Raw genomic sequence first — 57,671 nt, forward strand, 5'->3', positions numbered from 1 at the left:
GAGGACATCGACGCCGGAGGCGGTCAGGGCGTCGAGGATGCTGGTATCGCGGCCGACCTCGACAGTGCGGCCGGTGCGCCGCAGTTCGACGGCGAAAGGCGCATCGTCGGGAGCGGGACCGGCGGTGAACCGCTCCGAACGCACGCGCGCATCGGGCCAGCCCAGGGTCCGCGCGGCGGCGTGGACGGCCTCGATCATCAGCAGGGGACCGCAGACGTAGACCGTGGTGTCGTCGCTCTGGGCGGCGAGCAGTGCGGCCATATCGAGGTGGTCGGTCGCAGGATCGCCGCTGACGTGCAGCCTGCCCGCGGCACCTGCCAGTTCCATCGCTTCGGCGGCATAGGCAAGCTGGTCCTGCGTGCGGCCGGCATAGACGAATGCGAAGGGCCGCCCTCGCCGCACCACGCTTCGCAGCATCGCGTAGATGGGCGTGATGCCGATGCCGCCGGCGATCAGAAGACTGCGCCGGTCGCGCAAGTCGAGCGGGAAGTTGTTCTTGGGCCGTGAGACCTTGAGCCGCGTTCCCGGGGCGAAAGTATCGTGGATATGCGCCGACCCACGCTGGCGATCCTCGCGCTGGACGGCGATCCGGTAATGATCGGCCCGATCGTCCGCGAGCCCCTGCCCGCCGACAAGCGAATAGTGCCGCACGATCGGCCCGCTGAGATCGGAATGCGTGTGCAGTTCCACATGCGCACCCGGCGCCCCGCGAGGCAGCGGAGAACCGTCTGCCGAAGCCAGGACGTACTCCCGGATGCGCGGCGTGAGCTGGCGCACGCCTGCCACCACCATGTCGATCAATTGCCCGTGCACCGGCCTCTCCTTGTTAGCCCGTTCCTGTGGAACCGATTGCGATCTCAGCCGCGATTCGATGCCTGGATAATCACTTTGGATCCAAAGTACGTCAATACCTTTCGATAATTGTCGATTTATAGCGAGTTTGGATCCCATTTTTGGATCCACGGAACTTGGCGGGTCCGCAGCAGGTGTGTAGGTTCACCGCCATGACCTCTCTTCCGGATGACGCCACCACCCTTCGTGCCAAGTCTTCGGCGCTGACCCGGCTGCGCGAAATGATCCTGCGCGGCACCTTGAAGCCGGGCGAGCGGCTGCGCGAGGTCGAGCTGGCGGAGCGGCTTGCGATGTCCCGCACGCCGATACGCCAGGCGCTTCCGGCGCTGGCGCTGGAAGGCCTGCTGGTCCAGGCGGGGGTGCGCGGCTATGCGGTTCGTTCGTTCACGCGCGCCGAAAGCCTCCAGGCCCTGCATCTCCGCGCCATGCTGGAAGGCTATGCGGCGCGCAGCATCGTGCTGGCCGGGCGAGGCAAGGCGATTGCCGATGCGCTGGCCCCGCTGATCGCCGAAGTGGACGAACTGCTGCAGGCCGGGACACTGTCGGAAGTACTGGAAGAGCGATACGGCGAACTCAACGAGCGCTTTCACACCGCTGTCGTGGAAGGCGCCGACGATCTCCTGCTGCGGGACCTCATCGCCCGCTGCAACGTCGTGCCCTTCACATCGCCGGCGGTCATCGCCTTCGAAGAACTGGAGGACGCCGAAATCATGGACCTCATGCGCTATGCCCAGCGCCAGCATCACGCGATCGTCAATGCGCTGCGTGCGGGCGACGCCCTGCGCGCCGAAATGCTGTTTCGCGAACACGCGACCACGCAGGAAAGCAGCATGGCCATGGGCGAAACGCTTCGGCGTTCCCTCTAGCCACCGCGCCGCTATAACAGGAGCGGCATAGCTCCCAGCATGAATGCGATACGGGCGTTCGCAGGCAGCATGCCTAGCATCCCCCCAAAGCACCGCTTCAGCGGATGCTGACTGGAGAGGATGACCATGGCAAGTGTCACGGCGGCAGGGCCGCCCACCATCGGGACGGACGATCGGGAGACGATGTCCGTCTTCCAGATCGCCGCTATCGGCGTCTGCGTATTGATCAATGCGCTCGACGGCTTCGACGTGCTGGCAGTGGCCTTCACCGCGCCGGCCATATCGCGCGAATGGGGCCTCGCACCGACCCAGGTGGGAGGGCTGTTCAGCGCCGGACTGGCGGGAATGGGCATCGGCGCGTTCACCATCTCTCCGCTCGGCGACAAGCTGGGGCGGCGGCCGGCGATCCTGTTCTGCCTGGTCCTGCTGGCCGCCGGCATGTTCGCCTCGGCCTTTGCCGGCAATCTCAGCCAACTGGCGGCGACCCGCGTGCTGACCGGCCTCGGCATCGGCGGCATCCTGGCGAGCATCAACACGGTCGTGGCGGAATATGCGTCTCCGCGCCGTCGCAGCCTTGCGATCTCCTGCATGGCGCTGGGATATCCCGTCGGCGCGACTGTCGGCGCGCTGGCCGCCGTGCCGCTGATCGGGGCTTTCGGGTGGAGATCGATCTACCTGCTCGGCGCGGCGGCGGCTGCCCTGCTCGTCCCCCTGGTGCTCTGGCTGCTGCCCGAGTCCATCCAGTTCCTTTCGGCGCGCCGCCCGGCAGGCGCGCTGGACAAGATCAACCGGGTCCAGCGCAAACTCGGCCGCGCGCCGCTCGACAGGCTGCCGCCGCTCGCGGCCCGGACGGCCGAGAACCGCCCCGGCTTTGCCGATCTTTTCCGCGGCCCGATGCTCGCCGCCACTGTCCTGGTCATGCTGCTCAACATGTGCGTGATGGCAACGGTCTACTTCGCGATCAGTTGGACGCCGAAGATACTCTCGGAACTGGGCTTCAGCGACAGTATCGGTATCTACGCCTCCATGATGATGAACGTCGCGGGCGCCATCGGCTGCCTTCTGTTCGGATTGCTGGCGAACCGCTTCGGCCTTCGCAACTTGTCCGCAGCGGTATTCGTGGGCATGGGGCTGGCTCTCACCGCCTATGGACTGGCGCCGCCGCGCGCCGTCGCCCTGATCGCGGCGGCCTTCATCACCGGCTTCTTCCTCAACACCGCGATCACCTGCCTCTATACGATCCTGCCGCAAGTGTTCCCGCCCGAGATGCGGGCCACGGGGACGGGGATCGGCCTGGGTGGCGGGCGGATCGGCGCGGTGGCCGGGCCCTATCTGGCCGGCATGCTGATGGCCGCCGGCTGGAGCCGCGCGGCCTATTGCATCGCCCTGGCAGTGCCGATGATCGCCGCCATCGTCATCCTCCCCGCTCTCCCCCTCGGGCGCGGGGCCGGTCTGCGCGAAGAGCGATAGCGCCCCCGTGGACGCACTGTCCGGCCCCGCCGACCTGCCGGAAGATCAGGCGATCAGCCAGGTTCCGTCGGGTTCCTTGTGCACCACATTGTTCCAGAGATAGCTCTCGCCGCTGTCTTCCGCCGTGAACAGGATGTCGAACCTGAACTCGTTGGCGGCGACGCGCTTCCAGTTCTGGATGCGGGTGACCGTGACGCATCCCGACATGTCGTGGTGGCGCATGCGCTTGGCCGGGGACATCGCGCCGGCCCAGCCATTGAACATGGCGGTCCCGCGCGATCCGACGAATTTCTCGACCAGTCCTTGCGTGGCCCTGTCGTCCTGCACGCACATGAGGGTGGCGATGTAGGGGCGCAGGGTGGGCAGCGCTGCGGCCACGTCCGCCTTCAAGGCCGGAGGCGCCGAGGCCAGCGCCTTTTCGAGCGCCTGCACTTGTGCCTGCTCGGGCTGCGCGAGCAGCGGGGAACGCGCCGCGTCTGCCTGCGCCGGAAGGCCCGCAAGTCCGGCGATCATCAGCGTTGCCGCAAATCGAGTCTGTATCATTTCAAATTCCACCGTGGGGCCGATCCGAGCGGAAGCCGGTCGGTCGGTCGGTTTTCCATCGAGGCCCCGCTTTCCATCCAGGCGGGGCGCCCCGGCGGGCAGGTCGACGCGGATCGTCGCCCTGCCCGGCCTGCGTCAAATCCAGGTGCGACCGTCCGCACCGCCGCAGCCATAGGGCGGCAATTGGTTTTCGAAACGGGCCTTCAGCTTGTGGCAACCCCAGGTCCGCAGCGGGCCCGGCATATAGCCGTTGAGAGCGATGCCCACTTCGTCATAGGGGCTCTCGGCCTGGGCGACATACATGTACCAGCGTCCGCCGAACATGACCGTAAACGCGACCACCACGACGACGATCACTTGAATTACCTTCTGAATTTCCATTCTCCTCAAGAGCTTAATGGGGGAAACACGGTCCGTTGGACCTAAATCAGGAAGCCTGCAAGGGGCTGGCCGCCAGAGGCCCGCGCGTATCGGCACGGGCTTCCGGCCATGCGGCCGCGATCCGCGGCCATGCCGCGGCCAGATCCTCCGGCGTCGCGGCGGTGAGCGCGTTCAGGTCGCGGGGATAGGTCACGCCTGCCGCCTCGCGGGCCTGCGTCGCGGTAAATTGACCGTTCGCGGCGCGTAGGACCCATCCGCTGGCGGTGCAATCGGGCGCCACGAGATAGAGCGCACCGGGCGCGACGGCGTCGGGCCGCAGGTCGTCCGGCTCGCCTTCGATGCCCCACATGCGGGTCTTGGCCACGGGCGAGATCACATTGGCGGTAATGCCGTAAGGCCGGCCTTCGTGGGCAAGCATATTGGCGATACCGATCGCCGCCATCTTGGCCGCGCCATAAGAGGCCAGGCCCGCCTGCGCATATTGCGGGTAGATCGCCCGATCGGACGTGGTGAGCAGGATGCGCCCGAACGCCGCTTCGCGCATGGCCGGCCAGGCCGCCTGCACCAGCCACAATGGCGCATCGACGCCGACCTGCATCATCCGCGCGTGGAAATCGGACTCCAGTTCCTCGATCGGCTGGTAGCCCACCCACCCCGCGTTGTGGATGAGGATATCCAGCCGGCCGTGGACACCTATCGCTTCGGCCACCAGATCATGGCAGGCCGCGCGGCTCGCCGTGTCGCCCGGCGCGGCGAAGACCGTTGCGCCGGCTTCCCGCAGCGCCCGCGCCGCAGCCTCCGCCACTGAAGGATCCCGGCCCGAACCATCCGCCAGCGTGCCGCTGTCCTGCAGGATGACGGTCGCTCCGCGCGCGGCCAGGCCTTTTGCATAAGCAAGGCCCAGCCCGCGTCCGGCGCCGGTCACCAAAGCTACTCGTCCGGAAAAATCGATCATGCCTGTCCTCGTTCGCGGCCGAAATGGCGGGCAGGCACGGCCCGGTCCAATATCGATGACAGGCCGCCGTGATAGGCGCAGGCTATCGAAGCAGCGCGGCCTCCAGTCGGGAGGTCGCTGCCGGGACGCTGCCTTCGGGACGGCAGAGCAGAAGATCGAAGCGCGCGGTGTCCCCGGCAATCGGGAAATAGGCGATTTCGGCGGCGCGCACCTGCCGCATGCTGGCCGGCACGATCGCCACGCCCGCCTCCACCGCGACCAGCGAAAGCACGGCATGCATGCTGTGCGCCTCCTGCTCCACTTGGGGCGCGAAGCCCTGCTCGCCGCACAAGTTCACGACCTGGTCATGGAAGCCCGGCCCTTCGCTTCGCGGCCAGCATACGAAGGGCTCGTGGACGAGACGGGAGACACTGACGGCGTCGCCGCCTGCCAGCGGATGACCGACCGGCAGGGCGATCGCCAGCCTGTCCTCGTCGAAAGAGGCCGTGCGCAGTCCGGCAAGGTCGAACAGCGGCGGAACCACGATCCCCAGATCGAGCGTGCCCTCTCTCAGCGCGCGAACCTGGGCGACCGTGGTCATCTCATGCAGGTCCACCCGCAGATCGGGGCAGGCCCTGCGAAAGGCGCGCAGGGCGGCGGGCAAACGTCCGTACATGGCGCTGCCGACGTAGCCGAGCCGTACTTTGCCGCGCTTGCCTTCCGCCGTGTCGCGCGTGAGCGCCAGCGCTTCTTCCGCCGCCCGCATCAGCCGCCTGGCCTGCTCCAGCATGACCAGCCCCGCAGGCGTCAGTCGCACGGTCTTGCGGCCGCGCTCGATGAGCGTGGCGCCGACTTCCTCCTCCAACCGCCGGATCGCTGCCGTCAGCGGCGGCTGCGACATGCCGAGCCGGGTGGCCGCCCGCGTGAAATGCAGCTCCTCCGCAACGGCCACGAATTGCCGCAAGAGGCGCAGATCCATGCGGGGCGGTTCGTATCCTGCCATGTTCGCCCATCATCCTTTCACCGAACGATCGGGCGCGATAGTCGGCTTGGGGCGAATTGGCGACCTTGCAATCGAGTGGGACGGCCGGAATGCGGCAATCCCGCTTGCCGGGCGGGCGGCGCTGGTCCACTTTCGACATGCGGCCGGACACCGCCTCCTGGGAGTTTTCATGGCGCTGCATCATCGGCTTCTCGGCAAGGCGGCGCGGATCGTCTGGAAAGTGGCCAGGCCCCGGACCATCGGCGTCCGCGCCGTCCTGCTGGACCGGGACGACCGTGTCGCCTTGGTGCGGCACACTTATAGAGACCAGTGGTACCTGCCGGGCGGCGGGGTGAAGAAGGGAGAGAGCGTGGAGGCGGCCTTGCTGCGCGAACTCGAAGAGGAAGTGGCGATCTCCCGCCCCGCGATCGAACGCATTCTGGGCGTCTACCACAGCCGGGGCGAGGGCAAGGACGACCACATCGTCATCTATGTCGCCCGTATTCCGCACGGTGGCGCGGACGGCCTGAAGCGCAACGATACGGCCGAGATCGCCCAGGCAGGCTGGTTCGCGCTGGACGGCCTGCCGGCCACGACTTCCCCCGCAACCTTGCGCCGGATCGCGGAATATCGCCAGGGTGCGCTGGGCGGCGGCACCTGGTAGCCAGCTTGCGCTTGACGGCGATGGCCGCGGATGATGGAATCGCCGCCGTGAACGACAGCGCCCCGGATTCCGATTCCACACCCGACCCCAAGGCTAGCGCCGCAGCCGAAGCCCGTGCCAACGAGGCCGCCGCGATCCGGCGCCGCTGGATAACTCTGGGCGAAGTGCTGACAGTGATCGCCGTCACCATTTCCGGCCTGACTCTATGGAACAGCTGGAGCCAGCGCAGCGAAACCGAGGCGTCCAAAAGCGCCGATGCCCGCCGCGCGTCGACGCAGGCGGCGACGCTCGTGCTCGTGTCTTCAGGCTCCGGCGGCGATCAGATCGCGCTCAGGCCCGCCTCTGCCGACCAGTCCGTCCAGAGCCAGCGCCTCGCCTTCCCCTCACCGCTCGGCATCTCGCCTGCCGAAACCACGGGAGAGCCCCGGATCGAGGCTTCCTGGTTCGAGCGGGCACTGAAGAAAGCCCGCAACGAAGCCCGCCTGCCCGATGACAGCCGAGGCGACGAACGGCTGCCCGTGGCCATCACCACCCGCTTCCTGGTGGACGGCACCGCGCACGAGGACGTGGCGATCTACGATGTGGGGTACAGCATCTCCGGCCACTGGCTGGGCGGGCACAGCATCACCTTGCGCGGCGTGTCGCTGGTCTCGCGGGTGAGCGCGCGGGGCGCTCAGGCCGCGCTGGACGCGCGCTGGACCCGGTTGCTGCCCGCGAAAGAGACCGCGGGCAAATAGCGCCGGCCGGGCGACGCCCCCGCGCCTACCCCGGCCGTGACAGCCCGGATCCGGCGCGGTGTCAGCCCTTCAGGAAAGGCTGGCCTTCGTGCGCCACGAGCAGGTCGTGCATGTCGGCCGCGTGATCTTCTTCGTCGGCCAGGATGTGCTCCAGCATGATGCGCGTCGTGGGATCCTTGTCGCCGAAATAGCGGATCAGCTCCTGATAGTGCTCGATCACCAGCCGTTCCGCGATCAGGTTCTGCTTGATCATCTCCACGAGGTTTCCGCCGTCGCCATATTCCGTCGCCGAGCGCGACGCGAGGCCCTCTGGGTTCAGGTTCGGCTCGCCGCCCAGCTGATCGATGCGGTTTGCCGCCATCAGCATGTGGTCGTGCTCGCTCCTGGCGTGTTCCTCGAACTCGGCCGCGACGCTCTTCGAGGTGATGCCGTCGGCCGCGATGGCGTGCATCTGGTAGCGCAGGACGCAGACGAGTTCCGTTGCCACCACCGTCTGCAGCAGCTCGATCGTCTTTTCGACATCGCCCTGATAGCTGGGCATCACCGCCCCGTCGTCCAGCGACTTGCGGGCACGGGCCCGCAGGGTTTCCACGTCGGTCAGAAAGGCGCTGCGGTCCTGGGTGGTCTTCGTCATGGTCGTTTCCTCGCTAGGGGATTGTTGGCGTTGCAATGGTTGCGCAGGCGCGCTTGTTCCCCGCGAACGACTCTCAAGACGCATCGCCCGGAAAGCCCGCTTTTGCTGCGGGTCCGACCGGCTTTCGCCCCAGCGCGCCCGGGCGGCACTACCCGCGCCCCTGATCCCGTGACGATGACCCAGGCGCCGGAAAGAACTTCGCCATGACGATCATCGGACCGCGATCGGCCATTTTTACAACAGGTGTGTTGGAAATATAAAATGCCCCCGGTACACCCGCGATCATCCGCAACGAGAGGATCGTTCCGTGCCTGACGCCGCTTCGAGTTTTCAGCGCATCCCGCCCGATGAACTGGCATGGCTGGGCACCGGGCCGATCCCGGCGCGGGCCTATCACGATCCCGCTTACTTCGAGCTGGAACGCCAGGCGGTGTTCCTCAAAAGCTGGATCCATGTGGCGCATGTCTGCGAATTGCCGGAACCGGGCTGCTTCGTGCGCCGCGATCTGGAATTTGCGAAAGCCTCCCTCCTGATCGCGCGCGGCAAGGACGGCGTGCTGCGGGCTTTCCACAATGTCTGCACGCACCGCGGGACGCAGCTGGTGGAGGAGGCGTCGGGCCGCCAGTCAAAATTCACCTGCCCCTACCATATGTGGACTTACGGAGCTGACGGTGCGCTGCTGTCCGCGCCGGACTTCGAGGCTTTCCATCTCGACAAGCCCGCCTGCGCGCTTCCCCGCGTCGCGCTTCAGGAATGCGGCGGCATGCTCTTCGTCAATTTCGACCCGGATGCACCGCCCCTGCGCATATGGCTCGGCGCCTATGCCGAACGGCTGGAGCAGATGCCGGCGGCGCGGGCCACGACCTTCAGCCAATACTCCTACGAGATCGACGCCAACTGGAAGCTGACGTACGACAACTTCCAGGAAAACTACCACTTGCGGTTCATCCACCCCCGCTCCGGCGGCGCCGGGATCGGCGGCGACAATCCCTTCGGATATCCGGCCAGCCTGGGGTTCGACGGTCCGCACCGCACCCAGCGTATCTGGTCCAACCCCGCGCCGGATCTCAAGCCCTTCCAGCGCGCCGCCGCGATGCGGGGCCTTCCCGCCGTGGCCGAACAGGGCTTGCTCGACCTGCCCTTCGGTCGCGACTACCTGGCGTTCTTCCCCAACCTCTTCGTCATCGGCACGCCCACGCAGCCCTTCTCGCACACGGTCTACCCGATCTCGGCCGACCGCTCCCGCGGCGTCGTGCGGCTCTACTGGGTGGGCGAGGACGGGAACGCCAGCACCCGCTTCGCCCGCGAATATGCCCTGGCGCAATTGCGCGACATCCACTGCGAGGACATCGCGATGATCGAACGCGGGCAGAAGGGCCTGGCCAGCGGTGCGCTGGACCATATCCATTTCCAGAGCATGGAAGCGCTCTGCCGCCATCTCTTCAATGAAGTGGACTCCCGGGTCCAGGCCCATGCCCGTGCGCTGGGAGAGAGGCCATGAACCAGGCGTCAACCCTGCCCGGCGGCTTCTCCGCGCTGGAGCCGTTCGTTGCGCAATGGGGTTTGTCCGGCACCGCGAGGCGCGCGGCGCAGCGCACGGCATCGAGCCCGGAGGCCCGCGAAGCCTTCTTCGAGGCGGCAAGCCCGCTGCTGGAGGCCGCGCTCACCTGGCTCGACGACCGGGACCTCGCCACCCTGCCCCCCGCCGGGCGGCGGTTGATGGACCTGATGCTGTCGCTCGGCCATGTCGCCCTGGCGGTGGAGATCCAGGGACCGGACGAAGTGAAAAGTGCCGTCTGGCGAGACCGGATGCGGATCGATCGCTCCACGGCGGATCAGGGAATTTCATCATGTTCGAACTGAGCGGCAAGACGATCTTCATCACCGGCGGCGGTGGCGGCATCGGCGGCGGAATGGCCCGGGCCTTCGCCGAACGCGGCGCCCGTATCGTGCTGGCCGACCTGAGCCCGGACTTCGCGCAGGAAGAAGCGGAAACGCTGCCACCGGGCACCGAAGTCCTGATCGTGAAGCTGGACGTCCGCCATCCCGATAGCTGGCAAAGGGCCAAGGAGGCCGTGGCAAAGCGCTTCGGGGAGGTCGACGTACTCTGCAACAACGCCGGCATCTCCACGGGCTTCGGCCCGCTGCTGGAGGTGACCCCGGAGGCCTTCGAGAATGTCATGGCGATCAACGTCGCCGGGGTCTTCCATGGCATCAGGACCTTTGCGCCGGAAATGGTGGCCCGGCGCGCGGGGCATATCGTCAATACCTCGTCGATGAACGGCCTCACGCCATTCGGCAGTTTCGCGGCCTATTCGGCCAGCAAGTTCGCCGTACTGGGGCTGTCGGACGCGCTGCGCGAGGAACTGGCGCCGGCCGGCGTTGGGGTCTCCACCCTGTTCCCCGGCCTCACGCGCAGCCGGATGGCGCAGCACGATGCGGCCGCCAGCGCCGCCGACGATCCCGAACGCGCCGCGATGATCGAGGCCAACATGATGGATCCGCTCTGGCTTGGCCGCGCCGTGGTGAAAGCCGTGCAGAACGACGAGGCCTATATCGTCACGCACCCCGCCTATCGCGACAGCCTGGCCGCGCGCCAGCAGCGCATCCTCGCGGCCTTCGGCGAACCCGCGCAGCCTGGCTACCGCCACGGCGCCTCCGCGACCCGTGCCCCGGCAGCGGCCAGCTCCGGGATCGGCAGTTCCTAGAACAGACCGTCGTCGAAATCGTCGTCATCGAGGGCGAGGTCGAACGGATCGGCGGCAGGGGCCGTATCCGCCACGCCGCCCGGCTGGAAGGCGCGGTGTATTTCGCGCTCACGGGCCATCGTATAGCGCGATCCGATCGCGCCCAGCAGCTGGCCGAGCGCTTCCGCACCGTCCTCTGGCATGTCGGCCGCCTCCCGGCCGAGCAGAGCAAGCCGCTCTGCAATAGCCGCGAGCGGACCGCCGACCTCGGCCTCGCAATCGATCCTGCCGGTGGTTTCCTCCAGGATGGCGGTCACGGAAACCGCACCCTCATCGAGTTCCGAGAGGCCGGAGCGCATGCGCTCTCCGCCATCGCGGATGCAATCCAGCGATTCCGCCAGTGCCGCCCCGGCGTCGACCGGCGCATCCTCCTCGGAACCACGAATGACGCCGGCCGCGGCGGTCAGCCCGTCGAAGGACTGCGCGATGCCCAGGGCGATCGTCGCGAGCGTGGCCGCGAAGCCGCGGATCTCGGAAGCGATCACGGCAAGGCCCCGCCCTTCCTCGCCCATGCGGTAGCAGCGCAAGTCCGTGTTCCAGGCCATCTGCTGGACTTCGCCGGTGATGCGGTGGACGGTTGCCAATCGCTGCGCGAGGTTTTCCGCCGTCGTCGAGGCCAGGCTGCTCAGGCGGCTGGAGCGGGCATCGGCCTCGCGCAAGCGCTCGGTGACAGTCGCCACTTCGGCCACGCTGCGTTCGAGCCGGTGAAGGAACACGCCCTCACCCCCACCTGCACCGTCGCCCACCCCCTCATCGGTTTCGCGCAGTTCGAGCAGGCTGGCCGCGCTCGGTCCGATTCCGCGCAGGCTGGTGGCGAGCAGGCGCGATTCCCGCTGGAACGTGTCCAGTGTATCGAGCGTCTGCGCCGAAAGCAGGGCCAGGGCATGATCCGCCACCGTTCCGGCGACCTCTGCGGAAAGCGCGCCCGGCGCGGCCATGAAGGCACTCACATCGTGGAGCCCGTCGGCCAGATGCTCCAGCCTCTGCCGCGTGCTGTCGCCTACCTGCAACGCGCCCAGGGCCGTGCCGACTTGCGCGCGGATATGGCGGGCCACTTCCGCGATCCGCAAGGCGCGTTCCGCCAGCTCCAGCTGATGCTGCTGGAGAGCGACGGCATCGGCGGACAGCTTGCGGGGGATATGCGGTATCACCAGCGCGCATTCGCCGGCCAGCTGGCGTTCAACCTCGAACATCGCCGGCACCGCTTCCGACAGCCAGCCGATCTCCTTCGAAAGACCCTCCATCTCGGTTTCGCCGAGGTCCAGCTTGACGAACATGGTATCGGCGAACCCGGAGAAGTCTCCCGCTCCCGCCGCCGCGACCTTGATGTTGAGGCCGCAGATGCGCAGGAAACTGAGGGTGCGGTTGACCTGATCGATCTGGTTGGCCAGCGCCGCGCTGGCGCGCTCGATCGACACCAGCGCCTCCTTCCGCGCGGCCTGGATCGCGGGCAGGCGCGTCAGCCGGTCGGCCGTGCCGCGCATATTGCCCACGGCGGCATCGGCGGCATCGCGCTCGAAGGCATTGGTCACGCTTTCGAGCGCGCCGATCAGGCCTTCGACGATCTCGTAGGCACGGGCAAGCGCCGTGCCCGCCGCCACGAAGCGCGCATCGAGGCCGCCCGCGATCCTGGCAATGGCCTCGGCCAGTTCGCCAAGCGAAGCACCGGAAACGACGGGGGCAACCGGGCCATTGGGCGAGAGAACGACAGGGTTCACGCCCCTTTGGAGATCGGCCTCGGCCGGTTCGTCCAGAGCCGGTTCGGGGAAATAAGCGCTATCGATCATCGGCCAGCCATGTTCTTCCATCGTCATCATCGGTTGGTTGCCGCAAGCAGTTCGCGGGCGATGGCGCCAAGCGGCACCACCCGGTCCGCCGCGCCGCGCGCGATGGCTTCCTTGGGCATGCCGAACACGATCGAGGTCGCCTCGTCCTGCGCGAATGTGCGGGCGCCGGCCTGTTTCATTTCCAGCAGGCCCCGCGCGCCGTCGTCGCCCATGCCGGTCATGATGACGCCCACCGCGTTCGATCCGGCCGAGCGCGCGGCGGAGCGGAACAGCACGTCCACCGAAGGGCGATGGCGGGAGACCAGCGGACCGTCCTTGACCGCGACGTGATAGCGCGCGCCCTGCCGCTCCAGCATCAGGTGCTTGCCGCCCGGCGCGATCAGCACATGGCCGCGCAGCACGGGATCGCCGTCCACGGCTTCCTTCACGTCCATTTCGCAGAGGCCGTTCAGCCGCTTGGCGAAAGCGCGGGTGAAGTTCTCCGGCATATGCTGGACCACGACGACACCCGGTGCATTGGCGGGGAGCGCCTCCAGCACTTCGCGCAGCGCCTCGGTGCCGCCGGTGGAAGCGCCCAGGCAGACCACCATCTCGGTGGTGCGGCTCATCGCCCGGCCGCTCGGCGGCGGCAGCACGGCATCGGCGGTCAGCTTCTTCTGCGGCGCTTCGGGCTTCGCCTCGCGCACCGCGGGCCGGCCGCGAACGCGAGCGCGGGAGGCGCCCTTCACCACGTCGCGGATCTGGAGGTTGTGCTCGGCCAGATGGTCCGCCACGCCGATGCGCGGCTTCAGGATCACGTCCACGGCGCCCGCTTCCATCGCCTGGAGCAGCGTTTCGGAGCCTTCTTCGGTCAGCGAGGAGCACATGACCACCGGCACCGGGCACTGCGACATCAGCTTGCGCAGGAAAGTGATGCCGTCCATGCGCGGCATTTCCACGTCCAGCGTGATGACGTCGGGCACTTCCTCCTGGATGCGCCGCGCGGCGCTGAAGGGATCGGGGGCGGAGCCGATCACCTCGATCTCCGGATCTTCCTGGAGGATCGCGGTCATCGTCTGACGCACGCTGGCGGAATCGTCGATGACGAGAACGCGGATCTTCTTGCCTGTGACCATTGCCTCAGCCCTTCCGGAACACGGTATTGGCCACCTGCGTCAGCGGCAGGTCGTGCCCGGTGATCGATTCCGAATGGCCCAGGAACAAATGGCCGCCCGGCTTCAGGCAATCGACCAGTTGGGACACGACCTTGCGCTGCGTCGGCTTGTCGAAATAGATCAGCACGTTGCGGCAGAACACCAAATGCATGGGCTCGCCCACCGGGTAGCGATCGTCCATCAGGTTGAGCCGGGCGAAGCCGATCGCGCTGCGCAGTGCGGGCACCATGCGCACGTCGTTCCGCGCCGGATCGCGCGGGAACATCACATATTTGCGCTGAAGGGCGTCCGGCACCGGATCGACGAGTTCCGCCGGATAGATGCCGGCGCGCGCGGTTTCGAGCACGTCGGTATCGAGATCGGTGGCCAGGATGCCGTAGTCCGGCCCGCCCTGGGTCTCGGCATGATCGTCCAGCACCATGGCCAGGGTATAGGGTTCCGGCCCGGTCGAGCAGGCCGCGCTCCACGCCCGGATCGTGCGCACGCCGCGCGCGGTCATCTCCGGCAGGATGACCTTGCTCAGGTAGTCGAAATGGCCGGGCTCGCGGAAGAAGTCGGTCTTGTTGGTGGTGACCGCATTGATCAGCGAGAGCCCTTCCTGCGCCAGGTTTTCACCGGCGAAGATGTAGTCGCAGTAGTCGTCCAGCGTGCGCGACCCGCTTGCCCGCTGGCGGCGGCGCAGGCGGCCTTCGAGCATGGTCTTCTTGCTCTCGGGCATCTTGATGCCGGAATATTCGTAGATGTAGGCCGCCAGCCGCGCGAAATTGCGCTTGCTCATCGGGTCGCTGCCATGGTGCCCTGCGGCGAGGGCACTGGACGAAGTGCGATTGGCCAAGGCTGTCGTTTGCGCGGTTGCGGTCATCTGCGCGGCTCCAGAATTCGAATTGAGGGTCAGGCAGCGAAGGACGTCAGGCAGCGAACGACAGGCGCGAGGCTTCCTCGGCCGAGAAGATGCGCGGCATGTCCACCAGCACGGTGAAGCCCTCCTCGCGCTTCACCACCCCGCCGATATATTCGGACGGCCAGCGCACGCCGACATCGGGCGCGCCGCCCATCTGGTCCGCCCGGAAGCTGGTGACCTCGATCACCCGGTCCACCACCAGCCCCAGCACCAGCACGCGGTCCTCCAGCGGAATGTCCACCACCAGGATGCGCGTCGCCGGCGTCGGTTCCGTCTGCGGCAGGCCCAGCCGCAGGCGGAAATCGATCGTGGTCACGCCTTCGCCGCGCATGTCGGTGAGGCCGAGCAGATAGTCCGGCCCGCCCGGAATGCGGAAGGTTTCGCGGTAGTCCAGGATCTCGCGGACCAGTGTCACCGGCACCGCGAAGATCTCCGCTCCCAGGCCGAAGGTAACGGCCTGGATCTCCTGGACGTCGCTCATGCCGCGTGCATCCCGAAGGCGTCGTCGTGATCGTCCGGCCCGCCCATCGCGAGGTCGAGCGCGAAGCCGTTGGTGCGGGCCTGGCCATTGGCGGCCGCAGGGCGCTTCGCGGGCGCCTTCACCGCCGTCTTGATCGATGCGGAGATCGAGCTTGGCTTGCGGGCCGGGGCGGCGGCACGGGGCGCCTTGCCGGCATCGTCGACGCGGAAGTAGGCGATCGAGGCCTGAAGTTCCTCGGCCTGAGCCGCCAGTTCTTCCGATGTTGCGGAAATCTCTTCCGAAGCTCCGGCGTTCTGCTGGGTGACCTGGTCGAGCTGCTGGATCGCCTGGTTGATCTGGCCCGCGCCGATGTCCTGTTCGCGGCAGGCAGCACTGATTTCCGAGATCAGTTCGGCGGTGCGGCGGATATCGGGCACCAGCTTGGAGAGCATCTCGCCCGCCTCGGTGGCGGCATCGACGGTATTGGACGAAACGGCACCGATTTCGGCGGCCGCGCCTTGGCTGCGTTCGGCCAGCTTGCGCACTTCCGAAGCGACGACGGCGAAGCCGCGGCCATGTTCGCCCGCGCGCGCCGCCTCGACAGCCGCATTGAGCGCGAGCAGGTCGGTCTGGCGGGCGATTTCCTGCACGATGCCGATCTTCTCGGCAATCGTGCGCATGGCGCCTACCGCACGGTCGACTGCGATGCCGCTGGCTTCGGCGTCCTGGGCCGACTGGCGCGCGATCTTCTCGGTCTGGGCGGCATTCTCGGCGTTCTGCTTGATGTTGGCCGACATCTCTTCCATCGAGGCCGAGGCCTGCTCTGCCGCAGCGGCCTGCTCGGTCGCGCCCTGCGAGACCTGCTCGGAAGTCGAGGAGAGTTCCTGGCTGCCGCTGGCAACATTGTTGGCCGCCACGGTGGCATCGCCCACCACGCCGCGCAGGCGCTCGATCATGCGGACGAGCGCATGGCCCAGCTTGTCCTGTTCCGACAGGGGCTTGTGGCTGACGGTCAGGTCGCCATCAGCGATCTTGTCGGCCAGGGCGGCGCTGACGCGCAAGTTCGCGGTCATCTTGTTGACGGTGTCGACAAGGTCCTTGATCTCGTCGTTCGAGGTCACTTCCACGTCGTTGTCGAGGTCGCCGATGGCCACCGCATTGATCGCAGTGCCGACCCGGCCGAGACCGCGCGAGACGATCAGCGAGATCCACACCGCGCCCACGAGCGCGCCGATGAAGGCGACGGCGGCGACGGTCAGCAGCGTGGCCCGTGCCGAGGCATAGAGCGCGTCGGTTTCCTTATCGACCTTACCCATGTCTTCACGGGCGCGGGCGACGAGGTCCTCGGTCAGCTTGGTGACGCGGTCCAGGGAATCGCGGGCGCTGCCCAGCGCCAGCACGGCGGCTTCGTCGTTCTGACCGGCCCGGGCCATCGCCCTGATGCGCGCGTCCAGCGGCTTGAAGGTCTCGTACGAGGTGCGCATTTCGCGCCAGGCCTGCTTGGTTTCGGCCTGGGCATTCGCCTCGCCTTCTTCCAGCAGCCGATCGAATTCGGTCATCGAGCGGCTGGCCTTGTCGTCGAATTCCTTCACCAGCTCCGGATCGTTCGTCATCGTCATGTTGCGCTCATTGCGCGCCAGCGTGCCGAACACGACCTGGACCTGCTGCGCGCGGTCGAGGCGGGCGGCCGGGCCGCTGATGAGGTCGGTGATGGCGGTGTTGAGCGTGCCGAGGCGCGTCAGGCTGACGCCGACGACGACTGCAAGCAGGATCAGGATGATGGCGAAAGTCACGCCCAGTTTCATCTTTATGGTAGCGCGCATGGCAATGGGAATCCTGGAAGGCGGATTGGGGGGAAAGTCGGTAATGTGAGGTTAGTCAGGAGGAGACGTCAGGCCGCGTGAGTGCTGAACGCCTCGTCCTCGCTGTCGGGACCGCCGGTGGAGAGATCGAGCGCAAAGCCGCGGGCGCGGGCCTGCTGGTCGGCCACCGAAAGCGCGCGCGGCGGCCGGGCCGGTGCCCTGCGCGGCACGGCCGCCGCCTGGACCGCCTGACGGACCGCCACCGGCGCGGCCTTGCGGCGATTGGCGTGATCGGAGACGCGGAAGTAAGCGATCGAAGCCTGAAGCTCCTCGGCCTGCGCGGCCAGTTCCTCGGAAGTCGTCGAGATCTGCTCGGAAGCGCCGGCGTTCTGCTGGGTCACCTGGTCGAGCTGCTGGATCGCCTCGTTGATCTGGGAGGCACCGATATCCTGTTCGCGGCAGGCGACGCTGATTTCAGAGACCAGTTCGGCCGTGCGGCGGATGTCTGGCACCAGCTTGGAAAGCATCTCGCCCGCCTCGGCCGCTGCCTGCACGGTCTCGGTGGAAACCGCGCCGATCTCCGCTGCCGCGTGCTGGCTGCGTTCGGCGAGCTTGCGCACTTCGGATGCGACCACGGCAAAGCCGCGGCCATGCTCACCGGCGCGCGCCGCTTCCACGGCCGCGTTAAGCGCCAGAAGGTCGGTCTGACGGGCGATTTCCTGAACGATGCCGATCTTCTCGGCAATCGTGCGCATGGCGCCGACCGCGCGGTTCACGGCAACGCCGCTGCTTTCCGCATCCTTGGAGGACTGGCGCGCGATCTTCTCGGTCTGCGCGGCATTGTCGGCGTTCTGCTTGATGTTGGCGGCCATCTCTTCCATCGAGGCCGAAGCCTGCTCGGCAGCGGCGGCCTGTTCGGTGGCGCCTTGCGAGACCTGCTCGGAATTGGCCGAAAGCTCCTGGCTTCCCGCCGACACGTTCTCGGCAGCCACAGTGGCATCACCGACCACGCCGCGCAGGCGTTCGATCATGGTGTTCACATGGCCCAGCAGATCGCCGATCTCGTCGTTGGACCTGACTTCGGCGGTGCGGGTAAGGTCACCGTCGGCAACCTGGCGCATGGCATCGCCGGCCGCCTTCAGTCCGCGCGAGATCACCAGTCCCAGATAGGCCGCGGCGATCACAGTGATCAGCACGGCTGCAAGCCCCATACCGATCATCAGCGAACGGGCCGCGCCATACGTCACTTCGGTGTCGTCGTCGGCCTTCGCCATCGTCCGCTGCTCGACCTGGACCAGACCTTCGACGGTCTTGGTCACGGCCTGGACCCGATCGCGCGATTCGCCCATGGTCAGCGCAGCGGCGGCAGCCTTGTCGCGGCTGCTGAGGTCGCTCACCTGCTGGTTCACCGGCTTGAACGCGGTCCACTGCTCGCGAAGCTGCGCCCAGGCGCTGCGCGTCTCGCCCGAGGCGGCGGTATTGCCCTGTTCCACTTCCTGGTCGACCCGGTCTCGCGTGGTGGCGATGCGCGTTTCCAGCTCGCGGCGCTCCACCGCATCCTCGGTGAGGACCAGGTTCTTCTCGGCGCGCACCATCATGCTCACGCCGCTGTCGATGGCGCGGGCGCGGTCGAGCTGCCGCGCGGGGCCTGTCACCAGGTTGCCGACAGCGTCGTTAAGCGTGGTGAGGCGGGAAACGCCGACCACGATAGTCGCCGTCATGATGATCAGCAGGAGCCCGAAGGTCCCCCAAAGCTTCAGCTTGATGGTTGCGCGCATGGTGGCTCCGCGGTTTTTCGGCCCGGCCGATCGGCTCGGTTGATCGGCTGGGCTCAATGGACGGTGGACGGCTGGCTGGCGGCATCGGTGCCGCCGACCAGCGAGTGGAAAATCGCGGCCAGATCGGGCAGGACGACCACGCCGTCCTGCCGGCGAACCAGCTCGCGAACGAAATCGCGGCGCCAGCGCATGCCGACGGCGGGCGGTTCCTCGCTGGCGGCGCGCTGCAGCGTCGCCACTTCGTGAACCTTGTCGGTGCGAATGCCGATCTGGAACGTTTCGCCCCCGGCATCCGTCTCGACTTGCGTCTCGATCACGACGATGCGGCTGTCGACGGTCGCTTCGGCCGCCGGCATGGCGAAGGCCAGCCGAAGGTCGGCGATCGGGATGATCTTGCCGCGAAAGTTGACGACACTGCCCAGCAGCGGCGCCGCGCCGGGGACGCGGGTTTCCGGCAGAAGGTCCAGGATTTCGCGGACCAGCGTGGCTTCCAGCGCGAAAGTCTCAGCGCCCAAATTGAAGGTCAGCACTTCGAGATTGCCCTCGGCATCCCACTGCGTGGCGGTTGGTTGTGCGCTCATGGGTGCTTATCCGGCGGCGCGAAGCCGCTCCTCCTGGTTCTGGCCGAGCATGACGAGCTGCGCGACGTCGAGGATCAGGGCGACGCCGCCGTCGCCCAGGATCGTGGCGCCCGCGAAAGTCGCCACGTCGCGGTGCAGCGGCGACATGGATTTGATGACCGTCTGGTGGCTGCCGATGATCTGGTCCACCACCAGGCCGACACGCTCGGTGCCGGTGGCGATGACGACGATCTTCTGGTGCGGATCGGGCCGCGTGCCGGTGTCGAAGATCTCGCGCAGGCGCAGGAACGGCACCAGCCGGTCGCGCAAGGTGATGAAGCTGCGACCGCGCGAGCGCAGGTCTTCCTCAAGGCTGAGTTCGAGGCATTCCTCCACCGCGCCGAGCGGGATCACGTAGCGGCCCTCGCCCACGCGGACGAGCAGCCCGTCGATGATCGCCAGCGTCAGCGGAATGCGCAGCACCACGGTGGAGCCCTCGCCGGGCGCCGAGGTGATGTCGATGGCGCCGCGCAGGCTCTCGATCGTGCGCTTCACCACGTCCATGCCGACGCCGCGCCCCGAAAGGTTGGTCACTTGCGCCGCCGTGGAGAAGCCCGGGTGGAAGATCATCTGCAGCAGATCGTGATCGGACACCTGCTGGCCGGGCTGGATCAACCCCTGCGTTTCCGCCTTGGCGCGTACGCGGGCGCGGTCGATACCGCGTCCATCGTCGCGGATGGTGATGAGCACTTCGCCGCCCGCCTGATGGGCGGAAAGGCGAACCTGTCCGGCGGCCGGCTTGCCGGCGGCAAGGCGATCCTCGGGGGTTTCCAGCCCGTGATCGCAGGCATTGCGGATCAGGTGGACCATCGGATCGGCCAGACGCTCGATCATGGTCTTGTCGACTTCGGTGGTCTCGCCTTCGGTCGAAAGCTCGATGGTCTTGCCGGTTTCGCGCGCAAGATCGTGGACCAGGCGGCGGAAGCGGCTGAACAGGCTGGCAACGGGCACCATGCGCAGCACCATCATGGTATCGCGCAATTCACCGGCAAGCCGTTCGATTTCCTCGGAAATCGAGCGAAGCGCCAGCTCGTTGCCGACTGCCGAACCCTGCCCGCTGGCAAGCTGCGACAAGCGACTCTGCACGATCACGAGTTCGCCCACGCGGTCCATCAGCTCGTCCAGCCGCTCGGCCGGAACGCGCACGCTTTCACCAGCGGGCTTGGCGCTCGGGTTGCCGCTCGGGTTGGCGCCGGCACGGTTCGCTGGACCGTCCTGCGCGGTGGCAGGCGCCTCCACGACAGGCATTTCCTCGGCGATTTCGGGCGCAGCCTCGGCGCCCTCGTCACTAAGCGGCTCCACGGTCAATTCCATGTCGTCCATCACGAAGATGAAGACGTCGTCGATATCCTCACGCGAGATGTCGCCGCGCAGTTCGACGTCCCAGCCGATGTGGCATTCGGTCGGCACCAGTTCGGCCAGTGGCGGCACCGTGTCGGTGCGCGCGACGATCTTGCATTCACCCAGTTCGCGCAGCTCGTCGAGCAGCATCAGCGGGTTGGTGCCATTCGCCATGGCGTCGGCGGGAAGCCGGAAGAACAGGCGCCAGCCGCCGCACGCGACCTGCTTCGGTTGCGCCGTCGGCGCGGCAGAAGCAGCAGGAGCGGATGCTTCGCCCCCCGCCGCGTCGATCGCCGCCTGAAGCTGCTCCAGTATCACCGCACCAGTGCTTTCCAACCCGGTGCCGTCGCCCTCGATCAGCGCGCGCATGTGATCGCGCGCGGAGAGGATCACCGCCACCAGTTCCTGCGTCGCCGGGGCCAGCCCCTTGCGCACGCGGTCGAACGCGGTTTCGCAGTGGTGGGTGAAATTGGCCAGCGCGTCGAAGCCGAACATCGCGCCGGATCCCTTGAGCGTGTGCAGCCCCCGGAACACTTCGTCGATCAGCGCGCGGTCGTCCAGCCGGTGGTCAAGGTCGAGCAAGCCGTGCTCGATCAGGTCCAGCAGTTCGCCCGCCTCGACGCGGAACGCCGCGACCGGGTCCTGCGTGCTCACCGGCCCAGCACCTTGCGCGAAACCTTGATCAGCTGTTCGGGCACGAAGGGCTTCACCAGCCAGCCGGTGGCGCCGGCCGCCTTGGCCTGCTGCTTCATGGCATCGTCGCTTTCGGTGGTGAGGAAGATGATCGGTACGCCGGCCTGTTCGGGCGCCTTGCGCAGTTCGCGGATCATCGTCAGTCCGTCCATGTTGGGCATGTTGAGATCGGTGATGATCAGGTCGAACCGCTTTGCGCCCGCTGCGGCAAGGCCTTCCACGCCATCGCCGGCTTCGGTGACATCATAGCCCGCGCCGGTCAGCGCGATGCGGATCGCCATGCGCAGGCTGGGGGAATCGTCGACGGTGAGGATAGAGGCAGTCATTGCGGCAGTTCTCCGTGGAACCAGAATTCGATGTCCGGGGGGGTAAGGTCCGTCAGGAAGCCCGCGCGCTGGAGCAGGGCGGCTACGGCGCCGCTGGCGGGCTGCGTCAGCCGCAGATCGCGGCCCGCACGCGCCCATTGTCCGCGCGCAGAGTAAATAATCTCGATGAAAGCAAGATCAACTTCGGCCAGTGAAGACAGATCAAGATCGACGTCCTGATCTTCTTCAAGCTTCGCGCGGAGAACTGCCACGAATTGGTGAGCGGATCGAACCGTCACCGAATCCGGAACTACCATGGCGTGGCGCATCACTTCCTCTGGGATTTCGCCAAATGCGTGAACCGCTTCGGCGCGAACGGGGGGATGCTTTGTTTTTAGAGGAAATCCGGCACAAATGGACTTTCCCAGCCGATTTTTTTCGCCTGAAGCCACAACGAAGCCTGGCCGTAATGCTTCCCGAACACATCCCTTCGTGCGAGGCCGACGGCGATACCGGCCGACATGAAAAAAGGGGCCGACGCACCGCAGTGCGCCGGCCCCCTATCTTGCGGATCGCCCTCTATCAGGAGACGGCGCTTCGCGTTTCCTTGCTTACCAGCGGATCGAAACACCCGCGCGGCCGGCGATGCCGCTGGTGCCGGAACCGGTCACACCTTCCACCTTGGCAAAGGCGGAAAGCCCCTGCGAGGCGCCCTGAATGCCGGCCTCCCAACGTGCACGGCCGCCTTCCGAAGCATCGCGGAAATAGAGATCCTGACCGCCCGAAGACAGCGTGGCGCCCGGTCGGCCATTCATCTCGCCTTCCCAGTTCACGCCCAGATAGGGCTGGAGCGCCCAGTCGCCCGAGTGGGTTTCCACGCCTGCACGCATGCCCGCGCGGCCGTAGAAGCTCTGGACATGGTCGAACTTCGCGCCGACGCCGCCCGCTGCGGCAAAGCCGTCGAGGTCTGCGTCAGACCACGAAGCGCTGGCGGAAGGCTCGAAGAACACGCTGCCGGTGCGGATGTGATATCCGGCCTCGATTTCGACGCCGTAGCTGGTGCCGTTCGAATTGGGTGCACTGGCGCCGTTGCCGAGGTCGTACTTGAGCGAATAACGGTCGAGCTTGGCCAGGGCGTGGGCGAAGAGCCCGTCAGCACTGCGGTAGCGGGCGTAGAGGCCAAGGTTGCCGCCGTCGAGCTTGATGCGGTCGCCAGTCGACTTGACCTTGCCTTCCTGCGAGACGTAGCCGCCGGTCACGCCGACGGACCAATCGCCACCACGGCCCCAGTCGAGGCCGAACTGACCACCCCACCAACTGTCGCGCACGTCGAGATTGGGCGCGAAGCTCGTGGCCGTGCCCAGCACCGTTTCCGAATAGACCGGACGCGAGCGGTTGGTCTCGCTGCCGCCCAGGATCTGGCCCCAGAGCGCCATGCCGTCATGCGGCGCTGTGGCGCGCATCTGGTCCGACCAGGCATCACCCGAACGACGCCAGTAGTGGCGCACTTCGGCGCCGGTACGGACGAGTTCGAAGGCCTGCGTGCTGGGCACGCCGACGAGATCGAGGTTGCCGTCCGCATCGGTCAGAAGCTGGTAGTCGACGAAGCCCTTGTTGACCGCGCCGCCTTCGAGGACGAAGGCCCCGGTGGCGACCGAAGCCGCGTTCACCAGGCGAATGCCCTCGAAATTGAACTGCGCGCCGGTGGCGCCGCTCAGGTCCTTGATGGCAATCGTCGTGGTGCCCGAAACCGCGCCGACATTGAGCTGATCCGCCGACTGAGCCGCATTGGCGCCCACTGCACTGGCGCCGAGGTTGGCTTCCAGCACGACACGCGAATTGCCGCTGCCCACGAAGGCCGCGTTGCCCAGATCGAGCACGTCACCGGTATGACCGTTGACGAGGCTGATCGTGCCCGAATTGCGCAAGGTGGTGAGACCGGTGATCTTCATCGTGGCAGCCGCGGCGGCCGCCGGATTGATGTTGATCGTGCCGCCGTTGACCAGCGTGGCGTTGCCGGCAAACGCGGTGTCCCCGCCAAAGGCATTCCAGGTGCCGCTGTTGGTCAGCGTGGTGGAGACGGTTTCGAAGGTCATGTAGCCGTTGATCGTGCCCGAGTTGGTCAGCGTGGCCACGCCGCCCGAAAGGGCAACGGCGTGGTTGCTGCCAGCCCCCACCGTGCCCGCGAGCAGGACATCCTGGCCGCCATCGGCGTCCGAGGATAGGCCGAAAGTCGCACCATGAAGCGTGCCGCCACTGGCCAGCGTTACCTTGGCGCTGCCGCCGGTAACGATGGCAAGGCCTGCGCCGGTTGCAGAGTCGATCTTGCCGCCCGCCAGAGCCGCCGAGATGTCGCCGCTGGAGGAGGTCAGTTCGATGGCATTCCCGGAAGCCGTCACCGTCCTGGCCGCCAGACCAATTACGCCGCTACCGGTCGTCGCGGCGATACCGCGCGAACCGTTACCGCTGGCGATGACGCTCTGCACCGTCAGGGTTTGGGCCCCCGTGCCGGTCTGGACCGAAATGCCATCCGAACCCGCGCCCGTGGTCGTCACGGCCGCGCTGTCGAGGACGATCGATCCGGTGCCGGTGGCTGTTGCCGCGATACCTGCGGCATTGGCGCCGGTGGTCGAGACGGTGCCGAAGTTGGTCAGCGTGCCCGTGCCATCGACGACGGTGAGCGTGACGCCATTGGCATTGGCACCCTGCGTGGAGACGCCGTTCGTCACGGTAGCAGCAAGGGCGACGCGGGCCTGGGCCGGAGCGGCGCTCTTGCCCAGGGTCAGCGAGACATTGCCCGACTGCCCAGCCTGCACGGTGACGCCCGCCGCATCGGCGCCGGTCGTGACTACCGAAGCGAGGCTGGCAGCGATGTCGCCGCTGGAACCCGCGCCGGTCTGGGCCAGGTTCACGCCGGTTACGCCGTCGCCCGAAGTCTGGACATCGGCCAGCGAAACCGAGATCGCGCCGTCGGTGCCGGTACCTTCGACCGAGACGCCGAAGCCGCCCGTGCCCGAAGCGACGATCGAACCGGCATCCGCCAGGGTGATCGCGCCGTTACCCGAGAGGCCGACGCCGAGGACGCTGCCACTGCCCGCGATGGCGGCGACATTGCCGAGCGCCACATCCTGCGCGCCGGTGAAGCCCGCGGACTGTACGCCGGTGGCAGCGGTGGCCGCCGAGACGGTTACGTCGCCGAGCGTGTCGATCGCCAGGCCCGCGCCGTTGGCGGCGGAAATGCCGGTGGCATCGGCTGCGCCGCTGGAGACAGAGAGGGCCGCCGGCAGGTCGAGGCTGGCGATGCCGGTGCCATTGGCGAGTACCACGCCCGTGGCGGTGCCCGCGCCGGAGACGGTCAGGCCGCCGCTCAACACCGCGTTCTGGTCGGCGCCGCCGTCGATCGAGAGACCGAGGGCATCGCCACTGGCGCTCGCAACCGTGACGAGACCGGTTGCAACCAGGTCGATTGCGCCGGTGCTGCCCGCAAGGTCGAAGCCGGTGGCCGAGCCATCGGCCGAAACCGTGACCGGACCGCTCGACGCGACGGATTGCGCGCCGCTGCCGAACAGCGCCAGGCCGGTGGCGCTGCCGCCGGTCGAAGCCGCGTCGTTGGTTACGCTCAGCGCGCCGCCCAGCACAATCTGCGCGTCACCCGTGAGGTTGGCCGAAAGACCCGTGGCATTGCTGCCCGCGGCCGAAACGGTCATGCCCTGGGCCAGCGAGACCGAGGCACTGGCGCCGTCGAGAACGATGCCGCTGGCGGAACCCGCGGCCGCGGTCACATCGAAGGCACCCGCCACGGTGAGGCTTGCGCTATCGCCGGCGCCGGACTGGACGACGCCCAGGACATCGCCGGTGGCCGAGGTCAGCGAGAAGTTGCCGGCCAGATCGATGGACTGGGTCGTGCCCGCGAACTGGAAGAGGCCCTGCTGAAGGTTGGTCCCGGTGAAATCACCCCCAACGGACAGCGATACCGGGCCGCTGGCATTGACCTGGAGCGCGCCGACGCCTGCAGTCGCCCCGGACAGTGTGACATCGCCATCGAAACGCGCCACTTGCGCAGTGCCGCCCAGCATATATCCGCCGATGGCCAGGCCGCTTTCGGAAGTCACCACGAAGTCCTGCGCCGAGACCAGCGACAGCGCGCCGCTGCCCGCCACGAAAGCGCCGCCGGCGCCGAGCTTGCCCTGGACGTTCAGCCCCTTTGCAAGTTCGACGCTGACGTCACCGTCGCCCCGCGCCTGCAGACCGACAGCAGTATCATCGGTGCTCGTGACCTGAACAGTGTCGGCGGCGTCGATCGAGATGGTCCCGAGGACATCCTGAATATCGATGCCCCGCGTCGCACCCGCGCCCGAAACGGTCAGTGCGCCGTCCATCGAAAGCGCCAGGCTGGCACCGTCACTGACGCGGATGCCGTCTGTTTCGCCCGTGCCGCCAGCGACAGTCAGAGCGCCATTGCTGGTCACGACCAGCGCGCCGCTACCGCCGCCGAGGCGGATGCCGGTTGCATCGGTTCCGCCGGTCACCGTCGCGCCCGAAGCGAGCGAAACGGTCTGGTCGGTCCCGCCGTACAGCCTGGCGCCCGTGGCCGCACCCGCACCGGTAACCTGAAGGGCGCCGGTGAGCGTCACGCTCTGGCTCGTACCATCGCTGACGGTCACGCCGAAGGCGTCGCCGGTGCCGCCATCGATGATGAGCGCACCGTTGCTGGTCACGGCCAGCAGGCCGCTGCCGCCTTCGAGACCGATGCCGGTCGCGCCTGCCGAACCCGTGACGGTCGCGCCATGATCCAGCGTGACGGTCTGGTCGGTGCCGTCAGCCAGCGTGATGCCGGTGGCCGATCCTGCCGTATTGGTGACGCGGAAGGTGTCGCCGATCTGCACGTTCTGCGCAGCAGTCGCGCCCGAAGTGGCAATGCCGATGGCCTCGCCGCCCGCTGCGGAGACCGCGAACGTCGCTCCGCTGCCGTTGCCGGGAATCACCGAGATGTCGACCGAGCTGCCGCCGGCCACGTCAATCCCGGTCGCGCCGGCACCCGTGCTGGTAGCCGAGAGGCGCGCGCCGGTGAAGTCGACCGAAACGGCATCCGTCGCGCCGCTCAGGGCTACGCCCAGGGCCTGGCCTCCCGCCTTGACGTTCACGTCGCCCGCATAGGCCGTGCCGCCCACGGTGGCGGGGGTGAAAGCGACGCTCTGGGTCGAGCCGCCCGCGACCGAGACTCCGGTGGCAGAGTTGGATCCGGTGACCTGCACGGTCTGGCCGGTGCCGACAACGCTGACCGCGCCGGTCGCGCCGGTGACCTGGAAGCCCGTGGCATCGACGCCGGAGACCGTGACAGCGCTCGCGGCGCTGGTGCGCGTGGCCGCCAGGGCGACATCGCTGCGATCCGCCGCCGACATGCCGACAGCCAAACCGTTCTGCGACGTGACGGAAAGCGCGCCGGTATTGGTCACCACCGTCGTGCCGGCCGTCCCATTGCCTACCGCGCCAAGACCGGTTGCCTTGCCTGACCCGGACGTCACGGCGAGGCTGCCGTTGTTGGCGAGGACGAGGTTCCCTGCGCTAGCGGGTGTGCCGATGCCCAGTGCATCGCCGTCCGTGTTCGTGACGGTGACGCTGTTGGCATTGGTCAGCGTGATCGTACCGCCGCCAAGCCCCATGCCGCCGATACCGTAAGCAATCGAGCCGACCGCGCCTATCGCGTCCACCCTGACGGTACCCTGGTTGACCGCGCTGCCGGTTTGCCCGGTAACGGCGAGACCGGCGGCACCGATACTGGCCGAGGACTGCGTGACGGTGATCTTGCCGTCGCTGGCGTTGACAATCGATGCCGTGCCGGTGCCGAAAGCGAGTGCCTGGGCGCCGACGATGCCTGCCGCCACCGTGCCGTGGTTTTCGATGCCGGCACTGCCGGTGCCGGTGGCCTGCGTTTGAAGACCAACCTGCGTCGCGGTGATCTTCGCGCCGTTGCGCGCGCCGATCAGCGCGTCATGGTCGGTGGAGCCGTTGACGTTGACCCCCGTCGTACCGGTGGTCGCGTTGACGACTACGGTTCCGTAGAGATCGACCTTGAGATTGGCCGGGGTACCGTAAGTCGACTGGTCGTATTTGATGCCGTCCTGGAACTGGGTCGAATCTGAAATACACGAAGCGACGTTCGGGTTGGCCGAGGTGTTCGGCACGCCGCACTCGCCGTAGGGAGCCGCGAGGGACACGCCGGGGGCGATCATTACGAGTGTCAGCGCCGAGGCGCCGGCCATGAGCTTGGTCTTCAAGGCAATTCTCCTGTTAGCGCAGTTCTGTGGGGCGGGTCAGAACGGACCCGCCCAAGATCGAAAGAAAGCTGGAAAGGATGGAAGCGAGGGGCATCGGGATCACATGTGGAACCGGACGCCCGCCATGGCGGTGACATCGTTGTAGCCCTTGCCGAGATTGGCCCCGACGCTGAACTGGAGGTCGACCTTGCGCATCTGCAGGGTCGAACGCAGGTCGATCCGGCCGCTGTCGCCCACCGCTTGCGCACCGGTAGTGACGAAGCGGTAGTCCGGCGCCCCGGCGAAGGCCGCCGTGACCGAGCGATCGGGGTCGAAGTCGTGCACCCAGGCTGCGCGCAGCGTCGTGACGAGGGCCTTGCCCTGCGGCAGTTCGATACGGCCCGCGACATTGCCGCCCGCGAACGTGCGGGTCCGCGTCCAGTCCTTGCCGAAGAAGGCGAGGCCGAGCGCCGCATCTTCCTGACCTTCAACCTGGTTCTCGACATAGCCCGGCAGCGACAGGCGAGTGACTTCCACGGCTGCGAAGGGCTGGAACACCAGGTTGCCGCTGCCGAACTGGCGCGCCACCTGGGCCCGGCCGGACCAGGCATGCATGGTGAAATCGCCATGCGCCTGCACGTTGCCATCGGCATAGAGCCACATGTCGCGCACCGTCGTGGTATTGGCCGCGCTGTAGAGCAGGTCGGCGCTGAGCGTCCAGGCACCCGGATGGAAGCCCGCATAGGCGCCGAAGGTATAGACCTTCGCCTTGCCCGAGGTGCTCACGTCCGGAACCGAGAAGCTCTGCGGATCGAAGCCAAAGGTGGCGCCGACCACGCTGCGCGCGTCCGGGCGATAGTCCCAGCCGCCCTGCACGACATAACCGCTGGTGCGCACGTCGTGTGCCCCGTCAGTGCCGTCCAGACGCTGGCGGCCGCCCTGCACGGCCATCCAGAGGTTGCCCAGCGGCTCCTTGCGCCATGCCGAGGCAAAGGTGCCCACGCGGCTGACGATCTGGCCGTCGATCACATCGTGGCTGTTGCCGATCGCGGAAAGCGCCGCGCTCTGCGCCGCCACCACGCCTTCGCCGGTCAGGCTGTCGTAGACCGTGCCCAGTGCACCCACCGTCGGGATCGAGATGATCGCGGCAGCCGTCGGTGCGAAAGCGTCGGTCGGAGTTTCCTGGATGCGGTCGAGCAGGTTGCCGATCATGGCCTGACGCTGGGTCAGACCGCTGGGCGCATACTCGATCACATAGTGGATGACCTGCTGGTTCGCCGAAGAATAGTCGAGCCCGAAAGTCGCGACCGCCGATGTCGGCGCAGCCAGCTTGACCAGGTCCTGGCCGGTGATGCCGCCAGCCGCTTCCAGAATGACCACGTCGTTCGCCCCGGCCCGGGCATAGCCCAGGTTGAGGAGATTGGTCGTAACCCGCCCGTTAAGCGATGCCGCGCCGGAGACGACGACCTTGTCCGCCGTGTTGGTCTTCAGGTCGAGATCGAGGTTGTACTCGCTCTGCGCCGTCAGGGTCAGGCCGCCGCTCACCGCAAGCTGCGACACGACGCCGCCGCCGCCCGGATTGAGGATGCCCGAGTTCACGAACGAACCCGCACCGACGTTGACCAGCGAACCGGCCAGGAAGATGCCGCCATTGACGTTGGTGAAGCTGCCTACACCCGCGCCGAGATCGATCGAACCGACGATCGTGCCGGAGTTGACGATCGTGTTGTCGCCGCCTTCCGCGTAGATCACCAGGCCTTCCTGTCCGTCCATGGTCTGGAGCGTACCGGCATTGGTCACGGTGTTGGCCGCGCCGCCGAGCAGCGAGACGGCATGACCGCCCAGACCGCCGACGACATTGACCTTGCCGATGTCCAATACGATCGCGCCGCCGCCAAGGCCGCCTGTGCTCTGCGCGACCAGCGCGCTCGAACTGGCGCCCGAAGTCACGACGTCGGCATTGACGGTGAGGTTCACCGCATTGCCCGCGCCGGAGCCTGCCAGCACGCCCGTTCCCGAGCCCGTGGCCGCACCGCCGCCGCCGACCGACTGGACCACCACGCCGTTTGCATTGGCACCGCTGGTGCGGATCGCCGCGCCCACCGTGACGTCCACCGCGCCTGCATCGACCGAGCCGGTCGAAGCCGCCAGGGTCATGAGGCGGGCCATGCGCAGCGTGCTCACCGCGCCGGCATTGACCACGTCGAGCGTCTGGACGGTGCCGTCCGCGCCGACCACCGAGGCCGCGCCGCCGCCACCGCCGATCGACTGCACCAGCAGTGCCGTCGATCCTGCGCCGGTGGTGGTGATCGTCTGGTTGATCGCCACGGAGACGTCGCCGCCATTGCCGGTCGCGCCGTTCGAGGTGCCGAGCGTCAACGTGCCCTGGGCATTGGCGCCCACGGCGCTGGCGTAACCGCCGCCCCCGCCGATCGACTGCACGACGACACCCGCCGCACCCGCACCGGTGGTCTGGACACGGCCATCGAGCGCGAAGTCGATAGTGCCGCCCGAACCGCTGGCCGCGCCGCCGAGATCGACGTTCGTGACTGTGCCGGTGCCGCCGGTGTTGTCGAGGGTCGCCAGACCGCCGCCGCCGCCGATGGACTGCACGAGCACCGCATTGGCGCCGGTGCCGCTGGTGACGACATCCGCCTTCTGGTCGAGCGTGATGTTGCCCCCATCACCGCCTGCACCGCCGGTAGAGCCGGCTGCCAGGGTGATGTCGCCCAGCGCGCCGCCTTCCATCGAAGACAAGGTGGCAACGCCGCCGCCGCCACCGATCGACTGGACCACCAGTGCCGAGGCGAGGTTGCCCGAAGTGCCGATGGCGCCGGTGGAGGTGGTGAACGTCACGTCGCCGCCGTTGCCCGCCGTGGTCTGCGCACCGCCGACGGTGAGCGAAGCCCCCGCCAGTGAGCCATCAGCAAGGCCAAGCGCCATCGTGCCGACGCCGCCGCCACCGCCGACCGACTGTGCGAGAAGGCCAATGGCCCCATCGCCTTCGGTAACGATCGTCGCGCTGTTGGCGATGGTGATGGCCGCCCCCGAACCCGCCGAGTCTCCGCTGCCGCCGACCACGGTGGACCAGACGGCATCGCCGCTGCCCAGCACCACGTCGCCGGTAACACCTTCGGTGCCGCCGCCGCCGCCGATCGACTGCGCCGCGAAGCCGATGGCGCCTGCGCCCTTGGTCTGGACCTCGTTGGCGTTGGTCACGTCGATCACGTTCCCGTCACCCGCGACGCCGCCGGTGCTGCCGAGTTGCAGGGTCAGGCCGTTCGAGCCGACTTCCAGCGGATCGGGCACGGAGAGTGCGACGTTACCGCCGCCCGCGCCGATGGCCTGGGCCAGCAGGCCGTAGGAAAGCGCGCCCGCCGTCTGGAGCATGCCGCCCGAGAGGTTGACGACGACCTTGCCCTGCTTGCCGCTGATCCCTTCGCCCTGCGCGCCCAGCGTCAGGTTCACGCCGTCGAACGCGCCGGCCTGCGCCGCGATGGCATAGGCCGACTGGCCGCCGCCGCCCGCGATGGACTGGGCGAGCACCGCGATGGAATCGTCCTTGAGGGTAACGATGCTGCCGGTGGAAGTGACGGTAACGTCGCCGCCATCGCCGCCCGCGCCGCCGGTACCGCCCACTTGCGTGTTCAGCGAACCGCCGGTGACGGCCAGCGAGCCGGTGAAGCCGCCCGCACCGCCGCCGCCGCCGATGGACTGGGCAAGAATGCCGACCGAAGCCGCGCCTTCCACCAGGATCGTGCCGGTGTTGGTGATGGTGATGTCGCCGCCATTGCCGCCCGCGCCGCCGCTGCCGCCGAGCGCGGAAGTCATGCCGCCAAGCCCGGTGCTGAGCGTGCCGGAGACCACCATGCCCGCCGTGCCGCCGCCGCCGCCGATCGACTGCGCGAAGACGCCGTAGGACAAGTCGCCCTTGGCATCGATCACGCCGCTGTTGCTGACCGTGATCGTGCCGCCGTCACCACCCGCGCCGCCCGAACCGCCGAGGCTGGTCGTAGTGGAGCTGCCGGTGCTGAGCGAGCCGGAGATGGACATGCCGCCAAGGCCGCCGCCACCGCCGATCGACTGCGCGAAGACACCGATCGAGTTGGCTTCCAGCGTCTGGATCGTGCCGCTGTTGATGACTGCGATATCGCCGCCGTTACCGCCGCCGGCACCTGCGCCGCCCACGCTCTGGCTGATCGCGCCGCCTGCGCCGACGGAAAGTCCGCCCGCGAAGCCGCCCGAACCGCCACCGCCGCCGACCGACTGGCCGAAGACCGCGACCGAGCCCGCGCCTTGCGCCAGCACGTTGCCGCCATTGGTCAGCGTGATCGCGCCGCCATTGCCGCCACCGCCGCCGGAGCCTGCGCCGAGGGCCGAATTGACCGCGCCGCCGGTGGCAATCGTGCCGTCGACCGCGAAGCCGCCGGAACCGCCGCCGCCGCCGATCGACTGTGCGAAGACGCCGTAGGACAAGTCGCCATCGACCACGATGGTCGCGCCAGCGGCGTTGGAGACGCTGATCGCGCCGCCGTCACCACCCGCGCCGCCCGAGCCGCCAAGCGTGTTGGACAGGCTGGAGACCGCGCCGCTCGCCGCGAGCGAGAAGCCGCCAAGGCCGCCGCCGCCGCCGATCGACTGCGCGAAGACGCCCGCCGCATTGGCACCGGCTGCATGGATCTGGCCGCTGTTGCTGACGGCAATGTCGCCGCCCTGGCTGGCATCGCCACCGGCGCCGCCGATGGTCGAGCCGAAAGCGCCGTCGCCCGAGCCAGTGAGGCCGCCGGCGAAGCCACCGGCACCGCCGCCACCGCCCACGGACTGGGCGAAGACCGCAACCGCGCTGGCGCCCAGCGTTTCGATCGTTCCGCTGTTTGTCAGCGTGATCGTTCCGCCCAGGCCGCCGCCGCCGCCGGCACCGCCGCCGATGGTGGACTGCGCATCGCCGGTAAGCGCCACGGTCGCGCCGGCCGCAAAGCCGCCGTTACCGCCGCCGCCGCCGATCGACTGTGCCTGGATGCCGTAAGCGAAGGCGCCTCCGGTGTAGACCGCGCCGCTGGTGTCCACGGTGATGTCACCGCCGATACCGCCAGCCCCGCCGCTGCCGCCGATCGTGTCGGACACGGCATCGAGCTGCGAAGCCGCGCCGCCGACGGCGAAGCCGCCGACACCGCCGCCGCCGCCGACCGACTGGGCGAGGATCGCCACCGCCTGGTCGCCCGCCGTCGCTACGAGGCCGCTGTTGGACACCGTGATCGTGCCGCCTGCGCCACCCTCGCCGCCGGCTCCGCCGACCGACGAACTGGCCGAAGCGCCTTCGGCCGAGAGGCCGCCGCCCGCCGCGAAGGCACCGGCACCGCCGCCGCCGCCGATCGACTGCGCGAAGACCGCGATCGAAGCGTCGCCCAGCGTGACGATCTGACCGGCATTGTCGACCGCGATCGTGCCGCCAAGGCCGCCCGCGCCGCCGATACCGCCGCCGACGCCGTTCTCCACGTCGTCGCCCAGCGCCAGTGCGCCACCGGCCGCAAAGCCACCCGCGCCGCCGCCGCCGCCAACCGACTGCGCAAAGACGCCGTAGGAGATAGCGCCGTCGGTCTCGATCTTGCCGCCGGCCGCGTTGCTGACGGTGATGTCACCGCCGTCACCCGCTGTGCCGCCGTCGCCACCAACCGCCTGCGAAACCGCACCGGCCTTGGACGCTGCGCCGCCGGTCGAGAAGCCAGCGACACCGCCGCCGCCGCCCACCGACTGCGCAAAGAGCGCGGTCGCATTGCTGCCGAGCGTCAGGATCGAACCGCCGTTGTCCAGCGCGATCGTGCCGCCGCTGCCGCCTGCGCCGCCCGAGCCGCCGACCGTGTTCGAGGTCGCGCCGCCTTCGGCCGAGAGACCGCCACCGGCCGCGAAGCCGCCCGCACCGCCACCGCCGCCGATCGACTGCGCGAAGACCGCAATCGCGCCCTCGCCCGCCGTCTGGATCGCGCCGAGGCTGGAAAGCGTGACATTGCCACCGATACCGCCGCCGCTGCCCGCGCCGCCGCCGACACTGGAGTCGACATCGCCTTCGAGGCTCAGCGCACCACCGGCCGCAAAGGCGCCCGAACCGCCGCCGCCGCCGACCGACTGTGCGAAGACCGCGTAGGAGAAGTCACCCAGGGTAGTGATCGCGCCGTTCGCGCCATTGTCGATGGAGACTTCGCCGCCGTCGCCGCCAGCACCGCCCGAGCCGCCCACCGTATTCGAGGCGCTGTCCGCCTTCGACGCACTGGCGCCGACCGAGAAGCCGCCGGCACCACCGCCGCCGCCCACCGATTGGGCATAGACCGCCGTGGCATTGGCGCCTTCAGTACGGATCGATCCGGTGTTGACCAGCGCAACCACGCCGCCCGCACCGCCGTCACCGCCAGCACCGCCGACCGCGTTGGAGGCCGCGCCGCCTTCGATCGTCAGGCCGCCGCCCGCCGCAAAGCCACCGGCGCCGCCGCCGCCGCCCACGGACTGGGCGAAGACCGCGATGGACCCGTCTCCGGCCGTGCCGATCTTGCCGCCATTGCTCAGCGCAACCACGCCGCCGATGCCCCCACCGGCTCCGTCGCCCGCGCCGACCGACGAATTCGCGTCGCCCTCAAGCGAAAGCGCGCCACCGGCCGAGAAGCCACCTTGACCGCCGCCGCCGCCGACAGACTGTGCGAACACGGCGTAGGAGAGCGTGCCCAGCGTGACGACTTCGCCGTCCGCGCCATTGGCCACAGTCACTTCGCCGCCGTCGCCGCCCGCGCCGCCGCTGCCGCCGACCACGGTCGAGGCGCTGTCCGCCTTGGACGCCGAGGCGCCCACGGCAAAGCCGCCCTTGCCGCCGCCGCCGCCGACCGACTGCGCGAAGATCGCGGTCGCATTGGCGCCCTCGGTCTGGACCAGGCCGTCGGTCGTGATCGAAACCACACCGCCGGCACCGCCCGCGCCGCCCGAACCGCCAACGCTGTCGGATGCCGAGCCGCCCTCTGCGGTCAGGCCTGCGCCCACCGCGAAGCCGCCCGCGCCGCCGCCGCCGCCCACGGACTGGGCGAAGACCGCCACCGAGCCCGCGCCCTTGGTCGCGATCGTGCCGGTGTTGTCGAGGCTGACGAGACCGCCAGCACCGCCGCCACCACCGCTGCCGCCGCCCACGCTGGACTCGGCATCGCCTTCGAGGCTGAGGCCCGCGCCGGCCGCAAAGCCGCCCGAACCGCCGCCGCCGCCGACCGACTGCGCGTAGACAGCGTAGGACAAGTCGCCGTCAGTCGTGATCGTACCGCCGTTATTGGCAATCGTGACGTCGCCGCCCGCGCCTGCCGCGCCGCCGCTGCCGCCGACGAGGTTGGAAGCCGCGTCCGCGCTGGCCGCTGCCGCACCGGCGGAGAACCCGCCCGTACCGCCGCCGCCGCCGACCGACTGGGCCAGCACCGCGGTCGCATTGGCGCCCAGGGTCTGGATCGTGCCGCTGCTGGTGACCGAAACGAGGCCGCCGTCACCGCCGCCCGCGCCTTGGCCGCCGATGGCATTGCTGGCCGCGCCGCCCTTGACGCTGAGGCCGCCCGAGACGGCAAAGCCGCCCGAACCGCCGCCACCGCCGATCGACTGTGCCAGCACTGCCAGCGAACCGTCGCCGCGTGTGCCGATATCGCCCGCGTTGTCGATCGAAACCACGCCGGCCGAACCGCCCGCGCCGCCCGAACCTGCGCCGACTTCCGAGCTGGCATCGCCTTCGAGGGCAAGGCCCGCGCCGACCGAGAAGCCGCCCGAACCGCCGCCGCCGCCGATCGACTGGGCCTGCACCGCAATCGACATCGCGCCTTCGGTTACGATCGTGGCATTCGCCGTGTTGACCAGCGTGACATCGCCCGCCGAACCCGCCGTGCCGCCGTCGCCGCCGATGGAGCTGTTCGCCGCGCCGCCCTTGGCCAGTGCACCGCTGACCGCGAAGGCACCGTTGCCGCCGCCGCCGCCGATCGACTGCATCAGCACCGCCGTCGCGTTGGCGCCCTGCGTCAGGATCGTGCCGTCGTTGTAGAGCGAGACCGTGCCCGCCGAACCGCCGCTGCCCGCGCCGCCGCCGATGGCGTTGGACAGCGTGCTGTCGCTGCCACCCGCGAGGCCCGCGCCGACCGCGAAGCCGCCCGAGCCGCCGCCGCCGCCGATCGACTGCGCAAAGACCGCCACGGCGCCGTCGCCGCTGGTCTGGATCAGGCTGTAGTTGTTGACGCCGACATTGCCGCCGTCACCCGCCGCACCGCCTGCGCCGCCGCCGACCGAGGACGTCGCGCCCTCGGACAGCGAGAGCGCGCCGCCCGTGGCGAAACCGCCCGAACCGCCGCCGCCGCCGATCGACTGGGCAAGGATCGCATAGCCGAAGTTGCCGGTGGTCACGACCGTGCCGGTCGAACCGTTGGCGACTTCCACCGTGCCGCCGGAACCGCCCGCGCCGCCGCTGCCGCCCACCGCGTCGCTGGCAGAAGCCGCCTTCGAGGCTGCAGCGCCCAGCGAGAAGCCCGCCGAGCCGCCGCCGCCGCCAATCGACTGCGCCACGATGGCCGTGGAGCGGTCGCCCAGGACCTGGATATTGCCCGTGGTCACGACCTTGACCGCACCGGCATCGCCGCCGACGCCGCCCGAGCCGCCCAGGCTGTTGGCGACCGCTTCCGAGGTGGAGGAGATCGTCAGCGAGCCGGAGAAGCCGCCGGTGCCGCCGCCGCCGCCGATCGACTGCGCAACCACGCCATTCGATGCCGCGCCGAAAGTATAGATATCGCCGGTGTTCTGCACGGTGACCGTGCCGGCGTTCTGGCCGGAGCCGCCCGCGCCGCCGGTGGCGCTCGATGCCGCCTTTTCGCCCAGCGCCAGCGTGCCCGCCACGGCAAAGCCGCCCGAACCGCCGCCGCCGCCGATCGACTGCGCCAGCACGCCGTCGGACAGCGCGCCGTGGGTCTGGATCAGCGCGCTGGTGGAGACGAGAACATTGCCGCCCACGCCGCCGTCGCCGCCCGAACCGCCGGTGACCGCGCTCGCGCCCTCACCGTCCGAAGCCGCCGCAAGGCCGAGCGAGAAGCCGCCCACGCCGCCGCCGCCGCCGATCGACTGGGCGACGACTGCCGCCGAGCCATTGCCCAGCGTGCCGAGCGCGCCACTCAACGTCAGGTCGAGATTGCCCGCGTCGGAGCCGATGCCGCCCGCGCCGCCGACCGAGCTGACCGCCGAGCCGCCGCCCAGCGCCGCCGCAAGGCTGCCCGAGAAGCCGCCCGCGCCGCCGCCGCCGCCGATCGACTGGGCCAGCACCGCATTGGTGGCGTCGCCCGAGGTCAGGATCTGTCCGGCCGAAACCACCGTGACGTTGCCCGCCGCATTGCCCGCACCGCCGGCGCCGCCGACACTGTCGGACGCGCCCGCGCCCTTGGTGGCAATCGCGCCGGAGACCGAGAAACCGCCGGTGCCGCCACCGCCGCCGATCGACTGCGCGACGATACCGCGGCTGTGATCGCCATCGACCTTGATGTTGCCGATGGAGGTGACAGTAACATCGTCGGCCGAGCCGGACGAACCGCCCGCACCGCCGGTCGAGCTGGACACCGCATCCGCACCCGAAAGCGCAAGGCCCGCCGAAACCGAGAAGCCGCCGTTACCGCCGCCGCCGCCGATCGACTGCGCGACCACGCCGGTGGAATTGGCGCCGTGAGTGAAGATGTCGCCGGTATTGGCCACGTCCACGGTGCCGGCGTTGCCGGCCGATCCGCCCGCGCCGCCGCCGATGGTCGAGTTCGCCTCGCCCTCGACGCTCAGCGCGCCGCCGACCGAGAAGCCGCCCGAACCGCCGCCGCCGCCGATCGACTGCGCCAGGATCGCGCCCGATTGCGCGCCGAAGGTCTCGATGCCGCCGGTGTGGGTGACGGAAACGTCGCCCGCATCGCCTGCCGAGCCGCCGTCGCCGCCGGTCGATTCCGCCGTCGCGCCGCCGCTGGAGGAAAGCGCCGCGCCGACCGCGAAGCCGCCGGCACCGCCGCCGCCGCCGATCGACTGCGCCAGTAGCGCCACCGATGCCGCGCCCTTGGTGACGACATTGCCGTCCACCGCCACGCTGACGTCGGCCGAATTACCCGAGGAGCCGCCTGCGCCGCCGCCGGTCGCGGATTCCGCGTCGCCCTCGATCGAGGCACCGGCGCCGACGGCAAAGCCGCCCGAACCGCCGCCGCCGCCGATCGACTGCGCCACCACGCCGCGCGCCTGGGCGCCGTCGGTCTGGATATCGCCCTGGACCGAAACGCTCACCGTTCCGGCATTGCCCGAGGAGCCACCGGCGCCGCCGGTCGAATCCGAGGCCGCACCGCCCGAGGAGGAGAGCGCCGCCGAGACCGAGAAGCCGCCGACACCGCCGCCGCCGCCGATCGACTGCGCCAGCACGCCGTTGGCCGCCGCGCCCGCCGTGATCACCGTGCCGATCTGCTCGACCGTGACGTCCGAAGCCGAACCGGCCGCGCCGCCCGCGCCGCCGCCGACGCTGGACTTGGCATCCGAATCCATCGAGGCGCCCAGGCCCACGGCAAAGCCGCCGACACCGCCGCCGCCGCCGACCGATTGCGCGAACACGCCGTTGGCCGATGCACCCGCAGTCTGGATATCGCCGTCATGGGTGACGGAAACCGTGCCTGCGCTGCCGCCCGCGCCCGCCGAACCGCCGACGCTGGTGCTGGTCGCCCCGCCTTCGAGGCTGAAGCCCGCGCCGACCGAGAAGCCGCCCGAACCGCCACCGCCGCCCACGGACTGCGCGAAGATGCCGTTGGAATTGGTGCCGCTGGTGACGATCGTCCCCACGTCGGAAACGAACACGTCCGCACCGTCGCCAGCGGTGCCGCCTTCGCCGCCGCCGACGCTCGATTCCGCATCGCCCTTCATGGATGCGCCAAGGCCCACGGCGAAACCGCCGTTACCGCCGCCGCCGCCCACAGATTGGGCCAGGATGCCGTTTGCATTGGCGCCGCTGGTGCCGATGTCGCCCGTGCGGTCCACAGTGACGGTGCCGGCATTGCCGCCGCCGCCGCCAGAGCCGCCCACGCTGTCGCTGGTCGCCGTACCGTCGAGGCTGAGGCCCGCACCGACCGAGAAGCCGCCACTGCCGCCGCCACCGCCGACCGACTGCGCGAAGACGCCGTTGGCCTGGTCGCCCAGTGTGACGATCGTGCCGGTTCCGGTCACAGTCACATCGCCAGCGTCCGAGCCGGTGCCCGCGCCGCCGCCGCCGACCGAGGATTCCGCGTCGCCCTTGATCGAGACGCCAAGGCCCACGGCAAAGCCGCCGTTACCGCCACCGCCACCGATCGACTGCGCGAGGATACCGTTCGCGCCGGTGCCCTTGGTCTGGATATCGCTGTCCGCATGGACCGAGACGTTGCCCGCGATCGCGCCGCCCGCACCGGCACCGCCGACGCTGGTGGACGAGGAGCCGCCCTCGCTCGAGAAGCCCGCGCCGACCGAGAAGCCGCCGTTGCCGCCGCCGCCGCCGACCGACTGCGCGAAGATGCCCGCCGCCGATGCGCCTTCGGTCCAGATCGTGCCTTCGGTGGTGACCGAAACGTCGCCCGCCGTGCCGCCGAGCGAACCGGCGCCGCCGCCGACGTTCGATTCCGCGTCACCCTTGATCGAGACGTCGAGACCCACGGCAAAGCCGCCCGAGCCGCCGCCGCCGCCGACCGACTGGGCGAAGACGCCGTTGGAACCATCGCCCTTGGTGGTAATGCCTTCACGCGCCACGACCGCGACGTTGCCGGCGTTGCCGCCCGATCCGCCGCCGCCGCCAACGCTGTCGCTGGTGGAATCGCCTTCCGCGCTGAAGCCGGCGCTGACCGAGAAGCCGCCGGTGCCGCCGCCGCCGCCCACCGACTGCGCCAGCACACCATTGGAGGCCGCGCCTTCGGTGTAGATCGTTCCCGTCGTGTCGACGCTGACGTCGTCGGAATTGCCCGCCGCGCCGCCTTCGCCGCCGCCGACGCTCGACGATGCGTCGCCCTTGATCGAGACGCCCGCGCCTACCGAGAAGCCGCCGTTGCCACCGCCGCCGCCCACCGACTGCGCGAACACGCCGTTGGCGATATTGCCGGTGGTCTGGATCTTGCCGACATTGACGACATCGACAGTCGAAGCGTTGCCGCCCGCGCCGCCGCTGCCGCCGACCTGGTTCGAGGCCGCATCGCCCTCGCCCGAGAACGCGCCGCCGACCGAGAAGCCGCCGGAACCGCCGCCGCCGCCGATGGACTGCGCCAGAATGCCGTTGGAACCCGTTCCCGATGTGACGACGGAGTAGTCCGCGATGCCTGCATTGGCGCCCGCCGTGGCGGAGACGCTGACCATGCCGGCATCGTTGCCGGTGCCGCCATTGCCGCCGACGCTTTGGGTATCGGAATCGCCCTTGGCAGACAGGCTGGCGCTGACGGAGAAACCGCCATTGCCGCCGCCGCCGCCGACAGACTGCGCGAAAATGCCGTTGGCCAATTCGCCGGTGGTCTGCACGGTGCCGAGGCTGGTCACGTCGACATGCCCGGCAAGGCCGCCGCTGCCACCCGTGCCGCCGCTGCTGTTGCCGATCGACTGGCCTTCGACCGTGGCCGAGGCGGTCAGGCTGAAGCCGCCGTTACCGCCGCCACCGCCGATCGACTGGGCCTGAATGCCCGCCGCAAGGTTGCCCGAAGTGGCGACATTGCCGGTCGAGTTCAGCGAGACGTTGCCCGCCGTGTTGCCGGTACCGCCCGAGCCGCCGATGCCGACGGCCACGGCATTACCCACGGAGAGCGAGAGCGCGCCCGCGAAGCCGCCGTTGCCGCCACCGCCGCCGACCGACTGGGCAAACAGGCCCACCGCGCTGGCGCCGCTGGTCGAGATATCGCCGGTGCTGACCAGCGAAACGTCGCCCGCCTCGCCGCCCGAACCGCCCTTGCCGCCAATGGCGACCGAAGCCGAAATGCCGTCGCTGCTGGTCGTCAGCGTGCCGGAAATGGCGAAACCGCCGTTACCGCCGCCGCCGCCGATCGACTGGGCCAGAATGCCGTCCGCCTGGTCGCCCAGCGTGGTGATATTGCCTTCGGAGACGACGGAGACCGCCTTGCCCGCGCCGCCCGAGCCGCCCGAGCCGCCGAGCGCCAGCGCCGCCGATGCGTATTGCGCGCCTGCGACAGCGACCGAGAAGCCGCCGTTGCCGCCGCCGCCGCCGACCGACTGCGCGAAGATGCCGTTGGACAACGTGCCCTCGGTATAGATGTCGCCGGTGTTCGCCAGGGTCACCGTGCCCGCATCGTTGCCGGTGCCGCCAGTGCCGCCGAACGAGAGCGCCGCCGCGCCGTACTGCGCGCCCGCGACGGCGGCCGAGAAGCCGCCATTGCCGCCACCCCCGCCGATGGATTGCGCGACGAGGCCGCTTGATTGGTCGCCCAGCGTGCCGATCTGCCCAGTGGACGTCAGCGTTACGTCGCCCGCCGTGCCGCCCGCGCCGCCCTTGCCGCCGAAGCCGATGGCGACCGCGCCGTACTGGCCGCCCGCCGCGCTGACGCTCCAGCCGCCGTTGCCGCCGCCGCCGCCGATGGACTGGACTTGCGCGCCGGCGCTGAAGTCGCCCTTGGTGACGATGTCGCCGGTGTTGGTGAGATCAGCGTCGCCTGCCGCGCCGCCGGTGCCCCCGGTGCCGCCAAACCCAATCGCTGCTGCGCCATACTGTGCGCCCGCGGCGCTGACGGAGAAGCCGCCGTTACCGCCGCCGCCGCCGACCGACTGCGCGAACAGGCCCTGCGAATAGTTGCCTTCGGTCCAGATGTCCCCGGTCGAAACGAGCGTGACATCGGCCGCCGCGCCGCCCGTGCCGCCGTCGCCGCCGAAGGAGAGGGAAACGGCGCCGAACTGGGCGCCCGATGCAGAGATCGCGAAGCCGCCGTTACCGCCGCCGCCGCCGATGGACTGCGCGCGCACGCCGGCCGAGAAGTCGCCCGACGTCGTCATGTCGCCATCGGAATCGACCGAAACATCGCCCGCCGAACCGCCGACACCGCCGGTACCACCCATGGAAAGGCTGACCGCGCCGAACTGGCCGCCCGCCGCCGAGATCGCGAAACCGCCGTTGCCGCCGCCGCCGCCCAGCGACTGGGCGAAGATCGCATCGGCATTGTCGCCGAGAGTCTGAATGTCGCCAATGCTGCGGATGCCGACATCGCCCGAGGAGCCACCGTCGCCGCCCTCGCCGCCGAACGAAGCGGAAATACCGCCGCCCTGGCCGCCCGAAGCCGCGATGGCGCCGCCGCCGTTGCCGCCGCCGCCGCCGACCGACTGTGCGAACAGGCCTTGCGCGCTGTCGCCCTCGGTCAGGATGTTACCGGTGCTGACAAGAGTGACCTTGCCGCCGGTGCCGCCATTGCCCGCGCCGCCGCCGAACGCCAGCGAGGCGCCGCCTGCCCAGCCGCCGCTGGCCGAAATCGCCAGGCCGCCGTTACCGCCGCCGCCGCCGACCGATTGTGCGAGGATGCCCGCCGAAGCCGCCCCCTGCGTCCAGATGCCGCCGTCCGAAGTGACCGAAACTTCGTCACCGTTGCCGCCATTAGCGCCCGCGCCGCCCATGGAAACGCCCGCGGCGCCGATCCCGCCGCCCGAAACTGCGGCCGAGAAGCCGCCATTACCGCCGCCGCCGCCAATCGACTGGGCGAGGATACCATTGGAGAGAGCGCCGATCGTGGTGATCGTGCCGGTGCTGTCCACCGTCACCTTGCCGGCCATGCCGCCATTGGCGCCGCTACCGCCGAATGCCGCCGACATCGCGCCGACGCCGCCGGCCGAGCCGGACACCGCGAAGCCGCCGTTGCCGCCACCGCCGCCGACCGATTGCGCGAAGACGCCGTTGGAGCTGGCACCCTCGGTCGCGAGATCGCCGGTCGAGGAGACATAGACGTCATCGCCCGCCCCGCCATTGCCGCCGCCGCCGCCGAACGTCAGGCTGACAGCGCCTGCAGCGCCGCCTGCCAGGCCGATCGCGAAGCCGCCGTTACCGCCGCCGCCGCCGATGCTTTCGGCGAAGATCGCGTCGGACTGGGTGCCCTTGGTGGAGATATTGCCAACCGAAACGACCCTGACGGTCGAACCGTCGGAACCCGCACCGCCAACGCCGCCGAATGTCGACGTGATCGCGCCGACGCCGAGGGCCGCGCTGGCCGCGAAACCACCGTTGCCGCCGCCGCCGCCGACCGACTGCGCGAAGATGCCGCGCGACTGTTCGCCTTCGGTGGTGATCTGCGTGGCACTGGCGACATCGACGAGGCCGCCCGTGCCGCCCACACCGCCCGCGCCGCCATAGCTCATCGTCAGCGATCCGCCGAGCGAGGCGCCCGCGGCGACCGAGAAGCCGCCATTGCCGCCGCCGCCGCCGACCGAGCTGGCGAAGATACCGTCGGAAAGGTCGCCCTTGGTGGCGATGGAGCCCTGAAGGCCGAGACGCACCGCACCGCCCGAACCGCCCGAACCGCCCGATCCGCCGAACGCAATGGAGGCCGTCGCGCCAAGGCCCGCGGAGGCCGAAAGCGCGAAGCCGCCGTTACCGCCGCCGCCGCCGACCGACTGCGCGAAGAGGCCTGTCGAACGCTCGCCAAAGGTCTCGATATAAGCCGAGCCCATGCTCGAGCTCGCCGTGGTGCAGGCCGAATTGGTGTTGACGCAAATGTCACCGCCGGCGCCGCCGCCGCCACCCGAACCGCCGAAAGCGGCGCTCACGAAGAGCCCCGCCGAAACCGCCGAACCGCCGTTGCCGCCGCCGCCGCCGATGGACTGCACGAAGATCGCCGTCGCGTCGTCGCCCGAGGTCGACACGAGGCCGGTCTGGTTGAGAACGACCTTGCCGCCCTGGCCGCCGTTGCCGCCGTCACCGCCGATGGCGAGCACGCCCGTCGTCGAGCCGCCGTTGCCGCCGCCACCGCCGATGGACTGGGCGATGATACCCAGCGCCTTGTCGCCCTTGGTGGTGATCGTGCCGCTGTTCGAAACGGTGACCACGCCGCCGTTGCCGCCGCCGCCGCCCGATCCGCCGATGGAGATCAGGCCGGTGGAGCTGCCGCCGTCGCCGCCGCCACCGCCGACCGACTGGGCCTGGATACCGATGGAGCGTACCCCGGCGGTCGAGATCGAGCCGCCATTGGTCACCGAGACATTGCCGCCGGGGCTGGTGCCCGCGCCGCTACCGCCGATGCCGACAAGCCCGGTCGAATTGCCGCCCGCGCCGCCGCCGCCGCCCACCGATTGCGCGAAGATCCCGCGGGCGTAGTCGCCCGTGGTCTTCAACGCGCCCTGGTTGTCGACGATGACAGTGCCGCCAAGGCCGCCGCTCGCCCCCTTGCCGCCCAGCCCCACGAGACCGACCGAACCAGAGCCCGAACCGCCGCCACCGCCGACCGACTGCGCGAAAATCGCATCCGCCCAGGCCCCGGACGTGGTGATCGAACCGCCCGAGGTCTGCGTGATCTGAACCAGCCCGCCATTGCCGCCGCCCGCGCCGGACCCACCCAGAGACACCAGGCCTCCGGTGCCCGAAGCCGAGCCGCCGCCGCCGCCGATGGACTGCGCGAAGATGCCCTTGCCGGATTCTCCCGTCGTCACCATCGTGGCGCCCGAAGACACCGTGACGGTGCTGCCGTTGCCGCCGCCCGCGCCGGTACCGCCCAGCGCCGCGAGACCACCGGTGACGCCCGCACTGCCGCCGCCGCCGCCGATCGACTGGGCCATGACACCGTAGGAGCCGAGGCCCGCGGTGGATACGAAAGCGCCTTCGGCAATGGCGATGTTGACCGTGCCGGCATCGCTGCCCTGGCTGCCGGCGCTCCCCAGCGCGACTGCGCCGATGGTCGTGCCACCGTTGCCGCCACCGCCACCGACCGACTGCGCGAAGAAGCCGTGGGCATAGTCGCCGGTCGTCTTCGTGGAGGAATTGGCGCCGGCGGTGATCGTGGCATTGCCGCCGGGGCCGCCCGCACCACCCGAGCTAGAATCGGCGAAGACGCCGCCGCTGGTACCGCCGCTGCCGCCGGATCCGCCCACCGACTGCGCAAGAACGCCGTGCGCGCCCTCGCCAGAGGTCTGGACCACACCGTTCTGATTGACGACGACGTCGCCGCCCTTGCCGCCGAAGCTGCCGCCGCCACTGGACGCGACGAGGCCATAGCTGTCGCCGCCGCTACCGGCGGTGCCGCCCAGGCTCTGGGCGAGGATGCCGATGGAGCCCGCGCCGCTGGTGGCCACGGTGCCGTTGTTGGTGGCACTCGCATTGCCGCCCACGCCCGGCGAACCGCCACCCGAGCCGCCGCCGGAAAGGAACCCGTCGCCGCCCGCACCGCCCTTGCCGGCCGAGCTGCTGACCAGGATGCCGTAAGCGCTGGTGCCCGTGGTCACCACATTGGCAGTGCTGACCAGGCTGACATTGCCGCCCACGCCAGCCGTGCCACCGGTGCCGCCGTCCGATCCGAGATAGCCGTCGCCGCCGTTGCCGCCGTTGCCGCCGATGCTCTGAACGATGACCGCAGCCAGGCCGCTGGACTGGGACGAGATGGTGCCCGAAATGTTATCGGTGATCGCCGGGCCATTGGCACCCGAACCGCCGTCGCCTGCCGATATGAACAGCAGGCCGATATGTCCGTTGCCGCCGCCGCGGCCGCGCTGGACGTTGCGGTAGGTGCTGTCGCCGGGATTGCTCGGCAGCGAAATCGGGTCGGCGCCGGTCGCATTCGCCGCCGGGGCGATCGAGGTGACGACCGCGTTTTCGCTGATCTTGTCGTTGACCGAATTGGACAGCTTGACCGAAGTCACGACGCCGTTGGTATCCGTCTGGACTTCGGTAACGGTGTAAGTCGTGCCGGAAACTTCGAACGTCTGGCCGACTTCGCTTGCCAGCAGGATGACGTTGTCGGCATCCGTCTTCACTTGCGCGGGTGACAGCTGTTCGGTCACCGTTTCGAAGGCCCCGGTGACGGGGTTCTTGATCTGCGCGCCTACCGGAGGCGTGACGATCGGGGTGGGGGTAGGTGTGGGGGTCGGGCTGGGCGCCGGAGACGCCTGGGCCCAGGCCTGGACCGGCGTCACGCCGCTCATCACCATCATCGCTGCAAGAGTGGCGACCGAGGCGCTTGCGCGCCAGGTGCGCGCGCGGCGCGCTTCACCCTTGCTCGCGGTGGAACGGCCAGCGAAAGGTTCAGAAGTGTTCACGGTAAGCCCCCAGGGTGCCTATTCGGCAAGTCGCCCCGGCCCCGCCCCTCGGGAGCGGGATTCCCGTGCTGTACGCCAGCTCTGGCGCAGCAGGAATCCGGAACAACACATAGAAAATGACGAAATAATTTCCTGCTTATCAGCGTGTTAGGAAATTATTTCCGATTGGTTTCGGCGCCCCGATGCGCCGAGTCCGCCCTTCCCGCGCCGCATGGACGGCGCAGGTTGGACGGCCTTCGATCCGGCAGGGATCAGGTCGCGCGGGTAACGGCGGCCAGAGCGTCCCACTTCGCCTGCGAGGCGATCTGCGCGTGGATGGCGGGCAGCGCACCGGCGTCGCGAAGGCGCAGGAACTGCTCGGCCGAAAGCGCTTCGAAGCGGGTCCGGTCGATGGTCCGGAATTCCACCAGCAGGCTGGGCTCGGCAGCTTCCGGTGCCGTGTAGTGAACGCGCTTGATCTCGAACAGGTCAAGCTCGTCCAGCAGCGCGATCAGCACGCCGGTACGGGCCTGTGCGGCCTCGTAGCTCTCGCAAAAACGCAGCGCCTGCAGCGTCAGTTCGGTCGGCTCGGCGCCTTCGAACAGAAGGACCGCATCTTCAGCATCCTTGTCGCCGACCCGGCCCGAAGCGTGGTCGAGGCAGAGGATCAGGCGATCACTGCCTTCGTCGCGCGCGAAAACGAAGGGGTAGCGGCGCAGATAGGCCGGGATGTAAGCGCCATTCTGATAGCGGCCCTCGGATACGAACAGGTTGTGCTCGGCTTCCAGGCCGGTGACGGCGTAGGGCTGACGATCTTCGCCGAAGAACAGGATCGGATAGTCGAGTCCGGCCCGCTCGAACTCGTCGACCGTCAGTTGGACCATCGGCGCGCCGGCTGCGAAACCGAAGTCGGTCGGCGCGACGATCACAGCCGCATCGGCGTGCGTCGCGCTGTTGACCGGGCGCGGGTCCCGATAGAGCGGAAGGCTGCCATTGACCTGCGGCCCACTCGTTGCCGGCGCCGCGGTGCCAGCGCTCTTGCGATTCTTCTGCTTGGATTCCGTCATGTGCCCCACCAAAAATCTAACCCCATTTCGTCATTGCCGGACGGATCGCACCCCAAATTGCTAATCCGCCGTAAATCAATGACTTACAGGCATTGCGCGCCTTTCAAAGGTAAATGGGCGCGCAAGCATGTAACGCGGCGGGCCTATCCACATGTCCGCACTCCCTTGCAATAAGGAAGTTTACGTAGCGCTTTTATGTCGACGGATTAATCGTTTGGCAGGTCCTTCATGCTACGCGCGCGCAGCTAATGGCGGGACCTGCGTTGGACCTGCCCGGATGCCTCGCAGCGGTCGGAAAAAAATTTTTCGAAGCTGCGCTCGGCTACCGGCAGTCGGAGAAATTCGACCTGCGAATCATCGGCAGTCGTGACGCCCGGTCGGTGAGAATGCCGAATCGGATTCGGCGCGCCTTGTCGGCTGTTCCGGGGTTCGGCTGCGTCTAGACGGCAACCCGCCCGCAAGTCAAAAATTGACTGCAGCGGCAACGTACCAAAACTGGAACAGCAAAGCTGATGCCATGCGGGATCGGCGCTTGACCGGGGAACCATCCCCTCCTGAAACGGCCTGGCGCGGCGCTGTTGTTTCGACATCGGAAGCCGCGAGACAACCTTCGGTCGAAACCGGAGCTGGATCGAAAAGAGGATGATCGCTGGCGATGCAACTCGACGATTATCGCCTGCTGGGGCGCTCCGGCCTGCGGGTCTCGCCGCTGGCCTTGGGCACGATGACCTTTCGCGTGGGCGCGGGCGCGTGGGGCAGCAGTGACGAGGAGGCGCGCCGGATGGTCGATCTCTATATCGATCGCGGCGGCAACTTCATCGACACCGCAGACTTCTATGGCCAGATGGGCCAGTCCGAAGTCCTGCTGGGTGAACTGCTGAAGGGCCGGCGCGATCGCCTGGTGGTTTCCACCAAGTATTCGCTGACGACGAGGCCCGGCGACCCCAATGCCAGCGGCAATCACCGCAAGAACATGATCCGCTCGGTAGAGGACAGTCTCAGGCGGCTGGGTACCGACTATATCGACTTGCTCTATCTCCACATGTGGGACTTCAACACGCCCGTGGACGAGATCCTGCGCAGCTTCGACGATCTCGTCCGCCAGGGCAAAGTGCTCTACATCGGCCTGTCCGACACGCCGGCCTGGCAGGCCTCGCGCATGCAGGCCATTGCCGAGTTGCGCGGCTGGACGCCGTTCTGCGCGCTGCAGATCCCCTACAGCCTCATCGAACGCACCGTCGAGCGCGAGCTGATCCCGATGGCCCGGGAAATGGGCCTGGGCGTTTCGCCCTGGGCGCCGCTGGGCCAGGGCCTTCTCACCGGAAAATACACGCGCGCCGATCTTGGCGGCGGCGACATGGACAAACTCGGCTCGCGCAAGGCGATCAATGCCGCCACCGGAAAGCTGACGGCGCGAAATCTCGATATTGCCGACCGGGTCGTCGAGATTGCCGGCGAACTCGGCTGTACCCCGGCGCAACTCGCCCTGGCCTGGACCCTGACTCATCCGGCCGTGGCCTCGCCCGTAGTCGGGGTGCGCACCCCGGCACAGCTTGAGGACAATCTCGGTGCACTGGCATTGGAAATCTCGCCCGAGCAACTCGCGAGGCTCGACGCGGCCAGCGCGGTGCCGCCGGTCTTCCCGATCGATGTGCTGCACGGACCGGCCCGGAGCATGATGTTCGGCAACGTGAAGCTACGTGATCGGGTATAGGCGCGGATCGGAATCCTAAGCGGCGGAGAGCAAACGCGCGGCGCCTGCCAGTTGGCCGCCGAGCAGCGCGCGCCGTTCAGGGCCAAGGCGCTCCGAAGGGCCGGTCAGCACCAGAGTGCCGAGCGGTCGCTCGTCCGGCCCGAGCACGGCCGAGGCGATGGCGACCGCCCCGGCGACGATGTCCCCGTCATTCACGGCATAGCCCCGCGCACGCGTTGCCGCGAACTGCGCCAGCAGATCCGCGTCCGGCGGCGCGGAGAGCAAGTCGCGCTGTTCCGGCGCGCTGAGATAGGGCAGCACCGCGCGCGCCGTGGCGCTCCCGTGCGAAGGCACGACCATGCCGACCGGGGGTGCCATGCGCAGCACTTGCGGGCTTTCCAGAGCATCGATCACCACGAAATGGCCGCCGTCGGGCACGGTGAGATAGGCCGTCTCCCCGGTTGCCGACCGCAGCGTTTCGAGCACCGGGCGGGCGCGCTGGCGCAAGTCGTTGCTGGAGTGCGGCGTGCGCGCCAGGGTGAGTATGCGCAGCGTCAATTCCCACTTCGCATCGCCTGCGGAGCGGATCCAGCCCGCATCGGCCAGCGTCATGAGGTCACGCTGGACCGCGCTTTTGTCTGCCCCTAGCAGGCGCGCCAGCGCACTGACGCCGATCGGCTGCGCGGCGGCCACCGCTTCGAACACCTGCAGCATGCGGCCACCACTCTGGCCCCGCTTGACGGCCATGGGAGGAATCTCCTATCATGTCACTATTCAATACATCGTATCACGAGGTAATACAATAAAGTGAGCGATGCAAGGAGAGTGTTGCATGACCAGGCCTCACGCATTCACCGTCAGCCCCCTTGGCGAGGGTCTTCCTTTCGGCATTCGGATCGGCGCCCTCACGCTCGCCATGCTGGAGGATGCCGATACCCGCCAGCAGATAGACGCCCTGTTCGTCGAGCATGGCATGATCGTGTTCGAGGAGGTGGAACAGAGCGACGAGATGCAACTGGCGATCAGCAGCTGCTTCGGCCCGCTCAAGGAGCATCCGGTCAAGGCGGTCAGCCGCGTCGATTCCAGCCGGCTTCCCGGCGTGATCGAAATTCGCAGCCGCCGCGGGCAAGGCATTGTCGAAGTCGACGGCAAGCAGCTCTCGCACTGGCTGCCGTGGCACTTCGACCATTGCTACAACGACGAGCTGAACCGCGCCGGCGTGCTGCGTTCCGTCGAGCGGGTGGAAGAAGGCGGCATTACCGGCTTCCTCGACGGCGTGGCGCTGTACCGCATGTTTCCCGAGGACTTGCGCGCGCGGATCGAGGGCACGGAAGTGGTCTACAAGCTCTCCACCCAGTACGACCGGCTCAAGTTCGGCAAGCCGGCCCGATATCGCATGGTCGAACCCAAGCCGATCCCCGCATCCTTCGACGAGCAGGTGGCCAGGATGTCGCGGGCGATCCACCCTTCGGTCTGGACGCGAGCCAGCGGCGAGAAAGTGCTCCATGTCTCGGCCTACATGGCCGAGGGCCTGGTCGGCGACGAAACGCCTGAGGGCGACGCCCTGCTGGAAGCGGTCTGCCAGGAAATCAACCGCCTGGGCGGCGCCTGCAGCTACCATCACAAGTGGCGCGAAGGCGACATGGTGATCTGGGACAACACGCGGATGCTTCACTGCGTTTCGGGCAACGACCCGGACGAGGAGCGCCTGATGTATCGCACCACCATTGCCGGCGATTATCGCCTCGGCCGCTGGGAAACGACGCCGGTGGAACAGAATTCCGCCGACGCCATGGCCTGACGGCGAAACAGCGAAGAAGCGGGAGAGCATCGATGGCCAGGATCGACGTGGACGGGCTCATGCTGGACTACGAGCTGCTCGGCGAGGAAGGCGCGCCTCCCTTGGTCATCACGCCGGGCGGGCGCTACGCACGCGACACGGCCGGCGTTCCGGAACTGGGGGCGGAACTGGCGCAGGCCGGCTACCGGGTGCTGCTCTGGGACCGTCCCGGTTGCGGCGCATCCGACATCGCCTTCACCGCGCCTTCCGAATCCGTGATGAACGCGCAGGCGCTGGTCGGGCTGGTCGAGGCGCTGGGGCTCAAGGACATCCGCATGGCGGGTGGTTCTGCGGGTTCGCGGATAACGCTGATGGCGGCGGCGCGCATGCCGCAGAACGTCCGCAAGATCGCGATCTGGTGGCTCAGCGGCGGCCCGGTGGGGCTGGCCGGGCTCGCCTGGTTCTATTGCGGAGACCAGATCGCCGCCGCCTCGAAAGGCGGGATGGAAGCGGTGGCGGCGCTGCCGAGCTGGGCCGACCAGACCGCGCGCAATCCCCGGATCCGCGACATCCTCCTGGCGCAGGATGCGGAAGCCTATATCGATACCATGCAGCGCTGGGGCAAGGCATTCGCCTATAGCGACGAGACGCCGATACCGGGCATGGCGCCTGCGGACTTCGCGGCGCTGACGATGCCGGTCATGACCTTCCGCTCAGGAAAAAGCGACATGGCCCACACGCGGCGCACCTCCGAATGGGTGCACGAGCTGCTGCCTTGCTCTTCGCTGGTGGAGCCACCGTGGAGCGATCAGGAGTGGAACTACGTCTCCACCTTCCCGATCGACACCGCGAAGCGCCGCGGCCGCTTCGAACGCTGGCCGCTGCTTACACCGATGCTGACGGAATTCTTCCGGGACTGACCGGGCCGCCCTCCGCCCCCAATACGTGATCGAGCGCAGCCCCCAGATCCGCCTTCGACCAGAGCGTCAGCAACACGGTATAGATGTGCAGGACGGTGCGGAGGCCCTCCTCTTCCGCCACCAGGGGGTCGTGCGGGCCCAGGATCGGCGCCCCGCCGGGCAGCCGCCGCCGCAGCACCTTGTGGAGAGCCAGCACCCGCGCCGCGCCCATGACCCCGACGTGGACGAAGAAGTGGCGCTTCAGTTCCTCGGCGTCGATCCCAGCGCCGCCCTGCGCGCGGTATTCCTGCAGGAACAGCATGAGCAGCGCGTCGAGATCGTTCTCCAACATCCCCGCATGGGCCGCGCTCAGACAGCCCCAAAGCGCCGATCCGAAGGTGATCTGCGCGACCCCGCCCCAATCCAGCAGCCCGCAATGAAGAACCTGCCGATCGTCGCGCCAGAACCAGGCATTGTCGATATGGGCATTCCAGTGGCAGAGGGCGATCAGGTCCCGGTTGCCGAGCAGATAGGCCGCGAGCCTGTCGCGGTTCTCCCCGATGCGCAGCACATCGCGCAGGACGCGGTCGTAGAATTCAGGCGCGCGCAGTTCCGGCGGCAGAAGCTGCGGCAGGTCCGCCGCGAACTGGCGGCATCCCTCCACTGTCCTGCGCAGCGCTGACGCGTCGCCGGTCACGCGCTCGACGCCGGCGCCAGCGGGATCGAAGGGGAAGCGCTGCTCCATATCCGCGGTCAACCGCCCGGCCTTGTGCGCAGCGGCGAGGCGCGCGAGCGCGGCGATCAAGGCGCGATAATAGGGCAGCGGATCGTCGATCTCGTGATCCCGGCATTTCTCGCGCTGCGGCTCGATGCCGTCCCGGCCGAAAGCCACGCGCGCGGTGATGAGCAGGCCGCTGCCGCTGGCATGGTCGAAGTCACCGAAATAGGCCCTCGGCACATGAATGGGAAAGCCCGGCGCGCGCGAGACGGATGCGAAGCGCGCCTCGCTTTCCATCTCGTGGCGCGCATGATCGCGGCGGCTGTCGGTGAAGTCTCGCGAGAACTTCACGAAGAGATCGCGCTGCAACCCCGGCTCCTCCAGCGCATAGGCCACTGACAGGAACAGCTTGTGCCCGGTGCTGCCACCCGGACAAGGCTCCAGCCGGGTGATCCGGGTGACGCTGTTGGCGGGAGAGATCGAACCGAAGGCGTGAAAGGCCCGCGTGAGGAACGCCGCGCCGCCAAGACGCAGCGCCGCCTCGTGCGCCGGCATGAGGACGCCGGTGTCGTCCCCCCGCGCATGGCCGGTCGCCTCGACCGCGCCGCTGACGGCGCCAATTTCCGCTTCGCCCATGCGGTCAGGCCGCCGGCGGCAGACGGTCGAGGCGGAAGTCGCAATGGGCGGCGGTCTGCTGCAGTTCGATCACATTGCCCTCGGGGTCGCGGCCATAGACCGATTTGACATGCCCCATGTCGATCGGAGCGGGCGCGCCGAACGTCATGCCCAGCGCTTTCAGGCGAGCGTATTCGCCCTCTATATCGTGCGTCACGTCGATGCAGAAATGCGTATAGCCCCTGTCCTGCGGGGAAAGCGGCTCGGTGCGACCCGGCGGCGCCTGGAACTCGAACAGCTCGACATAGCAGTTCCCCGTCCGCAGCATGGCCCCTCGCGCCGCAGAGCCGGGCACGTCGATCAGAGCGTCCAGCACCGGCTCTTCCTTCCAGCCGAAGGGCTCGCCCACCAGTTCGAAACCGAAGGCATCGCGGTAGAACGCGATCATCCGTTCGAGATCGCGGACGTGGACGGAAACGTGGTGAATTCCTCGGATCATGGCTGCCTCTTGCGGGTCCTGCGTCCCGTCGATTGCCCCACCCCCCGCCCCGGAACAACCGTGTCGCCGCGTGCTGGCGCGGGCAGACAAGTCGCGGTGCATGTCCCGTCATCGGGCAGCGAGGCGCCAGCCGGTAAAGGATGATCCGGTAAGCCGATGGAGAAAGGTCATCCAATGGGCAGCACAGTGATTCAGGGCGCCAGCATCTGGGATGCCACCGGCGCCGATCCGTTTACCGGGGACGTGCTGATAGAAGGCAACCGTATCCGCGCCGTCCTGCGCGGCGGCGGACCGTGCCCGCCTGGAGCGGAAATCGTCGATGCTACCGGCCTGTTCCTCATGCCCGGCATGACCGAGGGCCATACGCACCTTTCCTTCGAGAACGTGACGCGCACGGAGGATCTCATCACCCCCTCGCCGGAGCGGCAGGTCTTCACCGCCGCACGCGGCGCCAAGGCCCTGATCGATGCGGGTTTCACCAGTGCCTATGGCGCTTCGGAAGCGAAGCTGCGCCTTGCCGTGGCGGTGCGTGACGAGGTCGAGGCCGGGCGGCTTCCCGGCCCCCGCATCCGCGCGGGCGGACTGGAGATCAGCGTCACCGGGGCAATGGGCGACGAGGGCAAGGAACACGATCCGCGCATCGGCCCTGCCACGATCGTCGACGGTGTAGAGGAGATGCGCCGCGCCGTGCGCCTCCATTGCCGCGAGGGCGTGGACAATGTGAAGCTCGATGTCTCCGGCGATCCCTTCTATCCCTCCACGCCCGCCAACACCACGCCGATGACGTTCGAGGAGATCCGCGTCGCGGTGGAGACGGCGCATGCCTACGGCCGCAAGATCAACGCCCACACGCGCTCGATCGCCGGCTCCAAGGCCTGCCTGCGCGCCGGGGTCGATGCCCTGTTCCACTGCGAATATGCCGACGAGGAACTGCTGGACATGATGGAGGAGGCCCGCGACCGGATGTTCGTGGTGCCCACGGTCGGGCTGTTCCACCAGATCCTCAAGGGCGAAGCCTCCGCATTCGGCCTCACGCCCGAAGTCGGCGGATATATGAACATTCCCGAGCTGATGGAAAACTCCATCCGCACGCACACGGAACTGCGCAAGCGCGGCGTGCGCCACCTGATCGGCGGCGATTACGGCTTCGGCTGGAGCAAGCAGGGCGAACAGGCGCGGGACCTGCAGTTCTTCGTGGAATACTACGGCTACAGCCCCGCCGCTGCGCTGGTCTGCGCCACCCGCAACGGCGGGCTGGCCATGAGGGCACAAGGCGATCTCGGCACCCTGACCGAAGGGGCGCTGGCCGACCTGATCCTGGTCGACGGCGATCCGCTGGCGGACGTCTCCGTGCTGACGGAAACCGCCAGGCTCCTCCTGATCATGAAGGACGGCCAGATGCACAAGAACGACAGCGGCGCCCGCGCGAAAGCATCGCCCGCCGGCCGCAAGGTGGAGAAAGTGGGATGAAGCCTGAGCCGGACACTCTCGCGCTTGGCGAGGCGCGCTGCCCTGCGGAAAGCACGCAGGACATCATCGCGCGCGACCGGGTTCCCGCCCCGGACTGGGCGACCTCGCAATCCTACGAATACCTGGGCAGCCAGGACATATCGAAGGATCGCTACGTCGATCCCGCGTTCCAGAAACAGGAATTCGACAAGCTCTGGACCCGCACCTGGCAGATGGCCTGCCGCGAGGAGCACATTCCCGAAGTGGGCGACTATTACGTCTACGACATCGGACCCTACAGCTTCATCGTCACCCGCGTGGCCGAGAACGAGATCAAGGCGCATTTCAACGCCTGCCTTCATCGCGGCACCAAGCTGAAACCGTCGAACACCCTGGGCAGCGGCAACCAGATCAAGTGCCCGTTCCACGGCTGGAGCTGGAACCTCGACGGCACCAACCGGCACATCCCCTGCCAGTGGGACTTCGCCCATGTCGACCCGGAGCGGATGCGCCTGCCCGATGCCAGGGTGGAGTGCCTGGGAGGCTTCGTGTTCATCACCATGGACCCCGACGCGCCCACGCTGGCAACGTACTTCGGCCCGGAAATCATGAAGCATTTCGAGGCCTGGAAGCTGGAAGACCGGTACATCTATCTCCACGTCCAGAAGAGCTATCCGGCGAACTGGAAGCTGACGGTGGAAGCCTTCCAGGAGGCTTACCATGTGCTGGATACCCATCCCCAGGTCGCCCCGGCCAATGGCGACGTGAATTCGCAGTACGACGTCTATGGCCAGCATGTGAACCGGTTCATCTCCACGCTCGGCGTGGTCAGCCCGAACCTGGCCGGCAAGTACAGCGAACAGGACATCATCGACAATTTCACGCTGGGAGACAGCTCCGCGCTGGGCGGCAGCAAGCCGCAGCTGGCCCCGGGCGAGCGCGCCCGGCAGGTCATGGCGGACATGTTCCGCGCCATGTTCGAAAAGGCCGCCGATGCCGACCTCAGCCAGGTTTCCGACACCGAGCTGCTCGACACTTATTCCTATACGATGTTCCCCAATCTCTACGTCTTCCCCGGCATTTCCCTGCCCATGCTCTACCGCTTCCGGCCCGACGCCCGCGACCATCGCCGCTGCATCTACGAGGTCATGTTCATGCGGCCGATCCCCCGCGGCGGACGCCGACCGGAAACCGCGGAAGTGCAGATCCTGGACGACGACCAGTCCTTCGCCGAAGCCGAAGGGATGGACCCCGGTTTCGGCCGCATCCTCGACCAGGATACCGACAATCTCCATGCCCAGCAGGAGGGCCTGGAAGCCAGCGCCAAACCCGGCATAACGCTTGCCAACTATCAGGAAATCCGCATCCGCCACTTCGAGGCCGCCGTGGACAGGTACATGGCGATGGAGCCGTTCAGGCCCCAATGGTAATGCGGGAAAGCGCGCAGCAGCCCAGGGGAACCGAGACACCGGGACCTTGCCCCAAGGACTTTGCGTGACCAAGTCCGTCATCGCCTTGCAGGACCGGTTCGAGCAGACCTCGGGGCAAGTGTTCCTGACATCGATGCAGGCGTTCGTGCGCCTGCCGCTCGACATGGCGCGGCGGGACCGGGCCGCCGGACGCGACACGGCAGGCTATGTCACCGGTTATCGCGGATCGCCGATCACGACGCTCGACGCGCAATTGTGGTCGGCCAAGGCCCTGCTCGACGCGCACCGGATCCACTTCGAGCCCGGCCTGAACGAGGAACTGGCCGCCACCAGCCTGCGCGGGACCCAGCAAGTGGACTGGTTCGGCAAGCCGCGCTTCGATGGGGTGTTCGCCCTCTGGTACGCCAAGGGCCTTGGCGTCGACCGCGCCTGCGAAGCGCTGAAGCTGGCAAACTTCGAAGGCACTCACGCAAACGGCGGCGTGCTGGTGGTGGCGGGGGACGATCATGCAGCCAAGTCCTCGGCTTCCGCACACCAGTCCGAACACACGCTGATCGCCGGATTCCTGCCGATCCTGGCCCCTTCCACCACCGACGAGATCATCGCCTATGGCCTGCTCGGCTGGGAGATGTCGCGGTTCAGCGGCCTCTACGTCAGCCTCAAGGCCGTCACCGATATGCTGGACCTGACCTCCTCGGTCATCCTGCCCGATCTGCGGATCGTGCGTCCCGACCGTCCGGCAGGGGTGGATCTCAACATCCGCCGCAGCCTGCCGCCGCTGACGCAGGAATCGCTAGTGGTGAACGAGCGCCTGCCTGCGGCCGTCCAGTTTGCGCGCGCAAACGGCCTCAACCGGGTACTCATCGCGCCCGAGCGGCGCAACCTGGTGATATTGACAGCGGGCAAGCCCTATCTCGACGTCTGCGAAGCCTTGCTGGCGCTTGGCCTCGACGCCGCCCGATGCCAGGCCCTCGGCATCGCGCTGGTCAAGCTGGGCATGACCTGGCCGATGGACGAGGCGTTCCTGCGCAGCGCCTGCGCCGGCGCGCGCGAGATCCTGGTGGTGGAAGAGAAGCGCCCGGTGATCGAGGAGCAGCTGGCCGCAGCCCTCTTCGCCATGCCCGGCCCGCGTCCCCTCCTTCTCGGCAAGCGGGACGAGCATGGCCGCGCGCTGCTGCCGCTCGACAATGTCCTGGATGCGGGAATGGTGCGACGCGTCCTCGTTTCGCGGCTGGCGGGACTTGGAGTTCTCGATGGGGCTGCCCGCGACGCCGCCGAGCGGCTTGCCACGCTGGAAGCGGCAGCGGCGGAGCCAGCCCGAGCGGTTCGCCCGGCCTACTTCTGCTCGGGCTGTCCCCACAACACCAGCACCCATGTGCCCGAGGGCAGCC

35 protein-coding genes (2 of these 35 running past the window's edge) are annotated in these 57,671 nt (G+C 68.5%); 13 read left to right on the forward strand and 22 right to left on the reverse strand.

Annotation, left to right across the window (positions count from 1 at the left end; genetic code table 11):
* On the reverse strand, positions 1-813 hold the 5' portion of the coding sequence (locus EDF58_RS14980) for a PDR/VanB family oxidoreductase (protein WP_132266996.1). 171 nt of this gene lie to the left of the window's left edge; the window shows 813 of its 984 coding nt (coding positions 1-813); it begins with the start codon at positions 811-813; its stop codon lies beyond the left edge, outside the window.
* 191 nt (positions 814-1,004) lie between these two features.
* Between EDF58_RS14980 and EDF58_RS14985 the strand changes: the two genes are divergently transcribed.
* Both EDF58_RS14985 and EDF58_RS14990 read left to right on the forward strand, forming a co-directional pair.
* Entirely contained in the window at positions 1,005-1,718 is a 714-nt protein-coding gene (locus tag EDF58_RS14985) for a GntR family transcriptional regulator (protein ID WP_132266998.1), read from the forward strand.
* Positions 1,719-1,844: 126 nt separating this feature from the next.
* On the forward strand, positions 1,845-3,188 hold the full coding sequence (locus tag EDF58_RS14990) for an MFS transporter (protein WP_165921431.1): 1,344 nt from the start codon (positions 1,845-1,847) through the stop codon (positions 3,186-3,188).
* Positions 3,189-3,233: 45 nt separating this feature from the next.
* Here the strand turns inward: EDF58_RS14990 and EDF58_RS14995 are convergent, their stop codons facing one another.
* From EDF58_RS14995 to EDF58_RS15010, 4 genes are all read right to left on the reverse strand, one after another.
* Positions 3,234-3,731, reverse strand: coding sequence for a hypothetical protein (locus EDF58_RS14995; protein WP_165921432.1), 498 nt, complete (start codon positions 3,729-3,731; stop codon positions 3,234-3,236).
* A gap of 135 nt (positions 3,732-3,866) precedes the next feature.
* The gene (locus tag EDF58_RS15000) at positions 3,867-4,112 is read right to left on the reverse strand and encodes a hypothetical protein (RefSeq protein WP_243654274.1); all 246 of its coding nucleotides are present in this window, start codon (positions 4,110-4,112) and stop codon (positions 3,867-3,869) included.
* 46 nt (positions 4,113-4,158) lie between these two features.
* Positions 4,159-5,067 carry an SDR family NAD(P)-dependent oxidoreductase gene (locus EDF58_RS15005; RefSeq protein WP_132267003.1) on the reverse strand — a complete coding sequence of 303 codons (909 nt, stop codon included), beginning with the start codon at positions 5,065-5,067 and terminating at the stop codon, positions 4,159-4,161.
* A gap of 82 nt (positions 5,068-5,149) precedes the next feature.
* Positions 5,150-6,049 (reverse strand): LysR substrate-binding domain-containing protein, encoded by a 900-nt coding sequence (locus EDF58_RS15010; RefSeq protein WP_207912999.1) that lies wholly within the window; start codon positions 6,047-6,049, stop codon positions 5,150-5,152.
* Positions 6,050-6,218: 169 nt separating this feature from the next.
* Here EDF58_RS15010 and EDF58_RS15015 point away from each other — a divergent pair, with 169 nt between their 5' ends.
* Both EDF58_RS15015 and EDF58_RS15020 read left to right on the forward strand, forming a co-directional pair.
* A complete protein-coding gene (locus tag EDF58_RS15015) occupies positions 6,219-6,692 on the forward strand; it encodes an NUDIX domain-containing protein (RefSeq protein WP_132267005.1) in 474 nt (157 codons plus the stop codon).
* A gap of 47 nt (positions 6,693-6,739) precedes the next feature.
* A complete protein-coding gene (locus tag EDF58_RS15020) occupies positions 6,740-7,429 on the forward strand; it encodes a hypothetical protein (protein ID WP_243654275.1) in 690 nt (229 codons plus the stop codon).
* A 61-nt stretch (positions 7,430-7,490) separates the two neighbouring features.
* Here the strand turns inward: EDF58_RS15020 and EDF58_RS15025 are convergent, their stop codons facing one another.
* Positions 7,491-8,063, reverse strand: a complete 573-nt coding sequence (locus EDF58_RS15025; protein ID WP_132267007.1) for a ferritin-like domain-containing protein — start codon at positions 8,061-8,063, stop codon at positions 7,491-7,493.
* 307 nt (positions 8,064-8,370) lie between these two features.
* On the opposite strand from EDF58_RS15025, the gene EDF58_RS15030 reads away from it, so the two are divergent.
* Genes EDF58_RS15030 through EDF58_RS15040 form a run of 3 tightly spaced genes read left to right on the forward strand, consistent with a single transcriptional unit; the run spans position 8,371 to position 10,771 of the window.
* Positions 8,371-9,564 (forward strand): aromatic ring-hydroxylating dioxygenase subunit alpha, encoded by a 1,194-nt coding sequence (locus EDF58_RS15030; protein WP_132267009.1) that lies wholly within the window; start codon positions 8,371-8,373, stop codon positions 9,562-9,564.
* Positions 9,561-9,926: a hypothetical protein gene (locus tag EDF58_RS15035; protein ID WP_132267011.1), complete on the forward strand. Its 366-nt coding sequence runs from the start codon at positions 9,561-9,563 to the stop codon at positions 9,924-9,926. Before EDF58_RS15030 ends, EDF58_RS15035 begins: the two co-directional genes overlap by 4 nt.
* Complete coding sequence (locus EDF58_RS15040) at positions 9,914-10,771, forward strand: SDR family oxidoreductase (RefSeq protein WP_132267013.1); 858 nt, start codon at positions 9,914-9,916, stop codon at positions 10,769-10,771. The genes EDF58_RS15035 and EDF58_RS15040 overlap by 13 nt, the downstream gene beginning before the upstream one ends.
* Here EDF58_RS15040 and EDF58_RS15045 read toward each other — a convergent pair.
* From EDF58_RS15045 to EDF58_RS15105, 13 genes are all read right to left on the reverse strand, one after another.
* Positions 10,768-12,627: a hypothetical protein gene (locus EDF58_RS15045; RefSeq protein WP_132267015.1), complete on the reverse strand. Its 1,860-nt coding sequence runs from the start codon at positions 12,625-12,627 to the stop codon at positions 10,768-10,770. The genes EDF58_RS15040 and EDF58_RS15045 overlap by 4 nt on opposite strands.
* The gene (locus EDF58_RS15050; RefSeq protein WP_132267017.1) at positions 12,624-13,712 is read right to left on the reverse strand and encodes a chemotaxis response regulator protein-glutamate methylesterase; all 1,089 of its coding nucleotides are present in this window, start codon (positions 13,710-13,712) and stop codon (positions 12,624-12,626) included. The genes EDF58_RS15045 and EDF58_RS15050 overlap by 4 nt, the downstream gene beginning before the upstream one ends.
* A 4-nt stretch (positions 13,713-13,716) precedes the next feature.
* Positions 13,717-14,529 carry a CheR family methyltransferase gene (locus EDF58_RS15055; protein ID WP_132267236.1) on the reverse strand — a complete coding sequence of 271 codons (813 nt, stop codon included), beginning with the start codon at positions 14,527-14,529 and terminating at the stop codon, positions 13,717-13,719.
* A gap of 130 nt (positions 14,530-14,659) precedes the next feature.
* Positions 14,660-15,133: a chemotaxis protein CheW gene (locus EDF58_RS15060; protein WP_132267019.1), complete on the reverse strand. Its 474-nt coding sequence runs from the start codon at positions 15,131-15,133 to the stop codon at positions 14,660-14,662.
* Positions 15,130-16,935: a methyl-accepting chemotaxis protein gene (locus tag EDF58_RS15065; protein ID WP_132267021.1), complete on the reverse strand. Its 1,806-nt coding sequence runs from the start codon at positions 16,933-16,935 to the stop codon at positions 15,130-15,132. The genes EDF58_RS15060 and EDF58_RS15065 overlap by 4 nt, the downstream gene beginning before the upstream one ends.
* Before the next feature lie 68 nt (positions 16,936-17,003).
* A complete protein-coding gene (locus EDF58_RS15070; RefSeq protein WP_132267023.1) occupies positions 17,004-18,692 on the reverse strand; it encodes a methyl-accepting chemotaxis protein in 1,689 nt (562 codons plus the stop codon).
* Positions 18,693-18,745: 53 nt separating this feature from the next.
* On the reverse strand, positions 18,746-19,273 hold the full coding sequence (locus EDF58_RS15075) for a chemotaxis protein CheW (protein ID WP_132267025.1): 528 nt from the start codon (positions 19,271-19,273) through the stop codon (positions 18,746-18,748).
* 6 nt (positions 19,274-19,279) lie between these two features.
* Positions 19,280-21,307: a chemotaxis protein CheA gene (locus tag EDF58_RS15080; RefSeq protein WP_132267027.1), complete on the reverse strand. Its 2,028-nt coding sequence runs from the start codon at positions 21,305-21,307 to the stop codon at positions 19,280-19,282.
* Positions 21,304-21,672, reverse strand: coding sequence for a response regulator (locus tag EDF58_RS15085; protein ID WP_086492540.1), 369 nt, complete (start codon positions 21,670-21,672; stop codon positions 21,304-21,306). The genes EDF58_RS15080 and EDF58_RS15085 overlap by 4 nt, the downstream gene beginning before the upstream one ends.
* Complete coding sequence (locus EDF58_RS15090) at positions 21,669-22,103, reverse strand: STAS domain-containing protein (RefSeq protein ID WP_132267029.1); 435 nt, start codon at positions 22,101-22,103, stop codon at positions 21,669-21,671. The genes EDF58_RS15085 and EDF58_RS15090 overlap by 4 nt, the downstream gene beginning before the upstream one ends.
* A gap of 159 nt (positions 22,104-22,262) precedes the next feature.
* Positions 22,263-27,929 carry an autotransporter outer membrane beta-barrel domain-containing protein gene (locus EDF58_RS15095; protein WP_132267031.1) on the reverse strand — a complete coding sequence of 1,889 codons (5,667 nt, stop codon included), beginning with the start codon at positions 27,927-27,929 and terminating at the stop codon, positions 22,263-22,265.
* A 99-nt stretch (positions 27,930-28,028) separates the two neighbouring features.
* Positions 28,029-46,151, reverse strand: coding sequence for an autotransporter outer membrane beta-barrel domain-containing protein (locus EDF58_RS15100; RefSeq protein WP_132267033.1), 18,123 nt, complete (start codon positions 46,149-46,151; stop codon positions 28,029-28,031).
* A gap of 251 nt (positions 46,152-46,402) precedes the next feature.
* Entirely contained in the window at positions 46,403-47,197 is a 795-nt protein-coding gene (locus EDF58_RS15105) for a SapC family protein (RefSeq protein WP_132267035.1), read from the reverse strand.
* 655 nt (positions 47,198-47,852) lie between these two features.
* Here EDF58_RS15105 and EDF58_RS15110 point away from each other — a divergent pair.
* Entirely contained in the window at positions 47,853-48,911 is a 1,059-nt protein-coding gene (locus EDF58_RS15110; protein ID WP_132267037.1) for an aldo/keto reductase, read from the forward strand.
* Positions 48,912-48,926: 15 nt separating this feature from the next.
* Here the strand turns inward: EDF58_RS15110 and EDF58_RS15115 are convergent, their stop codons facing one another.
* Positions 48,927-49,637: an IclR family transcriptional regulator gene (locus tag EDF58_RS15115; RefSeq protein WP_132267038.1), complete on the reverse strand. Its 711-nt coding sequence runs from the start codon at positions 49,635-49,637 to the stop codon at positions 48,927-48,929.
* A gap of 85 nt (positions 49,638-49,722) precedes the next feature.
* On the opposite strand from EDF58_RS15115, the gene EDF58_RS15120 reads away from it, so the two are divergent.
* Both EDF58_RS15120 and EDF58_RS15125 read left to right on the forward strand, forming a co-directional pair.
* Positions 49,723-50,691, forward strand: coding sequence for a TauD/TfdA family dioxygenase (locus EDF58_RS15120; protein ID WP_132267040.1), 969 nt, complete (start codon positions 49,723-49,725; stop codon positions 50,689-50,691).
* Positions 50,692-50,723: 32 nt separating this feature from the next.
* On the forward strand, positions 50,724-51,590 hold the full coding sequence (locus EDF58_RS15125; RefSeq protein WP_132267042.1) for an alpha/beta hydrolase: 867 nt from the start codon (positions 50,724-50,726) through the stop codon (positions 51,588-51,590).
* Here the strand turns inward: EDF58_RS15125 and EDF58_RS15130 are convergent.
* Entirely contained in the window at positions 51,556-52,923 is a 1,368-nt protein-coding gene (locus EDF58_RS15130; RefSeq protein WP_132267043.1) for a hypothetical protein, read from the reverse strand. The two genes, EDF58_RS15125 and EDF58_RS15130, sit on opposite strands and share 35 nt — an antisense overlap.
* 4 nt (positions 52,924-52,927) lie before the next feature.
* Positions 52,928-53,401 (reverse strand): VOC family protein, encoded by a 474-nt coding sequence (locus EDF58_RS15135; protein WP_132267045.1) that lies wholly within the window; start codon positions 53,399-53,401, stop codon positions 52,928-52,930.
* A 174-nt stretch (positions 53,402-53,575) separates the two neighbouring features.
* On the opposite strand from EDF58_RS15135, the gene EDF58_RS15140 reads away from it, so the two are divergent.
* The 3 genes from EDF58_RS15140 to EDF58_RS15150 form a co-directional block, all read left to right on the forward strand.
* A complete protein-coding gene (locus EDF58_RS15140; RefSeq protein WP_132267047.1) occupies positions 53,576-54,871 on the forward strand; it encodes an amidohydrolase family protein in 1,296 nt (431 codons plus the stop codon).
* Positions 54,868-56,280: an aromatic ring-hydroxylating dioxygenase subunit alpha gene (locus EDF58_RS15145; protein ID WP_132267049.1), complete on the forward strand. Its 1,413-nt coding sequence runs from the start codon at positions 54,868-54,870 to the stop codon at positions 56,278-56,280. Before EDF58_RS15140 ends, EDF58_RS15145 begins: the two co-directional genes overlap by 4 nt.
* A 64-nt stretch (positions 56,281-56,344) precedes the next feature.
* Positions 56,345-57,671 carry the start of an indolepyruvate ferredoxin oxidoreductase family protein gene (locus EDF58_RS15150; RefSeq protein ID WP_132267051.1) on the forward strand. It continues 2,135 nt past the right edge of the window, so 1,327 of the gene's 3,462 nt are visible here — the first part of the coding sequence; the start codon lies at positions 56,345-56,347; its stop codon lies off the right edge, out of view.

Source organism: Novosphingobium sp. PhB57 (assembly GCF_004342985.1).
Taxonomy (GTDB): domain Bacteria; phylum Pseudomonadota; class Alphaproteobacteria; order Sphingomonadales; family Sphingomonadaceae; genus Novosphingobium.

Bases quoted from the DNA above. Each gene is read 5' to 3' on its own strand.
- EDF58_RS15025 (WP_132267007.1), bottom strand. From the start codon at position 8,063: ATGACGAAGACCACCCAGGACCGCAGCGCCTTTCTGACCGACGTGGAA.
- EDF58_RS15085 (WP_086492540.1), bottom strand. From the start codon at position 21,672: ATGACTGCCTCTATCCTCACCGTCGACGATTCCCCCAGCCTGCGCATG.
- EDF58_RS15055 (WP_132267236.1), bottom strand. From the start codon at position 14,529: ATGAGCAAGCGCAATTTCGCGCGGCTGGCGGCCTACATCTACGAATAT.
- EDF58_RS15140 (WP_132267047.1), top strand. From the start codon at position 53,576: ATGGGCAGCACAGTGATTCAGGGCGCCAGCATCTGGGATGCCACCGGC.
- EDF58_RS15000 (WP_243654274.1), bottom strand. From the start codon at position 4,112: ATGGAAATTCAGAAGGTAATTCAAGTGATCGTCGTCGTGGTGGTCGCG.
- EDF58_RS15010 (WP_207912999.1), bottom strand. From the start codon at position 6,049: ATGGCAGGATACGAACCGCCCCGCATGGATCTGCGCCTCTTGCGGCAA.
- EDF58_RS15035 (WP_132267011.1), top strand. From the start codon at position 9,561: ATGAACCAGGCGTCAACCCTGCCCGGCGGCTTCTCCGCGCTGGAGCCG.
- EDF58_RS15135 (WP_132267045.1), bottom strand. From the start codon at position 53,401: ATGATCCGAGGAATTCACCACGTTTCCGTCCACGTCCGCGATCTCGAA.
- EDF58_RS14985 (WP_132266998.1), top strand. From the start codon at position 1,005: ATGACCTCTCTTCCGGATGACGCCACCACCCTTCGTGCCAAGTCTTCG.
- EDF58_RS15125 (WP_132267042.1), top strand. From the start codon at position 50,724: ATGGCCAGGATCGACGTGGACGGGCTCATGCTGGACTACGAGCTGCTC.
- EDF58_RS15005 (WP_132267003.1), bottom strand. From the start codon at position 5,067: ATGATCGATTTTTCCGGACGAGTAGCTTTGGTGACCGGCGCCGGACGC.
- EDF58_RS15070 (WP_132267023.1), bottom strand. From the start codon at position 18,692: ATGCGCGCAACCATCAAGCTGAAGCTTTGGGGGACCTTCGGGCTCCTG.
- EDF58_RS15130 (WP_132267043.1), bottom strand. From the start codon at position 52,923: ATGGGCGAAGCGGAAATTGGCGCCGTCAGCGGCGCGGTCGAGGCGACC.
- EDF58_RS15120 (WP_132267040.1), top strand. From the start codon at position 49,723: ATGACCAGGCCTCACGCATTCACCGTCAGCCCCCTTGGCGAGGGTCTT.
- EDF58_RS15145 (WP_132267049.1), top strand. From the start codon at position 54,868: ATGAAGCCTGAGCCGGACACTCTCGCGCTTGGCGAGGCGCGCTGCCCT.
- EDF58_RS15015 (WP_132267005.1), top strand. From the start codon at position 6,219: ATGGCGCTGCATCATCGGCTTCTCGGCAAGGCGGCGCGGATCGTCTGG.
- EDF58_RS15060 (WP_132267019.1), bottom strand. From the start codon at position 15,133: ATGAGCGACGTCCAGGAGATCCAGGCCGTTACCTTCGGCCTGGGAGCG.
- EDF58_RS15110 (WP_132267037.1), top strand. From the start codon at position 47,853: ATGCAACTCGACGATTATCGCCTGCTGGGGCGCTCCGGCCTGCGGGTC.
- EDF58_RS15105 (WP_132267035.1), bottom strand. From the start codon at position 47,197: ATGACGGAATCCAAGCAGAAGAATCGCAAGAGCGCTGGCACCGCGGCG.
- EDF58_RS15045 (WP_132267015.1), bottom strand. From the start codon at position 12,627: ATGATGACGATGGAAGAACATGGCTGGCCGATGATCGATAGCGCTTAT.
- EDF58_RS15115 (WP_132267038.1), bottom strand. From the start codon at position 49,637: ATGGCCGTCAAGCGGGGCCAGAGTGGTGGCCGCATGCTGCAGGTGTTC.
- EDF58_RS14995 (WP_165921432.1), bottom strand. From the start codon at position 3,731: ATGATACAGACTCGATTTGCGGCAACGCTGATGATCGCCGGACTTGCG.
- EDF58_RS15075 (WP_132267025.1), bottom strand. From the start codon at position 19,273: ATGAGCGCACAACCAACCGCCACGCAGTGGGATGCCGAGGGCAATCTC.
- EDF58_RS15040 (WP_132267013.1), top strand. From the start codon at position 9,914: ATGTTCGAACTGAGCGGCAAGACGATCTTCATCACCGGCGGCGGTGGC.
- EDF58_RS15050 (WP_132267017.1), bottom strand. From the start codon at position 13,712: ATGGTCACAGGCAAGAAGATCCGCGTTCTCGTCATCGACGATTCCGCC.
- EDF58_RS14990 (WP_165921431.1), top strand. From the start codon at position 1,845: ATGGCAAGTGTCACGGCGGCAGGGCCGCCCACCATCGGGACGGACGAT.
- EDF58_RS15065 (WP_132267021.1), bottom strand. From the start codon at position 16,935: ATGCGCGCTACCATAAAGATGAAACTGGGCGTGACTTTCGCCATCATC.